The sequence below is a fragment of the Cognatiluteimonas sedimenti genome, assembly GCF_022808325.1.
In the GTDB taxonomy this organism is placed as follows: Bacteria; Pseudomonadota; Gammaproteobacteria; order Xanthomonadales; family Xanthomonadaceae; genus Cognatiluteimonas; species Cognatiluteimonas sedimenti.
Window position 1 is genome coordinate 1 of the sequence record NZ_JALGCL010000005.1, and the last position, 56,497, is coordinate 56,497.

51 protein-coding genes and 1 riboswitch (1 of these 52 cut by a window edge) are annotated in these 56,497 nt (G+C 67.8%); of the genes, 32 read left to right on the forward strand and 19 right to left on the reverse strand.

All coding sequences use genetic code 11. From position 1 onward, the window contains the following. Positions 1–372: 372 nt before the first annotated feature. The 4 genes from MQC88_RS11920 to MQC88_RS11935 all read right to left on the reverse strand — a co-directional run bounded on the left by MQC88_RS11920 (position 373) and on the right by MQC88_RS11935 (position 6,228). Positions 373–3,525 carry a multidrug efflux RND transporter permease subunit gene (locus MQC88_RS11920; RefSeq protein ID WP_243322369.1) on the reverse strand — a complete coding sequence of 1,051 codons (3,153 nt, stop codon included), beginning with the start codon at positions 3,523–3,525 and terminating at the stop codon, positions 373–375. A gap of 6 nt (positions 3,526–3,531) precedes the next feature. Continuing rightward, complete coding sequence (locus tag MQC88_RS11925; protein WP_243322371.1) at positions 3,532–4,704, reverse strand: efflux RND transporter periplasmic adaptor subunit; 1,173 nt, start codon at positions 4,702–4,704, stop codon at positions 3,532–3,534. A gap of 106 nt (positions 4,705–4,810) precedes the next feature. Then, on the reverse strand, positions 4,811–5,509 hold the full coding sequence (gene bioD / locus MQC88_RS11930) for a dethiobiotin synthase (RefSeq protein ID WP_243322374.1): 699 nt from the start codon (positions 5,507–5,509) through the stop codon (positions 4,811–4,813). After that, on the reverse strand, positions 5,506–6,228 hold the full coding sequence (locus tag MQC88_RS11935; RefSeq protein WP_243322377.1) for a TMEM175 family protein: 723 nt from the start codon (positions 6,226–6,228) through the stop codon (positions 5,506–5,508). The genes bioD and MQC88_RS11935 overlap by 4 nt, the downstream gene beginning before the upstream one ends. 64 nt (positions 6,229–6,292) lie before the next feature. On the opposite strand from MQC88_RS11935, the gene MQC88_RS11940 reads away from it, so the two are divergent. From MQC88_RS11940 to btuB, 3 genes are all read left to right on the forward strand, one after another. After that, entirely contained in the window at positions 6,293–6,781 is a 489-nt protein-coding gene (locus MQC88_RS11940) for a GAF domain-containing protein (protein WP_243322378.1), read from the forward strand. After that, positions 6,778–7,149 carry a TfoX/Sxy family protein gene (locus tag MQC88_RS11945; protein WP_315857104.1) on the forward strand — a complete coding sequence of 124 codons (372 nt, stop codon included), beginning with the start codon at positions 6,778–6,780 and terminating at the stop codon, positions 7,147–7,149. Before MQC88_RS11940 ends, MQC88_RS11945 begins: the two co-directional genes overlap by 4 nt. Before the next feature lie 30 nt (positions 7,150–7,179). Then, a riboswitch (cobalamin riboswitch) is annotated at positions 7,180–7,487 on the forward strand. A 136-nt stretch (positions 7,488–7,623) separates the two neighbouring features. Beyond that, the gene (gene btuB / locus MQC88_RS11950; RefSeq protein ID WP_243322380.1) at positions 7,624–9,501 is read left to right on the forward strand and encodes a TonB-dependent vitamin B12 receptor; all 1,878 of its coding nucleotides are present in this window, start codon (positions 7,624–7,626) and stop codon (positions 9,499–9,501) included. A gap of 697 nt (positions 9,502–10,198) precedes the next feature. Here btuB and lptG read toward each other — a convergent pair. Further along, a complete protein-coding gene (gene lptG, locus MQC88_RS11955) occupies positions 10,199–11,302 on the reverse strand; it encodes an LPS export ABC transporter permease LptG (RefSeq protein WP_243322382.1) in 1,104 nt (367 codons plus the stop codon). Next, positions 11,299–12,381: an LPS export ABC transporter permease LptF gene (lptF, locus tag MQC88_RS11960; RefSeq protein ID WP_243322383.1), complete on the reverse strand. Its 1,083-nt coding sequence runs from the start codon at positions 12,379–12,381 to the stop codon at positions 11,299–11,301. The genes lptG and lptF overlap by 4 nt, the downstream gene beginning before the upstream one ends. Before the next feature lie 181 nt (positions 12,382–12,562). On the opposite strand from lptF, the gene MQC88_RS11965 reads away from it, so the two are divergent. Genes MQC88_RS11965 through MQC88_RS11980 form a run of 4 tightly spaced genes read left to right on the forward strand, consistent with a single transcriptional unit; the run spans position 12,563 to position 18,952 of the window. Continuing rightward, a complete protein-coding gene (locus MQC88_RS11965) occupies positions 12,563–14,062 on the forward strand; it encodes a leucyl aminopeptidase (RefSeq protein WP_243322386.1) in 1,500 nt (499 codons plus the stop codon). Then, on the forward strand, positions 14,052–14,471 hold the full coding sequence (locus MQC88_RS11970) for a DNA polymerase III subunit chi (RefSeq protein WP_243322388.1): 420 nt from the start codon (positions 14,052–14,054) through the stop codon (positions 14,469–14,471). The genes MQC88_RS11965 and MQC88_RS11970 overlap by 11 nt, the downstream gene beginning before the upstream one ends. 28 nt (positions 14,472–14,499) lie before the next feature. Next, the gene (locus MQC88_RS11975) at positions 14,500–17,268 is read left to right on the forward strand and encodes a valine--tRNA ligase (protein ID WP_243322389.1); all 2,769 of its coding nucleotides are present in this window, start codon (positions 14,500–14,502) and stop codon (positions 17,266–17,268) included. A 55-nt stretch (positions 17,269–17,323) separates the two neighbouring features. After that, a complete protein-coding gene (locus MQC88_RS11980) occupies positions 17,324–18,952 on the forward strand; it encodes an amidohydrolase (protein ID WP_243322391.1) in 1,629 nt (542 codons plus the stop codon). Positions 18,953–18,962: 10 nt separating this feature from the next. On the opposite strand, the gene rimI is transcribed toward MQC88_RS11980, so the two are convergent. The 3 genes from rimI to pssA form a co-directional block, all read right to left on the reverse strand. After that, a complete protein-coding gene (gene rimI, locus MQC88_RS11985) occupies positions 18,963–19,403 on the reverse strand; it encodes a ribosomal protein S18-alanine N-acetyltransferase (protein ID WP_243322734.1) in 441 nt (146 codons plus the stop codon). 75 nt (positions 19,404–19,478) lie between these two features. After that, positions 19,479–19,727 (reverse strand): hypothetical protein, encoded by a 249-nt coding sequence (locus MQC88_RS11990; protein WP_243322394.1) that lies wholly within the window; start codon positions 19,725–19,727, stop codon positions 19,479–19,481. 5 nt (positions 19,728–19,732) lie between these two features. Further along, on the reverse strand, positions 19,733–20,506 hold the full coding sequence (gene pssA, locus MQC88_RS11995; protein ID WP_243322395.1) for a CDP-diacylglycerol--serine O-phosphatidyltransferase: 774 nt from the start codon (positions 20,504–20,506) through the stop codon (positions 19,733–19,735). 76 nt (positions 20,507–20,582) lie between these two features. Between pssA and MQC88_RS12000 the strand changes: the two genes are divergently transcribed. The 4 genes from MQC88_RS12000 to MQC88_RS12015 all read left to right on the forward strand — a co-directional run bounded on the left by MQC88_RS12000 (position 20,583) and on the right by MQC88_RS12015 (position 24,145). Continuing rightward, entirely contained in the window at positions 20,583–21,002 is a 420-nt protein-coding gene (locus tag MQC88_RS12000; protein WP_243322397.1) for a DUF4124 domain-containing protein, read from the forward strand. A gap of 6 nt (positions 21,003–21,008) precedes the next feature. Next, positions 21,009–21,296, forward strand: coding sequence for a DUF4124 domain-containing protein (locus tag MQC88_RS13000; protein ID WP_243322399.1), 288 nt, complete (start codon positions 21,009–21,011; stop codon positions 21,294–21,296). A gap of 204 nt (positions 21,297–21,500) precedes the next feature. Next, entirely contained in the window at positions 21,501–23,204 is a 1,704-nt protein-coding gene (locus MQC88_RS12010; protein ID WP_243322401.1) for a proline--tRNA ligase, read from the forward strand. A 521-nt stretch (positions 23,205–23,725) separates the two neighbouring features. Then, positions 23,726–24,145, forward strand: a complete 420-nt coding sequence (locus MQC88_RS12015) for an H-NS histone family protein (RefSeq protein WP_243322403.1) — start codon at positions 23,726–23,728, stop codon at positions 24,143–24,145. Between the two features lie 45 nt (positions 24,146–24,190). Here the strand turns inward: MQC88_RS12015 and MQC88_RS12020 are convergent, their stop codons facing one another. Continuing rightward, the gene (locus MQC88_RS12020) at positions 24,191–25,450 is read right to left on the reverse strand and encodes a threonine/serine exporter family protein (protein ID WP_243322405.1); all 1,260 of its coding nucleotides are present in this window, start codon (positions 25,448–25,450) and stop codon (positions 24,191–24,193) included. Between the two features lie 120 nt (positions 25,451–25,570). On the opposite strand from MQC88_RS12020, the gene MQC88_RS12025 reads away from it, so the two are divergent. The 4 genes from MQC88_RS12025 to MQC88_RS12040 are packed head-to-tail and all read left to right on the forward strand — an operon-like array spanning position 25,571 to position 29,161. Next, positions 25,571–26,698 (forward strand): ABC transporter permease, encoded by a 1,128-nt coding sequence (locus MQC88_RS12025; RefSeq protein WP_243322406.1) that lies wholly within the window; start codon positions 25,571–25,573, stop codon positions 26,696–26,698. A gap of 32 nt (positions 26,699–26,730) precedes the next feature. Further along, complete coding sequence (locus tag MQC88_RS12030; protein WP_243322736.1) at positions 26,731–27,555, forward strand: ABC transporter ATP-binding protein; 825 nt, start codon at positions 26,731–26,733, stop codon at positions 27,553–27,555. 2 nt (positions 27,556–27,557) lie between these two features. After that, on the forward strand, positions 27,558–28,484 hold the full coding sequence (locus MQC88_RS12035) for an MlaD family protein (protein WP_243322409.1): 927 nt from the start codon (positions 27,558–27,560) through the stop codon (positions 28,482–28,484). A gap of 2 nt (positions 28,485–28,486) precedes the next feature. Beyond that, positions 28,487–29,161 carry an ABC-type transport auxiliary lipoprotein family protein gene (locus MQC88_RS12040; protein ID WP_425491634.1) on the forward strand — a complete coding sequence of 225 codons (675 nt, stop codon included), beginning with the start codon at positions 28,487–28,489 and terminating at the stop codon, positions 29,159–29,161. 60 nt (positions 29,162–29,221) lie between these two features. Here the strand turns inward: MQC88_RS12040 and MQC88_RS12045 are convergent, their stop codons facing one another. Next, a complete protein-coding gene (locus tag MQC88_RS12045; protein ID WP_425491630.1) occupies positions 29,222–29,878 on the reverse strand; it encodes an alpha-ketoglutarate-dependent dioxygenase AlkB family protein in 657 nt (218 codons plus the stop codon). A 226-nt stretch (positions 29,879–30,104) separates the two neighbouring features. Here MQC88_RS12045 and MQC88_RS12050 point away from each other — a divergent pair, with 226 nt between their 5' ends. The 6 genes from MQC88_RS12050 (at position 30,105) to MQC88_RS12075 (ending at position 37,144) form a co-directional block, all read left to right on the forward strand. Further along, positions 30,105–31,781: an electron transfer flavoprotein-ubiquinone oxidoreductase gene (locus MQC88_RS12050; RefSeq protein WP_243322742.1), complete on the forward strand. Its 1,677-nt coding sequence runs from the start codon at positions 30,105–30,107 to the stop codon at positions 31,779–31,781. 12 nt (positions 31,782–31,793) lie between these two features. Continuing rightward, a complete protein-coding gene (locus MQC88_RS12055; protein WP_243322411.1) occupies positions 31,794–32,687 on the forward strand; it encodes a WcbI family polysaccharide biosynthesis putative acetyltransferase in 894 nt (297 codons plus the stop codon). Beyond that, on the forward strand, positions 32,684–33,736 hold the full coding sequence (locus MQC88_RS12060) for a GSCFA domain-containing protein (RefSeq protein WP_243322412.1): 1,053 nt from the start codon (positions 32,684–32,686) through the stop codon (positions 33,734–33,736). Before MQC88_RS12055 ends, MQC88_RS12060 begins: the two co-directional genes overlap by 4 nt. A 211-nt stretch (positions 33,737–33,947) precedes the next feature. Beyond that, on the forward strand, positions 33,948–35,615 hold the full coding sequence (locus MQC88_RS12065) for a glycosyltransferase family protein (protein ID WP_243322415.1): 1,668 nt from the start codon (positions 33,948–33,950) through the stop codon (positions 35,613–35,615). A 226-nt stretch (positions 35,616–35,841) separates the two neighbouring features. Further along, the gene (locus MQC88_RS12070) at positions 35,842–36,429 is read left to right on the forward strand and encodes a hypothetical protein (RefSeq protein ID WP_243322418.1); all 588 of its coding nucleotides are present in this window, start codon (positions 35,842–35,844) and stop codon (positions 36,427–36,429) included. Positions 36,430–36,490: 61 nt separating this feature from the next. Then, positions 36,491–37,144 (forward strand): hypothetical protein, encoded by a 654-nt coding sequence (locus MQC88_RS12075; protein WP_243322420.1) that lies wholly within the window; start codon positions 36,491–36,493, stop codon positions 37,142–37,144. A 33-nt stretch (positions 37,145–37,177) separates the two neighbouring features. On the opposite strand, the gene MQC88_RS13085 is transcribed toward MQC88_RS12075, so the two are convergent. The 4 genes from MQC88_RS13085 to MQC88_RS12095 all read right to left on the reverse strand — a co-directional run bounded on the left by MQC88_RS13085 (position 37,178) and on the right by MQC88_RS12095 (position 42,981). Next, positions 37,178–38,203, reverse strand: a complete 1,026-nt coding sequence (locus MQC88_RS13085; protein WP_243322422.1) for a class I SAM-dependent methyltransferase — start codon at positions 38,201–38,203, stop codon at positions 37,178–37,180. Between the two features lie 2 nt (positions 38,204–38,205). Continuing rightward, positions 38,206–40,098 (reverse strand): sulfate adenylyltransferase subunit CysN, encoded by a 1,893-nt coding sequence (gene cysN, locus MQC88_RS12085; protein WP_243322425.1) that lies wholly within the window; start codon positions 40,096–40,098, stop codon positions 38,206–38,208. 115 nt (positions 40,099–40,213) lie between these two features. Next, positions 40,214–41,155, reverse strand: a complete 942-nt coding sequence (gene cysD / locus MQC88_RS12090) for a sulfate adenylyltransferase subunit CysD (protein ID WP_243322428.1) — start codon at positions 41,153–41,155, stop codon at positions 40,214–40,216. A gap of 47 nt (positions 41,156–41,202) precedes the next feature. Continuing rightward, the gene (locus tag MQC88_RS12095) at positions 41,203–42,981 is read right to left on the reverse strand and encodes an SLC13 family permease (RefSeq protein WP_243322430.1); all 1,779 of its coding nucleotides are present in this window, start codon (positions 42,979–42,981) and stop codon (positions 41,203–41,205) included. Positions 42,982–43,127: 146 nt separating this feature from the next. Between MQC88_RS12095 and MQC88_RS12100 the strand changes: the two genes are divergently transcribed. Beyond that, positions 43,128–43,874 (forward strand): electron transfer flavoprotein subunit beta/FixA family protein, encoded by a 747-nt coding sequence (locus MQC88_RS12100; protein ID WP_243322433.1) that lies wholly within the window; start codon positions 43,128–43,130, stop codon positions 43,872–43,874. Positions 43,875–43,977: 103 nt separating this feature from the next. After that, entirely contained in the window at positions 43,978–44,922 is a 945-nt protein-coding gene (locus tag MQC88_RS12105) for an electron transfer flavoprotein subunit alpha/FixB family protein (RefSeq protein WP_243322436.1), read from the forward strand. 104 nt (positions 44,923–45,026) lie between these two features. Here the strand turns inward: MQC88_RS12105 and MQC88_RS12110 are convergent, their stop codons facing one another. From MQC88_RS12110 to MQC88_RS12120, 3 genes are all read right to left on the reverse strand, one after another. Further along, positions 45,027–47,486 carry a reprolysin-like metallopeptidase gene (locus tag MQC88_RS12110; protein ID WP_243322438.1) on the reverse strand — a complete coding sequence of 820 codons (2,460 nt, stop codon included), beginning with the start codon at positions 47,484–47,486 and terminating at the stop codon, positions 45,027–45,029. A gap of 61 nt (positions 47,487–47,547) precedes the next feature. After that, entirely contained in the window at positions 47,548–48,180 is a 633-nt protein-coding gene (locus MQC88_RS12115) for a CoA transferase subunit B (RefSeq protein WP_243322440.1), read from the reverse strand. After that, positions 48,180–48,923: a CoA transferase subunit A gene (locus tag MQC88_RS12120; RefSeq protein WP_243322442.1), complete on the reverse strand. Its 744-nt coding sequence runs from the start codon at positions 48,921–48,923 to the stop codon at positions 48,180–48,182. Before MQC88_RS12120 ends, MQC88_RS12115 begins: the two co-directional genes overlap by 1 nt. A gap of 165 nt (positions 48,924–49,088) precedes the next feature. On the opposite strand from MQC88_RS12120, the gene MQC88_RS12125 reads away from it, so the two are divergent. Genes MQC88_RS12125 through rffA form a run of 6 tightly spaced genes read left to right on the forward strand, consistent with a single transcriptional unit; the run spans position 49,089 to position 53,131 of the window. Then, positions 49,089–50,030, forward strand: a complete 942-nt coding sequence (locus MQC88_RS12125; RefSeq protein ID WP_243322444.1) for a glycosyltransferase family 2 protein — start codon at positions 49,089–49,091, stop codon at positions 50,028–50,030. After that, entirely contained in the window at positions 50,020–50,760 is a 741-nt protein-coding gene (locus MQC88_RS12130) for a sulfotransferase family protein (protein ID WP_243322446.1), read from the forward strand. Before MQC88_RS12125 ends, MQC88_RS12130 begins: the two co-directional genes overlap by 11 nt. Next, the gene (locus MQC88_RS12135) at positions 50,757–51,131 is read left to right on the forward strand and encodes a DMT family transporter (RefSeq protein WP_243322448.1); all 375 of its coding nucleotides are present in this window, start codon (positions 50,757–50,759) and stop codon (positions 51,129–51,131) included. Before MQC88_RS12130 ends, MQC88_RS12135 begins: the two co-directional genes overlap by 4 nt. Next, positions 51,124–51,687 carry an acyltransferase gene (locus tag MQC88_RS13005; RefSeq protein WP_256451778.1) on the forward strand — a complete coding sequence of 188 codons (564 nt, stop codon included), beginning with the start codon at positions 51,124–51,126 and terminating at the stop codon, positions 51,685–51,687. The genes MQC88_RS12135 and MQC88_RS13005 overlap by 8 nt, the downstream gene beginning before the upstream one ends. Further along, positions 51,674–51,982 carry an EamA family transporter gene (locus MQC88_RS12145; protein ID WP_243322450.1) on the forward strand — a complete coding sequence of 103 codons (309 nt, stop codon included), beginning with the start codon at positions 51,674–51,676 and terminating at the stop codon, positions 51,980–51,982. The genes MQC88_RS13005 and MQC88_RS12145 overlap by 14 nt, the downstream gene beginning before the upstream one ends. Positions 51,983–51,994: 12 nt before the next feature. Beyond that, a complete protein-coding gene (rffA, locus tag MQC88_RS12150; RefSeq protein WP_243322452.1) occupies positions 51,995–53,131 on the forward strand; it encodes a dTDP-4-amino-4,6-dideoxygalactose transaminase in 1,137 nt (378 codons plus the stop codon). Here rffA and MQC88_RS12155 read toward each other — a convergent pair. Next, entirely contained in the window at positions 53,028–54,635 is a 1,608-nt protein-coding gene (locus MQC88_RS12155; protein ID WP_243322454.1) for a hypothetical protein, read from the reverse strand. The genes rffA and MQC88_RS12155 overlap by 104 nt on opposite strands. Positions 54,636–54,766: 131 nt before the next feature. On the opposite strand from MQC88_RS12155, the gene MQC88_RS12160 reads away from it, so the two are divergent. The 3 genes from MQC88_RS12160 to MQC88_RS12170 all read left to right on the forward strand — a co-directional run. Further along, positions 54,767–55,240: a hypothetical protein gene (locus MQC88_RS12160; protein WP_243322456.1), complete on the forward strand. Its 474-nt coding sequence runs from the start codon at positions 54,767–54,769 to the stop codon at positions 55,238–55,240. 73 nt (positions 55,241–55,313) lie between these two features. Further along, on the forward strand, positions 55,314–56,102 hold the full coding sequence (locus MQC88_RS12165; protein WP_243322459.1) for an ABC transporter permease: 789 nt from the start codon (positions 55,314–55,316) through the stop codon (positions 56,100–56,102). A 2-nt stretch (positions 56,103–56,104) separates the two neighbouring features. Next, positions 56,105–56,497, forward strand: partial view of an ABC transporter ATP-binding protein gene (locus MQC88_RS12170; RefSeq protein ID WP_243322461.1) — the beginning only. 633 nt of this gene lie beyond the right edge of the window; only the first 393 of its 1,026 coding nucleotides appear in the window; the start codon lies at positions 56,105–56,107; its stop codon lies off the right edge, out of view.

Sequence of the window (56,497 nt, forward strand, 5' to 3'; positions counted from 1 at the left end):
GCGCCGGATGCGGATATCCGTCGGGCGCCGGATGCGGACGCCTTTGGGTGCGAATGTCCCCCGGCCTGCGGCCTCCTCCTTGATTTCGCACCCAAAGGCGTCCGCATCCCGCGCTGCGAGTTGCGGAGTGACTCACAAGACAAAGCAGAGCTACGCTCTTCTGCAAGCCTGCGATCCGACGTGCCGGCGTGGCCCATCAGGTCGCGGCGAAGGGCCGGCGGTTGCACCGGGGCCCGTCAAATCGCAGCGATCGCATGGACAACCCGGTACGAGTCGTCCCCGGCAATCGTTCCCTCGCGCAATCGAGCGGCTCGCGCCTGCGGCCTTCCCCGGCGCGCCTTCGAGCGCCGGGGAATTCAACGGCCGCGATGCCTAGCCCGCCGGTTGCCCAGGCTCTTCAACGGCCGGCGCGACGTCGAGCTTGTCGCCGAGCATGCGCCGCACCACCACGTAGAACACCGGGATCAGCAGCAGCCCCAGGAAGGTCGCGAACAGCATGCCGCCGATCACGCCGGTGCCGATCGCGTGGCGCGCATTGGCGCCGGCGCCCGAGGAAATCGCCAGCGGGGTGACGCCGAGGATGAAGGCCAGCGAGGTCATCAGGATCGGCCGGAAGCGCAGCTTGGCCGCCTCGATCACGCCCTCGCGCAGCGTCCTGCCGTGCGCGCGCTCGGCCAGCGCGAACTCGATGATCAGGATCGCGTTCTTCGCCGCCAGGCCGATCACCGTGATCAGGCCGATCTTGAAGAAGATGTCGTTGGGCAGGCCGCGCAGCATGGTGAACACCACCGCGCCGAGCACGCCCAGCGGCACCACCAGCAGCACCGAGACCGGCACCGACCAGCTTTCGTACAACGCGGCCAGGCACAGGAACACCACCAGGATCGACAGCGCCATCAGCGCCGGCGCCTGGTTGCCGGAGAGGATTTCCTGGAACGACTGCCCGGTCCAGTCGTAGCCGAAGCCTTCCGGCAGGTCGTCCTCGACGATCTGCTGCATCGCGTCCATCGCCTCGCCCGAGCTGTGCCCCGGCGCCTGCGAACCGACCACTTCCACCGCCGCGTAACCGTTGTAGCGGGTCAGCGACGGCGGCGCGACCATCCAGCGCGCGTCCACCAGATTCGACAACGGCACCATCTGCGACGTACCGGTGCGCGCATCGACCGCTGTCGGGCTGGGCGTGTAGAAATGCGCCAGCGATTCCGGGCCGTTGCGGAAGCCGGTGTCGGCCTGCATGGTCACGCGCTTGACGCGGCCGGCATCGACGAAGTCGTTGACGTACACCGGCGCCAGCATCAACTGGATCGCGCGGTAGATGTCGCCCACCGACAAGCCCATCGCCTGCGCCTGGGTGCGGTCGACCTCGAGCTTGAGCTGCGGCGCGTCGGCCAGCGTGTTCGGGCGCACCGCGGTCAGCGCCGGGTTCTGCGACGCCTTGCCGAGCAGCTGCCCGAGCGCCTGGTCCAACGCCTCGCGGCCCTTGCCGCCGCGATCCTGCAGGTACATGTCGAAGCCGCCGAACGCGCCCAGGCCGTTCACCGTGGGCAGGTTGATCACGAAGATCTGCGCGTCGCGGATCCCGTACAGCGCCATGTTCGCGTTCTGGATGAACTCGGTGGCCGTGACCTTGCGCTCCTCCCAGGGCTTGAGCTTGACGAAGGCCATGCCCACGTTCTCGCCCTGGCCGACGAAGCTGAAGCCGGCGACCTGCATCATGCCTTCGTAACCGTCCTGCTTCTCCAGCGTGCCGCGCACCTGTTCGAACACCGTCTTGGTGCGCTCCAGCGTGGCGCCGGGCGGCAGCTGCACGATCGCCAGCGCGTAGCCCTGGTCTTCCTCGGGCAGGAAGCTGCCGGGCAGGCGCGTGAACAGGAATCCGCCCAGCACCGCCAGCAGCGCGAACGCGATCATCCAACGCGGCGCGTGCGTGACCGCGTGCGCGATGTGGCGCCCGTAATTGCCGCTGACCTTGCCGTAGATGCGGTTGAAGCCGCGGAAGATGGCGTTCTCGCGGTGGTGGTCTTCGGTCGGCCTGAGCAGCGTCGCGCACAGCGCCGGGGTGAAGCCGAGCGCGAGGAACGCCGAGAACGCCATCGCCAGCGCGATCGTGATCGCGAACTGCTTGTAGATCTCGCCGGCGCTGCCGCCCTGGAACGCGCTGGGCACGAACACCGCCGCCAGCACCACCGTGATCGCGACCACCGCGCCGCTGATCTGCTTCATCGCCTTGATCGTCGCGTCCTTCGGCGACAGCTTCTCCTCGGTCATGATCCGTTCGACGTTCTCGATCACCACGATCGCGTCGTCGACCACGATACCGATCGCCAGCACCACGCCGAACAGCGTCAGCTGGTTGATGGTGAAATCGAACAGCCACAGGCCCAGGAACGTGCCCAGCAGCGCGATCGGGATCACCAGCGTCGGGATCAGCGTCGCGCGGAAGTTCTGCAGGAACAGCAGGATCACCAGGAACACCAGCACGAAGGCCTCGGCCAGCGTCTTCAGCACCTCGACGATCGAGACCTGCACGAAAGTGGAGCTGTCGTAGGGCGCGAACCAGGTCACGCCCTGCGGGAAGGTCGACTGCAGTTCCTGCATGCGCCCGCGCACCGCTTCGGCCACGCCGAGTGCGTTGGCGCCTGGCGCCAGCTGCACCGCGAAGCCGGCCGCGGGGGCGCCGCTCCAGCGCAGGTCGAAACCGTACGCCGACGCGCCCTTCTCCACCCGCGCCACGTCCTTCAGGCGCACCGCGCTGCCGTCCGGATTGGCGCGCAGGATGATGTTGCCGAATTGTTCGGCCGTGTTGAAGCGGCCTTCCGCGGTCACCGTCGCGGTGAACGCGGTGCCCGCCGGCGACGGTTCGGATCCGACCTTGCCGGCCGCGAACTGCACGTTCTGCCCGCGCACGGCATTGAGCGCGTCGCTGGCCGACAGCCCGAATGCGCGCAGCTTGTCGGGATTGAGCCAGATGTTCATGGCGTACTCGCCGCCGAACAGCTGGGTGTTGCCGACGCCGGGCAGGCGCGCGACCTGGTCGAGCACGCGCGCGGCGATCAGGTCCGACAGCGCGTTCTTGTCGTAGGCCGGGTTGTCCGAGCGCAGCGCCACCACCATCAGGAAGCCGGAGTTGGCCTTGGCCACCACCACGCCCTGCTGGGTGACTTCGCTGGGCAGGCGCGGGGTCGCCAGCGCGACCTTGTTCTGCACCTGCACCTGGGCAATGTCCGGATCGGTGCCGGGACGGAAGGTCAGGGTGATCGAGGCGCCGCCGCTGGCGCTGGACGAGGAGCTGAAGTACTCCAGGTTGTCGATGCCGGTGAGCTGCTGCTCGATCACCTGGGTAACCGCGCCTTCGGTGGTCTCGGCGCTGGCGCCCGGATAACTGGCGCTGACCGTCACCTGCGGCGGCGCGATGTTGGGATACGACTCCACGCCCAGGCTGCGGATCGCCAGCAGGCCGCTGAGCACGATCAGGATCGCGATCACCCACGCGAACACCGGGTGGTTGATGAAGAAGCGCGACATGGCCGCTCAGCCCTGGGCCGGGACGGGCGCGGCGGCGGCCTGCGGCGGTGCCTGCCCGGGCGCCGGCATCGGCGCGGCCTTGGCCGGCTGCCCCGGGATCGCGCGCTGCAAGCCGGAAACGATGACCTGGTCGCCCTCTGCAACCCCTTCGTGCAGCACCCAGTCGGCACCCTGTGCGCGCTCCGTGGCGATGTCCTTGCGCGCGACCTTGCCGTCCTTGCCGACCACCAGCACGTAGGCGCTCTTGGCGTCGCGCTGGACCGCGGCCTGCGGCACCAGGAACGCATCGCGCTCCTCGCCCAGCACCGCCTTCAGGGTCACGAAGGTGCCGGGCAGCAGCACGCCGTCGGGGTTGTCGACGCGCGCGCGCAGCGACACCGCGCCGGTGGCCGGATCGACCACGTCGCCGGAGAAATCCAGCGTGCCGGGATGCGGGTAAGGCGTGCCGTCGGGCAGCAGCACCTGCACGTTCGCGTCCGCGCGCGCCGCGCCCAGCGCGCGCACCTGCGCCAGTTCGCCCACGCTCATGGAGAAATCGATGTACATCGGATCGAGCTGGTCGACCGTGGTCAGCAGGGTCGGCTCGCCCTGCCCGACCAGCGCGCCCTCGGTCACCTGCTGCTTGCCGGCGCGGCCGCTGATCGGCGCGCGCACGGTGGCGTAGCCGAGGTTGATGTCGGCCGCCTGCACCGCGGCGCGCGCGGCCTGCACCGCGGCGAGGCTGCTGCGCTCGGCGGCGATGGCGTTGTCGTAGTCGGAGCGGGAAATGAATTTGCCGTCGATCAGCCCGCGCGCGCGTTCGGCGAAGGCGCGCGCATTGGCGGCGCTGGCCTGGGCCTGCGCCAGCGCGCCGCGGGCCTGCGCCGCGGCGGCCTGCAAGGGCGCCGGGTCGATCCGGAACAGCACCTGGCCCTTGCGTACGTCGCTGCCTTCCTCGTACAGGCGGCGCTGCAGCACGCCCGGCACGCGGGCGCGGACGTCGGCGCTGCGGAACGCCGACAGGCGCCCGACCAGGTCCTTGCCGATCGGCACCGTGGCCGGGTGCATCACCACCACGCCGACTTCCGGCGGCGGCATCGCCCCGCCCGGGGGGCCACCCGCGGCGGCCTGATCCTTGGAACAGCCGGCGGCCGCGAACAGCGTGGCCGACAGGGCGAGCACTACCAGGGGACGACGCATGCGCATACCTCGAGCGAGGGATTCCTGAACTCCGCAGTCTAGCATTGGCCGATTCCGGCAAACGTGCCGGAAGTCGTGTTGCGCCGGCGCGCGCGCCGTGCACCGCTCACGCAAGCAGACGCAATCCCGGCGCCAGTGCGGGCACCAGCGCGGCCGGGTCGGGGGCCGCCTGCCACGGCAGCCAGCCCAGGCAGGGCGCCGCCAGCCGCGCCGACAGCAGTGCGCGGTTTTCGTCGATCCGGTCCATCGCCGGGTCGATGCCGGTGCCGATCCAGCCGGCCAGCCGGCAGCCGTCGGCCTGGATCGCGCGCGCGCTCAGGTAGGCGTGGTTGAGGCAGCCCAGGCGCAGGCCGACCACCAGCACCACCGGCAGGTCCAACGCCCGCGCCAGGTCGGCCTGCATCAGGTCGGTGGCCAGCGGCGCCATCCAGCCGCCCACTCCTTCGACGACGACCACGTCGGCCTGCGCCGCCAATCGCGCATGCGCGGCCAGCAACGGCGCCAGCGCGACCGTGACCCCGGCACCGCGCGCCGCCAGTTCCGGCGCCAGCGGCAACGGCAACGCGTAGGGATTGACGTCGTCGTAGGCTGGTCGCGGCGCGCTGGCCGCCTGCAAGGCCAGCGCATCCTCGTTGCGCAGGCCCTCGGGCGTGGCGTCGCTGCCGCTGGCCAGGGGTTTCATGCCCACTGCGCGCAAACCGCGCGCGCGCAGCGCATGCAACAGCGTGCAACTGGCCAGGGTCTTGCCGACACCGGTGTCGGTGCCGGTGACGAACACGCCGCGCGGGAACGGATGGGCACTCATGCCTCCGCTTCGGCTTCCGCACGGCGCCGCGCGCGGGTCACGGCCAGGCCGGTCAACGCCATCAGGCCGTAGGCAAAGCCGGACATCCCCGCCAGGAACGGCTTGTCGAGCAACTCGGTGACCGCAATCACCAGCATCGACAGCGCGCCGGTGGCCGGGATCATCCATTGCCCGGCGATCGCGCCACGCAGGTGCAGCCGCTCCTCGCGACTGAGGCCGAGCGCGTCGCGTTGCCGCCAGGCGTGCCGGTACAGCGCCACCATGACGAAACCCAGCGTGGTCCAGGCGATGGCGTAGGCCAGGAACAGCAACTGCAGGTCGCGGCCGCCGTGGATGGCAATGCCGGCAGGCAGCCAGCCGCCGCTGATCGCGCCGAAAAAGGAAGTGAAGATGATCCGCAACGGGTACACGTACACCAGTACCAGGAACACCAACAGCAGGCTCAGCAACACGCTGCGGCCATCGTCCAGGCCATAGCGCCGGCTCCAGTCCGCATGCGACCACCACAGCATCGCCAGCAGCGCGAAGCTGGCGGCGAACGCCGGTACGCCCTTGAGCGCTTCGACCAGCGCCTGGGCACTGTCGGGCACGGTATTGAACGAGATCACCAGCAGGGTAACGGCGAACGCGAAGGCGGCATCGACGAATGCCTCGATGCGCGTGACTTCGCGACCGCGTTCCTTGCCGGTGCCCGACTGCGGGACGGGGGCAGTGGCCATGGGGGAATGGTAATCCCGCCGCGGCGTCGCCGCTGCGCCGCAGTGGCGGGGCTACAATCGGCCGATGACCTTCCATGCCATCGCCCTGTCCGGCAGCAAGCCGGAGCAATACGCGCAACTGCTGGCCCAGGCGCGCGCGCTGATGCACGGCGAACGCGACCGGATCGCAAATGCCGCCAACCTGTCGGCGCTGCTGTGGCACGCGCTGCCCGGCCTCAACTGGTGCGGCTTCTACCTGTTCGACGGCACCGAGCTGGTGGTCGGCCCGTTCCAGGGCCTGCCGGCCTGCATCCGCATCCCGCTGGACAAGGGCGTGTGCGGGGCCGCGGCGAGCACGCGCCAGACGCAGCGGGTCGACGATGTGTCCGCTTTCCCGGGCCATATCGCCTGCGATTCGGCGTCGCGCTCGGAACTGGTGGTGCCGCTGCATACCGATGACGGCGCCCTGGTCGGGGTGCTCGACCTGGATAGTCCGGAACCGGGGCGTTTCGACGTTGAAGACCAGCGAGGCCTCGAGGCGATTGCCCGGGCGTTCCTGGATACCCTGGCATGACCGAACCCAAATTGCGCAACATCGGCCCGAAATCCGCGGCATGGCTGCGCCAGGTGGGACTGCGTTCGCGCGAGGAGCTGGCCGCGGCCGGCACCGTCGACGCCTTCATGCGGGTAAAGCGCGCCGGCTTCAAACCCAGCCTCAACCTGCTGTACGCGCTGGAAGGCGCGCTGCTCGACTGCCACTGGCAGGACGTGCCGGATGCGCGACGCAGCGAACTGGTCGCCGCCGCCGAAGCCGCGATCGCGCTGCTGCCACCGCCGCGCGGGCGCCCGGCCGCCGGCCCGGTGACGTTGACGATGATGGCGCACGAGGATCCGGTCCCGGCACACGCGGACAACGACGAGCCGGATCACGCGCAGAACTGAAACGTTTTGCGCGTGCCTGCGTGCTGGCATAGACTGCACGCGCTTCGAGGTGACCCGGCGGCGTCCTGCCCACGGGTTGAAACGGGAAGCCGGTGACGACGCAGCGGAAGTTCCGCCCGCGCATCCAGTCCGGCACTGCCCCCGCAACGGTAAGCGAGACAAGGCCACGGCATCCGCCACTGTGCGACGCGCACGGGAAGGCGCCGCGGCCGGTGGTAAAGGGGTCAGAGTCATTTACGCCCGGTTTGCGCCATTAGCGGAAATTCCGCTGCGTAAATGACTCTGACCCCTTTACCCCACTCGCCAGTCCGGAGACCGGCCCCGGAGCAGACTGGTTGCGACGCGGAGGGCGTTGCGGCGGCGATGCCGGCGCGCGCGTCCGTTGCCTGCCCGGCCCTCGCTTCCGCCTCTCCCCTGCGCACGCAACTCCCGCCAACTCAGCGCGCGCGGGTGTGCGCGATGGAGACTTCCTGCATGCAACTGCAATTGCGACAGCTTTCGCTGGCCGTGGCATTGGCCCTCGGCGTTTCAGCCGAGGCATCGGCACAGGCCGATCACGACCCGACCACCGACCTCGACCAGGTCGTGGTCACCGCCACCCGAACCGCAACCACCGTCGACCAGTCGCTTGCGGCGGTCGAGGTGATCGACCGCGAACAGATCCAGCGCAGCCAGGCGCGCTCGCTGCAGGAACTGCTGCGCGGCCGCGCCGGCATCAACCTCGGCAACCAGGGCGGGATCGGCAAGGTGTCCACGCTGTTCCTGCGCGGCACCGAATCCGACCACACGCTGTTCCTGGTCGACGGCGTGCGCATCGGCTCGGCGACCTCGGGGCTGGCGTCGCTGCAGGACCTGCCGCTGGAACTCATCGAACGCGTCGAGATCGTGCGCGGGCCGCGTTCGAGCCTGTACGGCAGCGAGGCGATCGGCGGCGTGGTCCAGGTGTTCACCCGCGGCGGGCGCGACGGCGTGCATCCGCGCCTGCGCCTGGGCGCCGGCAGCCACGGCCTGCGCGAAGCCGGGGCCGGCGTCGACATCGGCGGCGCGCGCGGCTGGTTCGGCATCGACTACACGCACCAGTCCAGCGACGGCATCAATGCCTGCCGCGGCATCGGCGCACCGCTCTACGCCGGCTGCGGCATGGACCATCCCGACCCGGACCGCGACGGTTACGAGAACAACGCGCTCTCGCTGCGCGGCGGCATCCGCTTCAGCAATGCGCTGAGCGCCGACGTGCATGCCTTGCGCGGCGAAGGCCACAACGCCTACGACGCGGACCCGGCCTGGGGCCTGCCCGACAATTCCGACACCACGCAACAGGTCGTCGGCGGCAAGCTGCGCTACGCGCCCGGCCAACGCTTCGCACTGCAACTGGTGGCCGGGCGCAACCTCGATGCGTCCGACAACTACTTCGGCCACGCCTTCAGCGACCGCTTCCAGAGCACCCGCGACAGCGCCACGCTGCAGGGCGACCTCACCCTGGCCGCCGGCCAGCAGCTGACCCTGGGCGCCGACTGGGCGCGCGACCGCGCCGACGTCGCCGGGCCGTTCGCGACCTTCGATGCCGCGCGCGGCAACCGCGCCGGTTTCGCGCAATACCAGGGCCGCTTCGGCCGCCACGACCTGCAGCTGGCGCTGCGCCACGACGACAACGAACAGTTCGGCGGACACGGCACCGGCAGCCTCGCTTGGGGGATGGACGCCGGCCACGGCCTGCGTGTCACCGCCAGCGTCGGCAGCGCGTTCAAGGCGCCGACCTTCAACGAGCTGTACTACCCGTTCTTCGGCAATCCCAACCTGCGCCCTGAAACCTCGCGCAGCGCCGAACTGGGCGTCGCCCGACGACGCGATGCCTGGCACTGGCAGTTCAACGCATTCCAGACCGCGATCGACGACCTGATCGTGTACGACCCCAAGCGGTTCCAGGCCAACAACATCGACCGTGCCCGCATCCGCGGCGCCGAACTCAGCGCGGGCACCACGCTCGCGGGCTGGGAGTTGTCGGCGCAGGCCAGCCTGCTGGATCCGCGCAACCACAGCAACGCCAATGACGGCAAGCTGCTGCCGCGACGCGCGCGCCAGGCCGCGCGCCTGGATGCGGACCGGCGCTTCGGCGACTGGCGCGTCGGCGCCAGCTGGATGGCCGAAGGCGCGCGTTACGACGACGTCGGCAACGCGCTGCGCGTGGGCGGCTACGCCACCATGGACCTGCGCGCGGAACTCGCCTTCGCCCGCGACTGGACGCTGCAGGCCAGCGTGCACAACGCCTTCGACCGCAACTACGAAACCGCCGCCTACTACAACCAGCCCGGCCGCGAGTTCGGCCTGACCCTGCGCTGGGCGCCGCAATAAGGTTCCGAAGCAGCAGCGCATGGATGCCAAAGGCCCGGCATTGCCGGGCCTTTTTTATGGTTCTGCGCCTGATCGAGGGGAAAGCGCTGCGTCCGCGGGATCGCCGGGCATCGGGTACGGACAATCGCCGGGGCCTGGGGAATGCGAGCATTTGTCGGGACCTGGGGACTGTGAGCATTCGTCGGGACCTGGGGACTGTGAGCATTCGTCGGGACTTGGGACTGTGAGCATTCGTCGTGCGCCGGATGCGGACGCCTTTGGGTGCGAATGTCCCCGGCCTGCGGCCTCCTCCTTTATTTCGCACCCAAAGGCGACCGCATCCCGCGTTGCGAGTTGCGGAGTGACTCACAAGAGACAGCAGAGCAACGCTCTTCTTAAGGCCCGCGATCCGACGTCCCGGCGTGGCCGCCAGCCCTTCGGGGCGAAATCAAGGAGGAGGCCGCAGGCCGGAGGACATTCGCCCCGAAGGGCCGGCGGCCACGCCGGGGCCCCTCAGATCGCGCCGAAGGACTGGCGATCACGCCGGGGCCCGTCAGGTCGCGACGGCGCGATCAGAAGAACAAGAAAGTAACCCTGCGCCGAATCGGGCGAACAACTCGGTTGCGTTCTGCAGACACCGGCTTGACCGGCGCTGTCGCGCCCGGACCAAAAACCCAGGGTGGCTCGCCGACAAACGCGCCCGCAAACGCGCGCCGCCTCACCCGCTGCGCCGACGGAACAGCACCGCCGAGATTCCCAGCATCAGCACCGGCGGCACCAGGTAGGCGACGCGGAAATCGAACTTGAAGACGCCGGCCATGCGTACGAACTGCGTCTGCAGGATCCAGAACCCGAGCGCGAACACGATGCCGATGAACAGGCGCTTGCCGAGGCCGCCGCTGCGCAGGGTGCCGAACGCGAACGGGATCGCGGCCAGGCACAGCGCCAGCACGTTGAACGGGTAGAACCAGCGGCCCCAGTACGGTTCTTCGTATTCGCTGGCATCCAGGCCGTTGCGCTGGCGGTACTGGATGCTGCTGCGCAGCGCCGCCGACGTCAGCCCCGACGGCCGCGCCACGCTCGCCGCGAGCGCCGTGTCGTCGAGCCTGGACTCCCAGCGCTCCTCCATCGCCTCGGTCTGCGTCACCGACTTGGCTTCGAACCAAGTGCGCTTGACGTTGTGCATCAGCCAGCCGCCGGGACGGTGTTCGGCGGTGGCGGCGCGCGCGATCGATTCCAGCCGTCCGTCGTCGTCGAACTCGTACAGGTGCACGTCCTGCAGCTCAAGCCAGCGCTCGCCGTCCTTGCTGCGCTCCTGTCCGCCACCGGCGTTGAGGAAGGTATTGCCTTCGCGCGCCCACAACCCGGAATACTTGGCCACGATCATGTCCGGCGACTTGGCCGAGGCCTTGAGCGCGTCGGCGCGGCGCTGGCCCCAGGGCGCGAGGGTTTCGCCGTTGACCACCATCAGCGCGGTCAGCACCGCCAGGCTCATCGCCACTGCCAGGCCCAGGCGCCGCCGCGAGAGGCCGAGCGCACGCAGCGCGGTCAGTTCCGATGTTGCCGCCAGCTGCCCCAGCCCCATCAACGAACCGATCACCGCCGCGGTCGGGAACAGGAAGTAGGCGCGCTTGGGCACCGTGTAGGCGACATAGGCCAGGGCCGTGGAAAAACGGTAGCCGCCCGTGCCGATGTCGTCGATCTCCGACATCAGCCCGCCGACCAGGCAGTCCAGGCCCACCAGCACCGCCCAGGTCAGCAGCACCGTGCCGAACAGCACGCGGCCGACGTACAGGTCGTGGATCTTGGGGAACGGCTTCATCGCCACGGCCCGGCGCGGCGCACGCGGCCGTCGTCGAAGTACATCCACGCGGCCAGTGCCAGCAGCGGCAGCACCAGCCACCACAGCCCCGCCGCCAGCGGCAGCTTGCCGCTGCCCAGCCAGTCGGTGCCGAGCATGGTCAGGTTCATGCCGATGAGGTAGGCGAGGAAGCCGATCAGGATGCGCCCGTAGCGCGCCTGCCTCGGCGAACTGCGCGCCAGCGGCACCGCAAGCAGCGCGAACGCCAGCGCCAGCAACGGCGGCGCGATCCGGTAATGCAGCTGCGCGGTGGCTTCGCGCCGCGGATCGCGCAGCAGCGCCGGCGTGGACATCGCCTGCGGATCCTTGCCGTCGGCTTGGCTGCGGCCATTGTCCGGCAGCAGCAGGTCGTTGCTGCCGTAGCGCATCAGGCGGAAGTCGCGCCCGGTCTCGCGCGGCCCTTCGACCCTGAAACCGTCCTCCAGCCGCAGGTAGCGCTGGCTGCCATCGATGCTCATCGCGCCGCTGCGGGCGGTGGTCACGTCGAGCCGGTCGCCTGCCTGCTTGTAGACGAAGATCCGGCTCATGTGGGTGCCATCGTTGGACATCGAGCCGACGTAGACCACGCCGCCGCCGCCCGGCAGTTCGGTGAAGCGCCCCGGTTCCAGCCCGGCGATCAGCAGGCTGCGGTTGCCTTCGGCGATCAGCGCCGCCGAGGTCGCCTTGGCCCAAGGCCCCAGCCACAGCGAGACCAGCGCGATCACCGCCACCATCGGCAGCACCAGCAGCAGCAGCGGCTTGAGCAGCCGCCGCGGGCCGACCCCGATCGAGGCCAGGATCGGCATCTCGGCGTCACGGTACATCCGCCCGACCGCGAGCAGCAGGCCCAGCATCAGCCCCAGCGGCAGGATCAGCGGCAGGTAGCGGATCGTCTGCAGCCCCAGGTGCGACAGCATCATCCCCGCCGGTACCCGGCCACTGGCGATCTGCCCCAGCACGCTGGCGAACAGGCCGCCGAGGCTGACCATCATCAGCACCACCAGCGCGGCGAAGGTGGCCTGGGCGAATTCGCGCAGCAGGTAGCGGTCAAGCTGTTGCATCGGGCTCCGGCTTCGGCATCGGCGGGGGTTGCTTTAGACTTCCGGGTTCGTTCCGCGGCCATGACTGCACCACGATGGCCCGGTCGCGCGCCCTGCCTGGCGCTTGCCGCCATGCCCATGCGGGCGCGACCGGCGGACGATTGTACGGAAAACCATTCGCCTCACTGCCGGAATCTGTTGCATGACCCTCGAATTCAGCCTGAACCACGACGCCCCCGCCACCGTTGCCAGCGACTGCGTCGTGGTAGGCGCCTATGCCGACGCCACCCTCACGCCGGCTGGGCAGGCGCTCGACGCCGCCAGCGGCGGCCGCCTCAAGGCCTTGCTGGCGCGCGGCGACCTCAGCGGCAAGACCGGCAAGACCGCGCTGTTGCATGACCTGCCAGGCGTCACCGCGCCGCGGGTGCTGGTGGTCGGGCTCGGCGAGCCGGGCAAGTACGGCGTGCCGCAATACCTCAAGGCGGTGGGCGACGCCGCGCGCGCGCTCAAGACCGGGCCGGTGGCCTCGGCCCTGTTCACGCTGTCGGAAACCACGGTCGCCGGCCGCGACGCCGCCTGGAACATCCGCCAGGCCGCGATCGCCGCCGACCACGCCTGCTACCGCTACACCGCTACCCTCGGCGCCAAGAACAAGAAGCGCGACGAGACCGGGCTGAAGGCGCTCGCGATCCACTCGACCGGCACCGGCGGCAGCAACGCGAACGCGCTGGCGCAGGGCCAGGCGATCGCCGCCGGCGTCGCCTTCGCGCGCGAACTCGGCAACCTGCCGCCGAACGTCTGCAATCCCGCGTACGTCGCGCAGCAGGGCCGCGAGTTCGCCTCGCGCGTCGGCGGCAAGGTCTCGTGCGAGGTGCTCGACCGGGCGCAGATGCAGGCGCTGGGGATGGGCTCGCTGCTCGCCGTCGCCCAGGGCTCGGCCAACGAGCCGCAGCTGGTGGTGATGAAGTACGACGGCGCCGGCAACGACGCCAAGCCCTACGTGCTGGTCGGCAAGGGCATCACCTTCGACACCGGCGGCATCAACCTCAAGACCCAGGGCGGGATCGAGGAGATGAAGTACGACATGTGCGGCGCGGCCACGGTGCTGGGCACCTTCGTCGCCGCGGTCGGCATGCAGCTGCCGGTCAACCTGGTGTGCATCGCGGCGGCAGTGGAGAACATGCCCGACGGCAACAGTTACCGCCCCTCCGACGTGCTGACCAGCATGTCCGGCAAGACCATCGAGGTCGGCAACACCGACGCCGAGGGCCGCCTGATCCTGTGCGACGCGCTGACCTACGCGCAGCGCTTCGAACCGGTCGCGCTGCTCGACGTGGCCACGCTCACCGGCGCCTGCGTGGTGGCGCTGGGCAAGTACGCCACCGGCCTGATGGGCAAGCACGACGACCTGGCGGCGGAACTGCTTGCCGCCGGCGAGGCCACCTTCGACCGCGCCTGGCGCCTGCCGCTGTGGGACGAATACCAGGGCATGCTCGATTCGCAGTTCGCCGACGTCTACAACATCGGCGGTCGCTGGGCCGGCGCGATCACCGCCGGCTGCTTCCTGGCGCGCTTCACCGAGGGCCAGCGCTGGGCGCACCTGGACATCGCCGGGGTGGCCAATGGCGACGGCAAGATGGGCATGGCCACCGGGCGGCCGGTCGGGATGCTGTCGCAGTGGCTGCTGGACCGTGCGGGCTGACTTCTACCTGATCGCCAAGCCGCGCTTCCGCGAGGAACCGCTGCGCCTGGTGTGCGAACTGGCGCGCAAGGCGCACGACAGCGGCCAGCCCACCCTGGTGCTGGCGCGCGACCGCGCGCAGGCCGAGGCGCTGGACGACCTGCTGTGGGCCTTCGACGACGATGCCTACGTGCCGCACCAGATCGCCGGCGACGAGGAGGACGAGCTCGCCCCGGTGCTGATCGTGCCGCCGGAGATGGACGTGCCGCTGCGGCCGCTGCTGATCAACCTGCGCGACGCCGCGGTCGAAGGCGATTTCGAGCGCGTGCTGGAAGTGGTGCCCGCCGACGATGCCGCGCGCGGCCCGCTGCGCGCGCGCTGGACGCAATACAAGGCGCGCGGCCTCCAGGTCAGCAAGCACGACATGTAATGCCCTCGACCGAGCCCAGAACAACGCAATGACCAGCACCCTCGCCACCGGCTACGACCCGACCAGCTTCGAATCGCGCCTCTACGCGCAGTGGGAGGCCAGCGGCGTGTTCGCGCCCAGCGGCAAGGGCGAACCCTATTCGATCCTGCTGCCGCCGCCCAACGTCACCGGCACCCTGCACATGGGCCACGCCTTCCAGCACACGCTGATGGACGCGCTGGTGCGCTACCACCGCATGCGCGGCTACGACACGCTGTGGCAGCTGGGCACCGACCATGCCGGCATCGCCACCGAGATGGTGGTCGCGCGCAACCTGGCGCTGGAAGGCAAGGGCGAAACCCGCGATTCGCTCGGGCGCGACGGCTTCATCGCGCGGGTCTGGGACTGGAAGCAGCATTCGGGCGACACCATCGAACGGCAGATGCGCCGGCTGGGCACCTCGGGTGACTGGTCGCGCAGCGTGTTCACCATGGATCCGATGGCGGCCAACGCCGTGATCGAGGCCTTCGTGCGCCTGCACGAGGAAGGCCTCATCTATCGGGGCCAGCGCCTGGTCAACTGGGATCCGGTGCTGAAGACCGCGATCTCCGACCTGGAAGTGCTCAACCAGGAGGAAGACGGCTTCCTGTGGTCGATCTCGTATCCGCTCAGCGACGGCAGCGGCTCGCTGGTGGTCGCGACCACGCGCCCGGAAACCATGCTTGGCGACAGCGCGGTCATGGTGCATCCCGACGACGGGCGTTACGCGGCGCTGGTCGGCAAGACCGTGACCCTGCCGTTGACCGGTCGCGAGATCCCGGTGATCGCCGACGCCTATGTCGACCGCGAATTCGGCACCGGCGTGGTCAAGGTGACCCCGGCGCATGACTTCAACGACTACGCCGTGGGCCAGCGCCACGGCCTGCCGCTGATCAACATCTTCACCCCCGAAGCGGCGATCAACGACACCGCGCCCGCGAAGTACCGCGGGCTGGAACGCTACGCCGCGCGCAAGGCGGTGCTCGCCGACCTCGAAGCCGCCGGGCTGCTGGTGGAAACCAGGCCGCACAAGCTGCAGGTGCCGCGCGGCGACCGCACCGGCCAGGCGATCGAGCCCTACCTGACCGACCAGTGGTTCGTGAAGATGGACGGGCTGGCGCAGCGCGGCATGGAACTGGTGGAGCGCGGCGACGTGAAGTTCGTCCCCGCCAACTGGATCAACACCTACCGCCACTGGATGGAGAACATCCAGGACTGGTGCATCAGCCGCCAGCTGTGGTGGGGCCACCGGATCCCGGCGTGGTACGACGCAGCGGGCAACATCTACGTCGGCCGCGACGAGGCCGAAGTGCGCGTGAAGCATGCACTCGGCGCCGACGTCGCGCTGTCGCAGGACGCCGACGTGCTCGAGACCTGGTTCAGCGCACAACTCTTTCCCTTCAGCACCATGGGCTGGCCGGACAAGGCGTTGATGGCCGAACGCGGCTTCGACCGCTTCGTGCCGTCATCGGTCCTGGTGACGGGCTTCGACATCATCTTCTTCTGGGTCGCGCGCATGATCATGGCGACCGACCACTTCACCGGGCAGGTGCCGTTCAAGGACGTGTACATCACCGGGCTGGTGCGCGACTCGCACGGGCAGAAGATGTCCAAGTCCAAGGGCAACGTGCTCGATCCGCTGGACCTGATCGACGGCATCAGCGCCGACGCGCTGGTCGCCAAGCGCACCACCGGGCTGATGAAGCCGACCGATGCGCCCCGGATCGAGAAGGCCACGCGCAAGGAATTCCCGAACGGCATCCCCGCGTTCGGCGCCGACGCGCTGCGCTTCACCATGGCCGCGCTGGCCGGCCCCGGGCGCGACATCAAGTTCGACCTCGCCCGCGCCGAGGGCTACAAGAACTTCTGCAACAAGCTGTGGAACGCCACCCGTTTCGCGCTGATGAACGTCGGCGACGCCTCCTTCGAGGGCGTGCCCGCGCCCGTCACCGATGCCGAGAAGTGGATCCTCGCGCAGCTGGACCGCGCCAGCGCCGAGGCCGCCGCGCACTTCGCCAGCTATCGCTTCGACCTGCTGGCGCAGGTGCTGTACGAATTCACCTGGAACCAGGTCTGCGACTGGTTCCTGGAGCTGGCCAAGCCCGCGCTCAACGGCGACGACCCGGCCGCGGCCGAGTCGACCCGCCATACCCTGCTGCACGTGCTGGAATCGCTGCTGCGGCTGCTGCATCCGCTGATCCCGTTCGTCACCGAGGAACTGTGGCAGGCGGTCGCGCCGAAGCTCGGCAAGTCCGGCAGCATCATGCTGCAGCCCTATCCGCAGCCCGGCCAATCGGCTGCCGCCGGCTACGCGCGGGCTGATGCCGACATCGAATGGCTGAAGGCGCTGGTCTCGGCCGTGCGCCGGATCCGCAGCGAGCTCGGCGTGTCCCCGGCGAAACAGGTGACGCTGCTGCTGCGCGGCGGCAGCGCCGACGATGCCGCGCGGGCGGCGCGCTTCGATGCGCAGTTGCGCTTCCTGTGCCGGCTCGAGCGAATCGAGGCGCTTGCCGGAGAACCGCCGGCGGCCGCGCCGGCGGTGGTCGGTGAGCTGCAGTTGTTCGTGCCGCTGGAGGGCCTGGTGGACCTCGACGCCGAGCGCGTGCGCCTGGACCGGGAAATCGCGCGGGTCGCGGCCGAGCAGGACAAGAGCGCGGCCAAGCTGGCGAAGTTCGGCGCCAACGTGCCGGCCGCGGTGGTCGAGCAGGAGCACGCCCGCCTGGCCGACTGGAGCGGCAAGCTGGATGCGCTGCGGGCGCAGCGCGCGCGCCTGGGCTGACCGTTCCCGGGGCGCGAGTGCGTAAGCCTCCCGTGATGCCCACGGGAGTCGCGCCATGCGCCGGTTGTTCGCTTCGATCCTGCTGTTCGCCTCCGCGCAGGCGGCAGCCGCCGACCTGGTCCTGCACAACGGCAAGGTCTGGACCGGTGATCCCGCGCAGCCGGCGGCCAGCGCCATCGCGATCGCGGACGGCCGCATCGTCGCGGTCGGCAGCGACGCGCAGGTCCTCGCGCTGGCGTCGGCCGACAGCCAGCGCATCGACCTCCAAGGCCGGCGCGTGGTCCCCGGCATCAACGACGCGCATACCCACGTCACCCTGGGCCTGCCGTCGATCGACCTGAAGGTGGACCGCGCCGGCGGCAGCGCGGCGGTCCGGGCGGCGCTGGCCGCGCAGCCGCAGGATGGCGAACGCTGGATCACCGCCGACATCGGCATGGACGTGCTCGCGGACCCGGCGATGCGCCGGCGCCAGCTCGACGCGTTGCAGCCGAATCGCCCGGTGCTGCTGACCGGCTGGACCGGCCACGGCATGCTGGTCAACAGCGCCGCGCTGCAGGCCCTCGGCCTCTCGCTGCAGCGGGTGCCGGCGGGCGGCTGGCTGGGCCGCGATGCCAGCGGCGATGCCGACGGCCGCGTTTACGAATACGCGCAGTGGTCGCCGCGCACGCAACTGCCGCCGCGCCCGCGACGCCTGCGCCAGGTGATCGCCGAGGACACGGCCACGTTGCTCAAGCTCGGCGTCACTAGCATCCAGAACATGGCGATCGGCACCCCGGTGCCGGACTTCATCGCCGCTTGGCGCGACAGTGGCACGCCATTGCGGGTACGCGTGATCCACACGCCGCTGGCGACTGCGCCCGGGCAACCACTCGCGGCCGCCGATGTCCCGCGCGCCGACGCCGCGCGCGCCGACGCCGCGCGCGCCGACGCCGCATACCCGGCAATCACCGTTTCGGGCACCAAGTGGATCCTCGACGGCACCCCGATGGAACAGGGCGCGGCGATGCGCCACGCGTATGCGGACGGCGGCCACGGCCGGCTGAACTTCAGCCAGGCGGAAATCGCGGCGTTGCTCGGCGAGGCGTTCGCCCGCCGCGACCAGCCGTTGTTGCATGTCTCCGGCGACGCCACGCTCGTCGCCGTGCTGGAGGCCATGCAGGCGGTGGCCGCGCCCGCGGCGTGGCAGGCGCTGCGCCCGCGGATCGAGCATGGCGAAGGCCTGGCTCCCGACCTGCTGCAGCGCGCGCGCGAATTCGGCATCGTGCTGGTGCAGAACCCTTCGCATTTCATGCTGCCGGCGGCCGAAAGCGCGTACATGCAGGCGCACGGGCTGCAACCGTTGTCCGCGGTCGCGGCCGCCGGCATCCCGCTGGCGCTGGGCAGCGATGGCCCGCCCAGCCCGTGGCTGAACATGCTGTTCGCGATCAGGCCGGCCTCGCGGCCCGACCAGGCGCTGGACCGCGAACAGGTACTGCGCGCCTATACCGCGGGCAGTGCGTTCGCCGAATTCGAGGAACACCGCAAGGGCAGGCTCGCGACCGGTTACGCCGCCGACCTGGCGGTGCTGTCGCAGGACGTGCTCGACCCGTCGCTGCCGGCCGAGGCGCTGCCCGCCACGACCAGCCTGTTGACCGTGGTTGCAGGCGCCGTGGCCTGGCGCGATCCGGACTGGCAGGCGCACTAGCGCCAGCGCGTCAGGGCGCGTCCTCGTCGAGAAGTTCCATCGCCATCACGATCGCGTCCTCGCGACCGCCGATCGCCGGGTAATAGCGCGGGCGGCGACCGATCTCGTTGAAGCCTTCGGCGTGATACAGCGCGATCGCGGCCGCGTTCGACGGCCGCACTTCCAGGAACAGGCGTTGCGCGCCGCGCCCGCGCGCGACCTGCAACAGCGCGCGCAGCAGCCGCCGCCCGTGGCCCTCGCCCTGCACTTCCGGGGCGGCGCAGACGTTGAGCACGTGCGCTTCGTCGGCGGCGATGCTGAGCACGGCGTAGCCGATCAGTTCGCCGTCGCGCTGCAGCACCCAGGCCGGGTAATCGGCGCGCAGGCAGTCGCGGAAGATGCCGCGGGTCCACGGGAACGGATAGGCGCGCTGCTCGATCGCCAGCACCGCGTCGAGGTCGTCCTCGCGCATCGGTCGCAGCGTCGCCAGCGCGGGGATCGTGCCGGCCGCGAGCGCGCTCACGGTGCCGCGCTCATGGCAGCGGGCTCATGGCGCCGCGCGGCGCAGGCGCCGCAACCGTGGCCACAGTGCGCGCTTGGCGCCGGCATCGCCGCGCAGCGCAGCAGGCTTGGGCCATGCGCGCGCCAGCTGCACGGCATCGGCGGCGGCGCGATCGCGGCCCGCGGCGCGCAACAACGCGTCCAGCAACGGATCGTCGGGCAGCGCCGGATCCTGGGCGACGAACGGCGTGTGGCCCATGGCCTCGAGCATCTCGCGCTGGAATGCATCCCACATCGCCGTCACCCCGCCTTGGAGGTCCGCCGCCGCAGCCACAGCACCGGCCCGGACAACGCGTACAGCACGCCGGCGGCCAGCAGCACCCGCGGCGGGTCGAGCACCAGCGCGATCAGCACCACTAGCGCGATCACGATCGCGAAGAACGGCACCCGCTCGGCCTTCGGCCCGCTGCCGCTGCCCTTGAAGCTGGTATAGCGGATGCGGCTGACCATCAGCAGCGCCGCGACCACGGTGACGGCGAGCGCGACGTAGCGCAGGTCGCTGCCACTGAGCCGCAGGTCGTGGCAGGTCCAGACGAAGCTCGCCATCAGTCCCGCCGCCGCCGGGCTGGCCAGGCCGATGAACCAGCGTTTGTCGACCTGCGCCACCTGGGCGTTGAAGCGCGCCAGCCGCAGCGCCGCGCAGGCGGCATACAGAAACGCCGCCAGCCAGCCGATCTTGCCTGCGGTGAGGCCGTCGAGCTTGAACGAGGACAAGGCCCAGTAGTACATCACCAGCGCCGGCGCCATGCCGAAGCTGATCAGGTCGGCGAGCGAGTCGTACTGCACCCCGAATTCGCTCTGGGTGTTGGTCAGGCGCGCGACACGGCCGTCGACGCCGTCGAGGATCGCGGCGATGAAGATCGCCACGCACGCGGCCTCGAACCGCCCCTGCGAGGCGGCGATGATGGCGAAGAAGCCGCCGAACAGGCCGCCGGTGGTGAACAGGTTGGGCAGCAGGTAGATGCCGCGGCCGCGGGGGCGCGGCGGGCTGCCACTGGCGATGGGATCTTCCATGGGCGCCAGTTTAGCGGCTTGCGGTGCCCGCCCGGGGGTGCTGGAATCGCACCACCCGCTTCCCCCGGAGTCTGCCATGTCCCCTTCCCGCCTGCTGCTGGCCGCAGCCATGCTGGCGAGCGCCGCGATGCCGCTTTCCGCCCAGTCCGTGTACCAATGGAAGGACGCCAACGGCGTGACCCAGTACAGCAGCACGCCGCCTGCCAGCGGGACTTTCAAGCAACGCAGCATCAATACCCATGGCGCGCCGGAAACCGCCACTGCCGCGGCCAAGCCGGCCGAGGACAAGGCCTGCGAAACCGCACGCAAGAACATCAACCTGCTCAAGGGCGACGCGGCCTTGCAGGTCGACAGCGATGGCGATGGCAAGCCGGACAAGACCCTGTCGGACGACGATCGCACCAACCAGTTGCAACTGGCCCAGGCAACGCTCAACGTGAAATGCCCGGGCACGCATGCATCGGCGAACGCCGAAGCCGCAGCGGACGGGAGATAGCGGGCGGTGCGGTGGCGCTGGGCCATCTTCGCGGGGCTCGTGCTCGGCATCGGGCTGTCCTGGTGGGTATCGCGCGACAGCCCGGAGCAGGCGCAGGCCAGGCGCCAGCGCGCAGAACAGGCTGCCGCCGCCAATGCCGAGGATGCGCGCCCGGTGCTCTATCGCTGGCGCGACGCCGACGGCATGCTGCAGGTCACCGCGCAGCCGCCGAGCGGCAAGGATGCGGGCCGCAAGTACGAGCGCATCGACCAGCAACCCCGTGCGGGCATCGAGGTCCACGGCAACCCCGACTGAAGCGGGGCCGAGCGCGCGGGCCAGCCTCGAAGCGACGGCGTCGTCCCGTTGCGGCATGGAATCCGCTTCGGTCCCATGGACGCGGCTCCCGCGCATTGCACGGCACCGCGGCATTTGGGTTTTGGTGCCTGCCGCCCGGCCAGCCGCCGTGCACGCGCATGGCAGAATGGCGATCTTCCCGCCGCCTCCCCCGAGCCCTCCCCGATGCGCCTGTCGCAGTTCCACCTTCGAACCGTCAAGGAAACCCCCGCCGACGCCGAGATCGCCAGCCACCAGCTGATGCTCAAGGCCGGCATGCTGCGCAAGCTCGCCGCCGGGCTCTACACCTGGTCGCCGCTGGGCTTGCGGGTGCTGCGCAAGGTCGAGGCGGTGGTGCGCGAGGAGATGGACCGCAGCGGCGCGATCGAACTGCTGATGCCCACCATCCAGCCGCAGGAGCTGTGGGAGGAAACCGGGCGCTGGGAGAAGTTCGGCGGCCAGCTGCTGAAGATCCGGGACCGCAAGGAAGCCGGCTACTGCTACGGCCCCACCGCCGAGGAAGTGATCACCGACTTCGCGCGCAACGAACTGGCCAGCTACAAGCAGCTGCCGGTCAACTTCTACAACATCCAGACCAAGTTCCGCGACGAGATCCGGCCGCGCTTCGGGGTGATGCGCGCGCGCGAGTTCCTGATGAAGGACGCGTACTCCTTCCACCTCGACGACGATTCGCTCGCCGCCGAATACCGCAACATGTACGACGCCTACGGCCGCATCTTCACCCGCCTCGGATTGAAGTTCCGCGCGGTGTTCGCCGATACCGGCGCGATCGGCGGCAGCGCCTCGCACGAGTTTCACGTGCTGGCCGACTCGGGCGAGGACTCCATCGCCTGGTCCGACGGTTCCGACTACGCCGCCAACGTCGAACTGGCCGAAGCGCTGGCACCGGGCCAGCGCCCCGCCGCTGCCGAAGCGATGCGCAAGGTCGAGACGCCGGTGCAGAAGACCTGCGAGGACGTGGCCGCCCTGCTCGGGATCCCGCTTGCGCGCACGGTGAAGTCGGTGGCGCTGATGGGCGACGAGGGCACCGGCTTCGTGCTGGCGCTGGTGCGCGGCGACCACGTGGTCAACGAGATCAAGCTGGCGAAGCTGCAGGGGCTGGCCGGATACCGGCTCGCCACCGAGGACGAAATCCGCGCGCACCTGGGCAGCGAGCCGGGCTTCCTCGGCCCGGTCGCCCCGAAGCAGGCGATCACCGTCATCGCCGATCGCAGCGTCGCGGCGATGGCCGATTTCGTGGTCGGCGCCAACGCACCGGGCTTCCACCTGGCCGGCGTCAACTGGGGGCGCGACCTGCCGGAGCCGGCGCTCGTCGCCGACATCCGCAACGTCGTCGCCGGCGATCCGTCGCCCGACGGCAAGGGCACGCTGGCCCTGGCGCGCGGCATCGAAGTCGGCCACGTGTTCGCGCTCGGCGACCGCTATTCCAGGGCGATGGGCTGCACCGTGCTCGACGCCGGCGGCAAGGCCACGCATCCGCTGATGGGCTGCTACGGCATCGGCGTGTCACGGATCGTCGCCGCCGCGATCGAGCAGAACCATGACGCCAACGGCATCGTCTGGCCGCAGGCAATGGCGCCGTGGCAGGTCGCGGTGTGCGTGATCAACCCGAAGGGCGACGCGGCGGTCGAAGAGGCGGCCGACACGCTGTACCGCGAACTCGGCGCGGCCGGCATCGAGGCCGTGCTCGACGACCGCGGCCTGCGCCCCGGCGCCATGTTCGCCGACATCGAGCTGATCGGCATTCCGCACCGGGTGGTGGTCTCCGGCCGCGGGCTGGAAGCCGGCACCTTCGAATACCGCGCGCGCAGCGCCACCGAGTCCGAGAATCTGGACCGCGCCACGCTGCTGGCGCGGCTGACGCAGTAAACCGGATCGCTGCCGGCTGCAGTGTCTCGCAGCCTTGGGCGACGCTTTCCGGGGTACCGACAATCATCAGCGCCGGATGCGGATATCCGTCGGGCGCCGGATGCGGACGCCTTTGGGTGCGAATGTCCCCCGGCCTGCGGCCTCCTCCTTTATTTCGCACCCAAAGGCGACCGCATCCCGCGTTGCGAGTTGCGGAGTGACTCACAAGAGACAGCAGAGCAACGCTCTTCTTAAGACCCGCAATCCGACGTCCCGGCGTGGCTGCCGGCCCTTCGGGGCGAAATCAAGGAGGAGGCCGCAGGCCGGGGGCGTCGCCCCGAAGGGCTGGCGGCCACGCCGGGGCCCTTCAGCTCGCGACGAAGGCATGTAATCGGACAACCTCCAACGCAAGCCTCCGCGATTTGGCGAAAAACCGAACATGTTCGGAGATTCGACCCTTTCGCTGGCGGAAACCCCGTTCTCGCGGGAAATACAGCGCAGTGCCATTAGAATCGACGCCAACGAAAGCAACCGGAGTCCCCATGTCCATCGACCTGAGCAAGCTGTCCACCCGCGAACTCGATGCGCTGATCGCCAAGGCGAAGAAGCGCAAGGCAACGCTCGGCAAGCGCAAGCCGATCGCGACCGTGCGCGGCAAGCTCACGCAACTGGCCAAGGCCGAGGGCTACACCATTGCCGAACTGTTCGGCACCAGGGATGTGGCGGCGACGCCACGCGCGAAGCCCGCCAAGGCCGGCCGCAAGCTCGGCAAGGTCGCGCCCAAGTACCGCAATCCCGACAACGCGGCGCAGACCTGGTCCGGCCGCGGCATGCAGCCCAAGTGGCTCGCCGAACAGGTGCGACGCGGCAGGTCGCCCGCCGATTTCCTGATCAGCGCAACGCTCACGGCCAAGCCGATCAAGCAGGGCAAGCAGGTGGTCAAGGCCGCGCAGGACGCCTGAGCTTCGCGCGACGGGCGAACCAACGCACCCGTCCAGCCACCGGTGCTACAGGTTCCGGCGGGTCGGCAGCAGCAGGTTGCCGAACAGCAGGCCGGCGATCAGCGCCAGCAGGATGTTGAGCACGCCCAAGGCGGCGCTCTGCCCGACTGCGGCATCCTGCTGCTGCACCAGGGTCATCACCCCGCGCAGGCTGGCGCTGCCGGGTACCAGCATCAGGATCCCCGGCACCCGCACCAGCGCGCCCGGGCGCCGCACCCAGCGCGCATAGCCGTTGCCGGCCGCGGTCGACGCCAGCGCCGACAGGAAGATCCCCACCGGGCTGCCCCAGGCCTGGCCGCCCAGGCGCGAGATCAGGTAGCCGCCGATGGCCGCCAGCATCACCAGCGGATAATCCCGGCGCGCGGTGCGGAACAGCAGGGCGAACGAGAACGCCGCCACCACCAGCGCGCCCCACTCCACCGCATCGGGTTGCGGTCGCCATGCGCGCACCTGCGGCTCCAGCCCCGCCAGGTGGGCAATGGCCAGGGCGATGGCGGTGCCGACGGTGAGCTTCATCACCGTTGCCAGCGCACCGGCGAATCGGGCCACGCCCGAGACCAGGTGCTGGCTGGTGAGCTCGTTGACGGCATTGGTCAGGCTCATGCCGGGCACCAGCACGATCAGCGCGGCGATGATCACGGTGTTGAGGTTGAGCGGCGCGATGAAGGTCGCCACCGCGATCGCGACGAAGCCGGCCGCCAGCGCCGACAGCGCTTCCCCGGCCTCGCGCAGCTGCGGGCGTCCGCGCGTGGCCAGTTCCAGCAGTCCGATCAGCACCCCGGTGGCACCGGCGGTGGCGATGTCCAGCCACGGCAGCCGCAGCAGCCCCGCGATCGCGGCGGCGGCCAGGCCGAAGCCGAAGACCATCGCCAGGTTGCCGCGCCGGGTCGGTGGCCGTTCCAGCGCGCGCAGCGCGGCGTGGCCGGCGGCGATGTCCAGGCGCCCGGCCATCACCTCCTCGGCGATGCGATCGGCTTCGCACAGCTTGGCCAGGTCGGTGTCGCCCGGCGGCAGGCGGATGACGCGGGTGATGTCGCTCAGGCCCAGCGGCCGCAACGGATCGCTGAAGGTGAGGATCAGGCCGGTGGGATTGGACATCGGCTCGCAATCCAGGCGCAGGGCGGAGGCCACCGCGTTGATCGCGCCTTCCAGCCGTTGCGCGGTGGTGCCGTAGGCGTGCAGGTGTTCGGCCAGCTCGACCACGAAGCCGATCCGCGCGGCGTAGTCGCCGCTGGCTGCGGGCGAAGGCTCGGTGGTCGTGGGCATCGGCGCTGGCGGCATCGCCGAAGCATCGCACGCGGTGCCATCGCCATGCAGCCCTCGCGACGGCGCCGGCCGGCACGAATCTGTATCCTCGCCCGCAGCACGGACCGGAATGCCATCCGCATGAGCGCCGCCACCCGCACCACGCCGGACATCGCCGTCGAAGACGCCTCCGGCGCCGGCACCGGCGCGCGCCTGCGGCTGCGCGGCAACTGGACGCTGGAGCACGCGACCGCGATCACCGACGCGCTGCGCGGCGCGCCGGCCGCCGACGGCGTCGACGCCAGCGGGGTCGGGCGCCTGGATTCGGTCGGCGTGCTGCAACTGCTGCGCTTCGCCCGCCGCAAGGGGCTGGATTTCGGCAGTTTCAAGTTCCGCGGCGACCACCACGCGCTGGTCGCCGCGATCGAGGATGTCGCCGACGAGCGCCCGAAGAGGAAGCGCGAATACGGCTTCGCCGCGGCGCTCGGCCGCCTGGGCTACGCGATGGCCGACAACGGCCGCGAGATCGTCGCGCTGGTCAGTTTCGGCGGCGAGAACCTGTCCAAGGTGCTACGCATGGCCCGGCAGCCACGCCGCTTCCGGCTGACCGCGACCGTCGCGCACATGGAGCAGGTCGGCCTGGACGCGGTGCCGCTGGTGGCGCTGCTGTCCTACCTGGTCGGCGCGGTGATCGCGTTCCTGGGCGCGAACATCCTCGCCGACTTCGGCGCCACCATTTATGTCGTCGAACTGGTCAACGTCGCCTTCCTGCGCGAGTTCGGCGTGCTGCTGACCTCGATCGTGCTCGCCGGCCGCACCGCCAGCGCGTTCACCGCGCAGATCGGCGCGATGGTCAGCCGCGAGGAAGTCGACGCGATGCGCACCCTGGGGCTCGATCCGGTCGATGTCCTGGTGATCCCGCGGCTGCTGGCGTTGGTGGTGACACTGCCGCTGCTGACGTTCATCGCCGACCTGGCCGGGCTGCTGGGCGGCATGACGGTCGGCGCGTATGGCCTGGAGATCCCGCCGCAGGCCTATTTCGCGCGGATGCAGGACACGATGCAGCTGCGGCATTTCCTGGTGGGCATGTCGAAGGCACCATTCTTCGCGGTGGTGATCGCCCTGATCGGCTGCCTGGAGGGCCTGCAGGTCCAGGGCACGGCGCAATCGGTGGGCGAGCGCACCACCTCCAGCGTCGTGCAGACGATCTCGCTGGTGATCATCCTGGACGCGATCGCCGCGATCTGGTTCATGCAGATGGACTGGTGAGCATGGCGACGCAACCGATCACGGCGGCCGCGATGCCGGACAACGACCGCGACGAGGCGACGCCGATCATCCGCGTGCGCGGCCTCGCCAACCGCTTCGGCGCGCAGGTCGTGCACGAGGGCCTCGACCTGGACGTGCGGCCCGGCGAGATCCTCGGCGTGGTCGGCGGCTCGGGCACCGGCAAGTCGGTGCTGATGCGCTCGATCATCGGCCTGCGCACGCCCGATGCCGGGCAGATCGACCTGCTCGGCGTCGACGCGCGCTCGGAGCAACGGGAAGACCGCCTGCAGATCGAGCGCAACACCGGCGTGCTGTTCCAGGACGGCGCCCTGTTCTCCTCGCTCACGGTCGGCGAGAACGTGCAGGTGCCGTTGAAGGAACACCACCCGGAACTGCCCGATTCGCTGCGCTACGAACTGGCGCTGCTCAAGGTCAAGCTTGCCGGCCTCCCCGCCGACGCACTCGACAAGCTGCCCTCGCAATTGTCCGGCGGCATGCGCAAGCGCGCCGGGCTGGCGCGGGCGTTGGCGCTGGATCCGCCGCTGCTGTTCCTGGACGAGCCGACCGCGGGCCTGGATCCGATCGGCGCGGCCGCGTTCGACCGCCTGATCCGCACGCTGCAGCAGGCGCTGGGCCTGACCGTGTTCCTCATCACCCACGATCTGGACACCCTGTACGCTATCTGCGACCGGGTGGCGGTGCTGGCCGACCGCAGGATCCTGGCGGTGGCGCCGGTGGCGGAACTGGAACGGCTGGAGCATCCCTGGGTGCAGGAATACTTCAACGGCCCGCGCGGACGCGCCGCCCGCGATGCCAAGCGCGATGGCGCGCCGCCCGACGGCCGCGAGGAAAGCTGACGATGGAAACCAAGGCCAACTACGTCCTGATCGGCGCCTTCACCCTGGCCACGGCGGCATTCCTGCTGCTGTTCGGCCTGTGGGCGGCGAAATACTCCTCCGACCGCGACTGGCAGGAATACCGGGTGGTGTTCACCGAGCCGGTCACCGGCCTCACCGAGGGCAGCTCGGTGCAGTACAACGGCATCGCCATCGGCACGGTCGAAACGCTGGACCTGGACCCGAAGGATCCGCGGCGCGTGATCGCCCTGCTCAAGCTCAAGGCCGACACCCCGGTCAAGGTCGACACCCGCGCCAAGCTCTCGATCACCGGCCTCACCGGCGTGCCCTTCATCCAGCTCACCGGCGGCAGCCCGGGCGCGCAGATGCTGGCCCGCGGCGACCGCGACCGGATCCCGGTGATCCAGACCGAGGCCTCCGCGCTGCAGAACATCGCCGACACGGCAAACCGCCTGGTTTCGCGCATGGACGAGGTGTTGAGCGAGGAAAACGTCAAGCGCATCAACGACACGCTGGCGCACATCGAAACCCTGACCGGCGCGGTGGCCGGCCAGCGCGAGGACCTGCGCGCGCTGATCGTCAACGCGCGGCAATCCAGCGAACAGTTGTCCAGGACACTGGCGACCACCAACAAGGCGGTCGAGGACATCGATCGCGAACTGGTCGACAAGTTGCCGGGGCTGATCGCGAGGCTCGACAGCACCCTGGGCAAGCTGGACTCGGCCGCCGGCGGCGCCGATGCGATCCTCAACGAGAACCGCGCCGCGATCCACAGCTTCGCGACCGACGGCCTGTCGCAGCTCGGGCCGACCCTGGGCGAACTGCGCGCGCTGGTCCGCGACCTGCGCCGGATCAGCGACCGCCTCCAGGGCAGCCCGGCGCGTTACATCCTCGGCCGCGATGCACCCAAGGAGTTCGAACCCGAATGAACATGCCGCGCATCCCGAATCGCACATCGGCAACCGGCCCGCTGCGCATGGCCGCGGCATTGCTGGTCGCCGGCACCCTGCTGGGCGGATGCTCGCTGCTGGGCGGCAGCCGCGAGCCGGTGACGATCTACGCGCCGGATCCGCGGATACCGGCCGATCCGGCGTGGCCGCAGGCGACCTGGCAGCTGTCGATCAGCCGCCCGGACGCCGCGCGCATGATCGACAGCGCGCGCATCGTGGTGCGCCCCACGCCGGGCGAGTTGCAGGTCTACAAGGGCGCGGCCTGGGCCAGGACCCCGGGCGAGCAGTTGCAGGACATCGTGCTGCGCACCCTCGAGGACTCGCGCCGGATCGGCGCCGTGGCGCGCCAGGGCAGCGGCATCGCCGCCGACTACAAGCTGGAGATGGACCTGCGCCGCTACGAAGCCGACTACGCCGGCAACGCGGTTCCCGCCGCGACCATCGAGGTCAACGCCAAGCTGCTGCACAACATCGACCAGGACGTGGTCGCCAGCCGCACCTTCCTGCAGGCGGTGCCGGCCGCCGGCACCGATACCGCGCTGGTGGCGCAGGCCTTCGGCCAGGCGCTGGCGGCGATCGGCCACGACATCGCCGGCTGGACCCTGGACAGCGGCAATGCGCATGAAGGCAGCGGCGCGCACGCCGGCCGCCACTGAAGGCCTGGACGTGTCCGGACGATCGTCCCGGGCGCAGCGATGGATCCACGGCGCGGGTCGTCAACCAGCAGGTCCCTCGCTGCGCCCCGGATGGGGCGCCCGCGCCCCGCGGGAGCGGTCTGGCTTTGCCTGGGGCTGGATGCTGCGGAACGTCAGATTGATGCGCGGCCCGACCGGCTTCGCCGTCCGCGGCAACGCATGCCGATAGCGCTGCTGGGTATCACCGCGCATCAACAGCAGGCTGCCGGCCGCCAACTCCAGCGCAAGCCTGCCGCCTGCTCCGCGGCGCGGCTTGAGCAGGAAGCGGCGCGTCGCCCCCAGGCTCAACGACGCGATCACCGGGCGCGCGCCCAGTTCCGGTTCGTCGTCGCTGTGCCAACCCATGCTGTCGCGGCCATCGCGGTACAGATTCGCCAGCACGCTGTTGAAGTCGATGCCCAGTTCCTCCCGCAGGCGCGCGCGTAGCGGCAGCAGCGCCGCGGGCCACGGCCGCGGCTGGAAGACGGCGCCCGAATAGGCATAGGCCGCGCCCGGATCGCCGATCCAGCAGCTCAGCCGCGGCGAAGCCAGTTCCCGCCCGAACAGGCGGATGCGATGCACTTCCCAGGGAATGGCGGTCTGCAGGGTCGCGAACAGCGCAGCGGCGTCGGCCGGCGGTAGCCAATCCGCTTCCAGCGCAAGCTCCGCCCCCGGCAATGCCAGCGGCAACAGGTTCATCCATGCAAGCTATCGCATTGCGGCGCGCACCGGCGACCACGCTGGAGTTGCCCGAGCCTGGGCCCCGGATCGTCGTCCCCGGCAAGGCGGAGATCCATAGCAGACACGGAAATCCAGCGCCCCCGATCGCGCGGGGCGACGGCGTCGATGGGTTCGGAGCTTCCGCCGCGGATTTGCCGTCCCCGGCATAAACCCCGAAAATCCCTGCATGTCCGAGGAGACCGCAATGCAGCAGCCCGACGAGGGCCTCCCAGGGGGCGACGCCGCGGTCGAGATCGAACGCGACGTGATGGAGTACGACGTCGTCACCGTCGGCGCCGGCCCGGCCGGCCTGGCGTTCGCGATCCGCCTCAAGCAGCTCGCACCGGCGCTCTCGGTCTGCGTGATCGAGAAGGGCGCCACCGTCGGCGCCCACATCCTGTCCGGCGCGGTGATCGAGCCTGGCCCGCTGGACGCGTTGCTGCCGGGCTGGCGCGACAACCCGCCGCCGGTCTGCGTGCCGGCGACCGAGGACGAATTCTGGATCCTGGGCAGGACCAGCGGCCGCAAGCTGCCGTTCGTCCCGCCGCAGATGAACAACCACGGCAACTTCATCGTCAGCCTCGGTGCGCTGTGCGCGTGGCTGGCGCCGCAGGCCGAAGCCCTCGGCGTGGAGATCTATCCCGGCTTCGCCGCTGCTTCCGTGCTGCACGACGCCGACGGTCGCGTCGCCGGCGTGCGCATCGGCGACATGGGCGTGGCCAGGGACGGCAGCCACAAGCCCGGGTTCACCGCCGGCATCGACATCCGCGCCAAGGTCACCGTGCTGGCCGAAGGCGCGCGCGGCAGCCTGACCAAGCAGCTGGTCAAGCGCTTCGGCCTCGATGCCGGTTGCGACCCGCAGGCGTACTCGATCGGCATCAAGGAACTCTGGCAATTGCCCGCCGGTCGCGGCACGCCCGGCAAGATCGTGCACACGGTCGGCTGGCCTGCCGACAACCACACCTACGGCGGCAGCTTCCTGTACCACCTGGACGGCGATCGGGTGGCGCTTGGCTACGTGTCGGGCCTGGATTACGCCGATCCCGACTACAAGCCCTGGGAAGCGTTCCAGCAATGGAAGCACCACCCGACCGTGGCGCCGTTGCTGGAAGGCGGCAGCATCGTCTCCGCCGGCGCCCGCGCGATCGTCACCGGCGGCTGGCAATCGCTGCCCAGGGTCGAGATGCCCGGCGCACTTCTGGTCGGCGACGGCGCCGGACTGCTCAACGTGCCCAAGATCAAGGGCACCCACCAGGCGATCCGCAGCGCGATGCTCGCGGCCGAGCACCTGGCCGCGCAGGCCGGCTCGGGCGCGCTCGACAGCGCCGGCTTCGACGCGCGACTGCGCGCCTCCGAGGCCATCAAGGAACTGCGCCAGGTGCGCAACATCAAGCCGGGCTTCAAGCGCGGATTCTGGTTCGGCATGTTCAATGCCGCCTGGGAGACGGTGACCCGCGGCTTGTCGCCTTGGACGCTGAAGGTGAAGCCCGACTGGTCCGCGCTCGACACGCTCGGCGATCGCGCGCACCCCGAACGCGACTACGTGAAGCGGACACTCGCCCCGCGCGACCGCCTGCAGGGCGTCTATTTCGCCGCCACTTCGCACGACGAGGACCAGCCCGTGCACCTGGTGGTACACGACACCAGCATCTGCATCGGCCGCTGCGTGGAGGAGTACGGCAATCCCTGCACGCGCTTCTGCCCTGCGGGCGTCTACGAAATGGTCGACGAGGTCGCCGATGACGGCAGCGCCGGCCTGCGCCTGCAGGTCAACGCGGCCAACTGCGTGCACTGCAAGACCTGCGACATCAAGGACCCGTACGAGATCATCACCTGGGTGACCCCCGAGGGTGGCTCGGGGCCGAATTACCAGAACCTCTGACGCAGGACGAAGATGTCCCTTCGCAGCACCGGAAAGTCCGGTCGTTACGGCATGCGGCAGCCATGGCTGCTGTTGTACAACTGCCAGGTCATGGGGCTCGCCAATAGCCTGAACCTGTTGTGCGACGACATCCAAGTCGAGTATTACGATCCCCCAAACTTCCGCAAGCAGGCAAAGTTCATCCTCGGCAGGATGAGGGACTTCGAGCGGGTACTGGTTGCCCCGCAACTGGAATCCGAACTCGGTGAACAGTGGTCGGGCAACGAGAAGGTCTGGCGCATTCCCACCATCTCGTTCAATGCCTACCATCCGGACATCTGCTATCTCCTCCACTCCGGGAGTCCTTTGAAGGGGCCCCTCGGGGACTACCACTCCCTGATTGCCTACGCTGCATACACTTGCGGCATGTCCGAGACGCGCGCCCTTGCCCTGTACTGCGAATCCGTCTACGACAGCCTTGGCTATTTCAACCGCTGGGACCATTCCCGCAAGGCGCTGCTCGACTCCTTCTCCAGCCACGGCTTCGACATCGGGGCGAAATTCGTCGAGTGGAGCCGGAACGGCCCCTTCATGTACTCCTTGAACCATCCACGCGTCCATTGCGTGCGGGACGTGGCCAGCGCAATCCTGGGGCGCGCGGGTTTGGATGCCAGGTATCTCGATGCACTGCCACACGACAACCTCGCCAACGGGCCCATCTTCCCCGTGTACACGGAAATCGCCTCGCACCTTGGCGTCGACGGAAGTTATCTGTTCAAACTTGGCGGAAGGTATCAGTTCATCCAACTCGAAGAATTCGTCTCCGAATGCTTCCGTCTCTACCGCGATACCCCCCGGGTTGGCATCCGCCCCGAGTTCGAGCGCATGCTGGGCAACGCGATGGCCGTCATCAAGGCCCTGCAATGACTGACAATCCCTACCGCGGCCTCGGCGACCACCAGTTCTGGCGACGCGCCGTCGCCGGGGTCGAGCGCTTCCGTTTCGATCCTGTCCGCGCCACCCGCTTCACCATCCAGCCGTCGGAACGCGTCGCCACCGCAGGAAGTTGCTTCGCCCAGCACATTTCCAATCGCCTGGCGAGCATCGGCTTCAACTACTTCGTTACCGAAGCGGGCGAGCATCTTCCGGACGCACAGCGCAGAGCATTGAACCATGGCGTCTTTTCCGCCCGCTTCGGCAACATCTACACCTCGCGCCAGTTGCTGCAACTGTTCCAGGAAAGCTTCCAGGGCCGCCCGGTGGCCGATGACGTCTGGCAGCGCGAGGATGGCCGCTACGTCGATGCATTGCGGCCCCAAGTCACCCCAGGAGGCTACGAATCCCCCGGCGAAGTGAAGCGCGAGCGCGAACTGCACCTGGCCGCAGTCAGGCGGATGTTCGAGCAATGCGACGTTTTCGTCTTCACCCTGGGCCTGACAGAGACCTGGCGCTCGAAAGTCGACGACACGGTCTATCCCTTGGCGCCTGGCGTGTCCGGCGGCAGCTTCGATCCGGAGCGGCATGAATTCGTCAACCTGGACGTACACGACGTAACGGGCGACATGGAATCCTTCCTCGCGGGCCTTAAATCAGTCAATCCGGGCGTGAAGGTGATCCTGACCGTTTCGCCTGTACCGCTGATCGCCACGTACGAAGACCGCAACGTGCTGGTGTCCACCACTTACAGCAAGTCGGTCCTGCGGGTCGTGGCGGACATGCTGTGGCGCAGGTACGAGTGGATCGAATACTTCCCGTCCTACGAAATCATCGTCGGCAACTACAACGATTCGCGCTACTTCGAGCGGGACTATCGTGGAATCAACCGCCTCGGCGTCGATCACGCCATGCGGTGTTTCCTCGACCATTACACGTCACGCGGCAAGCGCCGAAGCCCGGTTCCGGGAATTGCCACGCCCCCATTGCTGACGAGCGATATCATGTGCGACGAAGAAGCAATCGACCAGTTGCGGCCTTGATCCGTGCAATGCTTCACCCGATGGCCGATGCTCGCGCCTACCCGTCGAAGCCGGCCGCCATGGCTGCGTCCGGAACGTCGCCGCAGTCACGAGTATCAGGCCGCCCGTCGTTGACTCGCCGCGGGCCGCCGTCCGGTGATCCGTGCCGGATCCATTTTTTGCGGCCTGGCTGCCATATCCTCCCGCGTCGCTCCTGCATGAAGGGCCTGCCGTGATCGCATACTCCCCGCTTCAGAGGCGGAACAGCCCCTCCCTTGTGGTTGCGGTCATCGCACTCGTCGCGATCGCCAGCTTCTGGCTTCGCACGGGCCTGGACATGTATCCCCTGGACGACGGCTGGGTGAGCCTGTCGGTTACCGATATGAAGTTCGACTTCCTGGATTTCTTCTTCACCAACAGCCGGGAGCTGCGCAACCTTCCCTACATCATTGCCAAGTCGATCGAAGACGATGGTTTCCGCGCAATCAACCTGATTCTCATCGGAATCGATGCGCTCACCTTTCTGGGGCTGTTCCGCATCAGCCTCTTCCTGCTACCAGGGCGGACGGTTGCATCCTTCATGGTGGCCGGCCTGTCGATGTTGTTCCCGAACGACCACACGATGTTCTGGCTCGGCGCGTTCGGCGTCAACCTGTCCTACCTGTTGCTGGTCTGGGGAACAGTCGTTGCGCTGGCCGCAATCGACCGGCAACGGCCATGGCTGCATGCGCTTGGTCTTGTCCTTTTGTTCTGCGGCATCAGGACCTACCCGGGCTACATCTTCATGCCACTGATCGTGGTGAGCGGCTTCCTCTACAAGCGACACGGCGGAGCCGGCTACCTGCGTGGCTTCGCAAGGCACATCCTGCCGCAGTGGCTGACATTCGCCGTCGCACTCGCCCCTACCGTGCAAGGCATGGTCCAGGGCCGTGGCCGGGAAGGCCGGGTCGCGCACTTCGATGTCCAGGATGTAGTCGCCGGCTACCGGGAGATGTTCGCGAACCTGCTTTGGCGCTGGATGGACGACCTTTGGCCGCAGGCATCCTGGCTTATGGCCTACGCGTTTCTCTTCGCATTGCTGTTCATCGTGGCCGTCGTTCTGCTGCGACGAGCCCAGCGACGGGGCGATCAGCCTCCCCTGCATGCCTTCCGTCCTTTCGTCCTGGCTGCGATCTGCCTCTCGATCGTGCTGCTGTGCTACCTGCCGTACGCGGTCAGTGATATCCGTTTCGACCACGGCCGCGCACTGATTGCCTGCCGCTTCGGATGGGTGCTGCTGGTGGTGGCGCTGGTGGACCGATGGCAAATGCAATTCGGACGGCCCACCACGGCCCGGGCCCTGTGCGCAGTCGGGGTGGCATTGCTGACGTTGTTCGGCTTGAACAGGCTGTCCAACTTCGACGCCCGCCATGAGCGCTCGATCTACCAGCGGGTCATGCTGGCCGACCTTGCCGCCGCCCTCCCTTGCCCGCCAGCCGAAACACCGATCGTGCTCATCGTCCGCCAAGACGAATTCAGCAAGGAAAAGGGCGGCAAGATGCTGGTCAACCGCCCGCAATTCCTGTTGCGGGCGCTGTACGCCAATGACAAGGTCAAGGGCTACACGGTAAGCAACTGGATGCTCGGCCGGCACGGACGCATCGATCCGTCAGACGGCACGATCATCTACCGGCGACGCGACCTCGGGCCCGCGCCCCTGTTGTTGCATTACAGCTTCGACTCAGGAATCAGGCACGCTGCGCAAGCGCGCTTCAGGGTGGGTCGCCCTTACCAATGGACCACGGTACACGGCTCACCCCTCCCCGCTTCGCAGTGCCATCCGGCGCCCTTGGTCCGTGAGCTCTCGCGTGAGCGCGACGGGTACCTGGACCATCTCGGCCTGCCGACCAGGATGCCTTGACCCGGGGCGCCGGGAGCGCGGCTTGCCTGTGCCGGTGCCTCTCCGCAACAAGGCCTCGCAGACCGCGGAGAGCACCAGCTGGAACCCGTCAGGATTCGCCTACGGAGTCGAGGTGGGCCGGGCGCCCCTCGGGGCGCCAGCTGGCCTACCGGCGCAGCTTCCGGCGTTGGATCCCTCGTGGCCGCCAGGAGCGGCCCGCCCGAGAACCCATCGACGAGGAATCACCATGTTTCTGACCCACAAAGCGGTGCCCGCCACCGCGCTTGTCCTGCTGCTTGGCGCCGCGACGGCCGTGCAGGCCGGCAACAACTACGGCACCAACCGCAAGGTCATGAGCGGGGCCCAGTGCCAGCCCAGCGACGGCGCGCAATGGCCGGATATCGACATCAACCCCGACGGCATCCGCAACATGAGCGACACCTATGCCCGCTACATCTCCTGCACCATCCCGATGGACAGCGACACCACGATCGACCAGTCGGATTTCGACTCGACGACGACCCAAGGGGCTTTCACGTTCGAAGTCGGGATGGATTACTCCGCCACCCCTTCGGCCGGCCTTGTCAACACGACTTGCACCATGTATCGGCGCAGTGGGTCTACCGGAGTGAAGACCAGCGAGGCGTTCACGATTACTTCGGCAAAGACCACGGATCCCGTGACTTACTCGGTGACTCCAGACTTGATGGATGGCGCCAGCGCGCTCGTCCCTGATGTCTTCTCCTTCAACTGCAAGCTCAATCCCAAGATCAAGCTGGCCTACATCAAGTGGTATGAGGCCGAGAACACCGGCGGTTATTACTACACGCCGTGACCGCGAGCGCGCCGGCAGCCACGCTGCCGGCGCTTGCACCAAAGTACAAGAGGATTGATGCATGACCAAAGGTTCGATCGCAATGGCCGTCGCGGTCGCCATCGTGCTGGGCACGCTCGGCTACCGGCTGGGCGTGGGGCGCGCGCAAGGCGACGAGTTGAAGGCCATCGAGCAGCGCCTGGCTGCCATGGAAGCGCGGCAGCACAAGCTGGAGGGGGGCTACCTCAACCGGACGTCCAGGGAGGAACTGGCCACGCAACTGGGCTACCACGCCTCGCGCGGCACCGGCCCCGCGAACCGGGCACGCGACCTCGAGCCGCGGCCACCGTCACGCACTCCGCAGGCGGCGGCCGCCGACGCCAGGCAACGGCTCCAGGCTCTCAGGCAGACCTTTGACAAGGACCCGGTGAACGCACGCTGGGCAAGCAACACGCGCATGCAGGTCGAAGACACCATTGCGTCGATCGTCGAACAAGGCACCGTGGTTCCACGCGCGGTCCAGACCGACTGCCGCAGCCACAGCTGCATGATCAGCCTGGATCTCCTGGATTCGACGGAATCCGACAGGTTGAGCGAATCGCTGCTCAGCGACCTAGCCGGGATCCTGCCGACGGCCACGCTGATCGAAGTCCCCAGCGCGGATGGAAAGCGCACCGAACTGCATATCCTGGCGACTACCCGCAAGAGCCAGTCGCGGCGCACGCCCCGGGGCTGACCCGGCGCCGTGCATCACGCATCCCCAACGGGCTCAGGCGTGGGCTTGCGCGCCTGAGCCGTTCAACAGGTACCACAGCGATCCGCCGCCCTGCGGATAGCGGCCACGCATCAGCCGCTCCCCTTGCGCCCGCATCTGCGCATTCGTGTACGCGCTTCCGAACATCACCTGCGCATCCGGGTTGCGCAACAGATAGGCCTGCAGCAGGTACTGCTCGGTCCAGAAGATGTTCCGCTCCAGTGCGAGCTTTGGCGGCAGCGCATAGGGCAGGTAGATGTCGTGGCTATGGCACATCACCTGCGAGGTAACCTGCGGCATCACCTTCAGGTAGATGTACAGGCAATCGCTGCCGCTCTTGACCGTGTGCGTCGAATCGATGAACCAGACCTGGCAGGAATTGACCAGCCTTACCAGTTCCGCTTCCGCGATCTCCTGCACCGGCGTCTCGATCAACTTCGTGACGGTCGGCAGCCTGCGCAGGAACCCCTTCGGGTAGGGCTCGACGATGATCAATTCGCCCTTGCCGTTGCGGCGCAGCGCCTGGTCGGCCACCAGCGTGGAAAACCCGGAGCCGATCTCGAGCACGCGCTCGGGCTGGATCGTGCGCAACACGCAGTAGTACGCCATCGCGTCCGCATACGAGAACGCCGGGTTCTTCCAGAAATAGCCTGCGGGATTTTCCGGATCGCCCCCAAGCGGCGGATCGAACTCCTCCGCATGCACCTGGATCCGCTCAAGGAACCCAGCCATTCGGTCATGGTCGAAGAGGCCGCCGGCGGCATACGGACCGCCGGCCTCGAGTTGTTCCCGACGGTACTCGAAGGAATGCTCGACATCCCTGATCGACGGGATGCTGGCGTAGAAATTTGCCGGGCTGACATAGATGCCCGCGGCCTGCAGCTGCTGGTGGACCAACTTGCCGCCCCAAAGCGCCCGCTTCGCGAGCATGACCAGCTGCCGCAACTCTCGAGTCGTCAATGGCTTCCCCAGCGCCGGAACGGGTGCAGGCGCAACGGAGCTTTCTGTTGCGTTGTTGCCGGGCCTTGGTGCATCGGACACGATCAAACTCCGGAATTCAGATGCCGGACCAGAGTACTGGCCAGTTCGTCGGGGCGCGATGCAGTGGTATCCAGCACGACCTCGGCGTGTTCCGGTCGCTCGTATGGCGAATCGATACCGGTGAAATTGCTGATCTCCCCCGCGCGCGCCTTGGCATACAGGCCTTTCACGTCGCGCTCCTCAGCGACTGCGAGCGGCGTGTCGACGAACACCTCCAGGAACTCTCCGTCGGCGAACATCTCGCGCGCCATCCGCCGCTCGGCGCGGAACGGGGAAATGAAGCTGACCAGCACGATCAGGCCCGCATCCACCATCAGCTTGGCGACCTCTGCGACGCGGCGAATGTTCTCGACCCGGTCCTCGTCGGTGAAGCCCAGGTCGCGGTTGAGGCCGTGGCGGACGTTGTCGCCGTCGAGCAGGTAGGTGTGCTGGCCCATCGCCAGCAGCTTCTTCTCGACCAGGTTGGCGATGGTGGACTTGCCTGAGCCCGACAGGCCGGTGAACCACAGGCAGCGCGGCTGCTGGTGCTTGATGCGCGCGCGCGCAGCCTTGTCGACGTCGACGTGTTGCCAGTGGATGTTGCCGGCGCGACGCAGCGCGAAGTCCAGCGTGCCGGCGGCGACGGTGGCGTTGCTCTGGCGGTCGATCAGGATGAAGGCACCCAGCGCGCGATTTTCGGCGTAGGCCTCGAACGGCACCGGCTGGTCGAGGTAGAGGTTGACCTGGGCGACCTCGTTCAGTTCAAGCGACTTGGCGGCCAGTTCTTCCTGGGTGTTGACATCGACCTTGTGCTTGATTTCGGTGATCGTCGCGCCAACGGTACGCGCGCCGATCTTCAGCCAGTACGGGCGCCCCGGCAACAGTTGCTGCTCGCCCAGCCACAGCAGGTGCGCGGCGAACTGGTCGGCGACCTCGGGCGGGCTGGAAGCGGCGGCGATGACGTCGCCGCGGCTGGCGTCGATCTCGTCGGCCAGCGTCAGCGTGATCGCCTGGCCGACGCCTGCGTGCGCCAGGTCGCCGTCGGCAGTGACGATGCGCGCAACCCTGGAGCGCTGCCCCGAGGGCAGCACGGCGATTTCGGCGCCGGGCGCGATGGCGCCGGCGACGACGGTACCGGAGAAGCCGCGGAAGTCGAGGTCGGGCCGGCAGACCCATTGCACCGGCATGCGGAAGCCCGGGTCGCGGGTATCGCGGTCGACCTGCACGTTCTCGAGGTGTTCGAGCAGCGTTTCGCCGCCATACCACGGCGTCGCCGGCGAACGTTCCAGCATGTTGTCGCCCTTGAGCGCCGACAGCGGGATGCAGGTGACGTGGGGAATGCCCAGCGTCGCCGCAAGTTCGCGATAGCCGGCCACGATGTCGTCGAAAACCGCCCGGTCGTAGCCCACGAGGTCCATCTTGTTGACCGCCACCAGCACGTGCCGGATGCCGAGCAGCGAGACGATGTAGCTGTGGCGGCGGGTCTGCGTCAGCAGGCCCTTGCGCGCGTCGACCAGCACCACGGCGAGATCGGCGGTGGACGCGCCGGTGGCCATGTTGCGGGTGTACTGCTCGTGCCCCGGGCAGTCGGCGACGATGAACTTGCGCTTGTCGGTGCCGAAGAAGCGGTAGGCCACGTCGATGGTGATGCCCTGCTCGCGCTCGGCGGCGAGGCCGTCGACCAGCAGCGCGAAGTCGATGTCGCCGCCCTGGGTGCCATGGCGACGGCTGTCGGCCTCCAGCGCCGCGACCTGGTCGTCGAGCAGCAGCCGGGTGTCGTGCAGCAGGCGGCCGATCAGCGTGCTCTTGCCGTCGTCCACGCTGCCGCAGGTGATGAAGCGCAGCAGGCTCTTGGTCTCGTGCTGCTGCAGGTAGGCCGCGACCTGGGCCTGGGCGTCGCTGTTCATGTCGTTCATCGGCGCATTCCGGCAGTGCCATCGGGTACGCAGTGGGAGCACGCCCGGCTGCAGGAGGCGGCCGGCGCGGGAAGCAGACCCGCGGCGCCCGGTACAGGAAGGTTGCGAGCGGTCATCAGAAGTAGCCTTCCTGCTTTTTCTTTTCCATCGAGGCGGAGGGATCGTGGTCGATCACCCGTCCCTGGCGCTCGGAGGTGGTCGCCACCAGCATCTCGGCGATGATCTTCTCCAGGCTGTCGGCCTGCGATTCGATCGCGCCGGTGAGCGGATAGCACCCCAGGGTGCGGAAGCGGACCGTCTTCATCATCGGTGTCTCGCCGTCATGCAGCGGCAGGCGCTCGTCGTCGACCATGATCAAGGCGCCGTCGCGCTCCACCACCGGCCGCTCGCTGGCCAGGTAGAGCGACGGCACCGGGATGTTTTCGCGATAGATGTACAACCAGACATCGAGCTCGGTCCAGTTGGAAATCGGGAACACGCGCACCGACTCGCCCTTGTGGATGCGGGTGTTGTACAGGTCCCACAGTTCCGGGCGCTGGTTCTTGGGATCCCAGCGGTGCGCGGCGCTGCGGAAGGAGAAGATCCGTTCCTTGGCGCGCGATTTCTCCTCGTCGCGGCGGGCGCCGCCGATGGCGGCGTCGAAGCCCCATTTGTCCAGCGCCTGCTTCAGCGCCTGGGTCTTCATCACGTCGGTATGGACGGTGGCGCCATGGGTGATCGGGCCGATGCCCTGGGCGATGCCGTCGGGATTGCTGTAGGTACGCAGCTCCACGCCGGTCTCGCGAGCGCGCTGGTCGCGGAAGGCGATCATCTCGCGGAACTTCCAGGTGGTGTCGACGTGCAGCAGCGGGATCGGCGGCCTCGCCGGATAGAATGCCTTGACCAGCAGGTGCAGCAGCACCGAACTGTCCTTGCCCACCGAGTACAGCATCACCGGGTTGCGGAACTCGGACGCGACCTCGCGCAGGATGTGGATGCTTTCGGCTTCGAGGCGATCGAGGTGGGAAAGCGTCTTGGAGTCTGTCACTGCGGGGAGTTCCTGTTGCGGAGATCGCATTGGCGCGCGTTCAAGGGATAACGTCATTCTACCGGTGGACCGGCCGTTCAGAACGGCCACAGCCGCGGAATCGCCAACAATACCGAGACGCCCACCACCAGCGACAACGGCAGGCCCACGCGGACATAGTCGCTGAATCGATAGCCGCCCGGGCCATAGACCATGAGGTTGGTCTGGTAGCCGATCGGGGTAATGAATCCGGCCGAGGCGCCCATCATGATCGCGATCACGAACGGCATCGGCTGGACCCCGAGCTGGGTCGCCGCCGAGACGGCGATCGGGAACATCAGCACGGCCGCGGCATTGTTGGTGACCAGCTCGGTGAACGCGACCGCGGCCACGTACACCAGCACCAGGGTCCAGAACGGGTCCGACCCGGCCCAGCCCATGAGATGGGCGGCAACGAGCGCAGCCACGCCGCTGCGGTCCAGCGCCGCGCCGAGCGCGAAGGAGCAGGCGATCACCACGATCAGGCGGAGGTCCAGGCTGCGGCGCAGTTCGGCGACATGGACGCAGCCGGCGAGCAGCACCAGCGCGGCCGCGGCCACGGCCGACAGCAGGATGTCGACCCCCAGCACGGTATTGGCGACGATCATCGCCGCAACCACCCCCAGCGCGACCAGGGCGCGCGGGCGGTCGACCCGCGCGGCGCCGTCGATCTCGTTGCTCACCAGGAACTCGGCACGGTTGCCGTAGCGGCGCAGGAACTTCGCATCGGTTTCCATGAGCAGCGTGTCGCCCACCTGCAGCACGACGTCGCCGAGCTTGCCGTGCAGGCGCGTGCCATGCCGAGCGACCGCGATGACCGCCGCGTTGTAGCGGCTGCGGAAGGTGGCCTCGACCAGGGTCTTGCCGATCGCCGGCGAATACGCCGACAGCACCACCTCGACCAGCGTGCGACGGCCACCGGCGTCGTCGATCTTGAACAGCTGCTCCGTGGCCGGGCGCAGGCCCGACAGGCGCCGCAACTCGCGTACCGCATCGGTGGCGCCGACGAACACCAGCCGGTCCCCGCCGCGCAGCGCTTCCTCCGGCGACACCGCCGCATGCAGTTCGCCATTGCGCACCAGTTCGACCAGATAGGAGCCGGCCAGGCCGCGCAGGCCGGCCTGGCCGATGGTCATGCCGGCCATCGCCCCGGCGTCCTCGACCAGCATCTCGACGACGTATTCGCGGGTCTCGGTCGCCTGCTGCAGCGCCGAGCGCCGCAACGGCAGCAACCAACGGCCGACGGTGAGCAGGTAGATGCCGCCCGCCACCGCCGCGACCGCGCCCACGCCCAGCGGATCGAACATCCGCAGCGCCGGCATCCCGGGCTGCTGGTGCACCAGCCCGGCCACGATCAGGTTGGTGCTGGTGCCCACCAGGGTGCACATGCCGCCGAGGATGGTGGCGTAGTTCATCGGCAGCAGCAGCTTGGATGGCGCCACGCCGCTGCGCCGGCTCCAGTGCTCGATCGCCGACGTCAGCATCGCCACGATCGGGGTGTTGTTGACGAAGGCGGACAGCGGCGAGGTGATGGCGACGAGCCGCGCCTGGGCGGCGAATTCGCCGCGTGGCCGCCCCAGCACCCAGTCGCCGATCCAGCGGATGGCGCCGGTGGACTTGAGCGCGGCAACCAGCACGAACAGGACCGCGACCGTGAGTACGCCCGGATTCCAGAACCCCGCCAGGGCCTGGCGCACGCCCAGGATGCCGCTGCCGGCCAGCACCACGGTGGCGCCGATCAGCACCTTGTCCGGGCTGAAGCGCTCCCACAGCAGCAGTGCCAGCGTTGCCAGCACAACGCCGATCGTCAGCCATCCCTGCCAGTCCAATCCTGCCACGCCCCCTGAAGACCCCTGCTCATAAACGCATACGCGTCCGCATACCGGCCGCCGGCAACGCGGCGCAGGGTCGAAACGGTAGAATGCGCAGTCTAGCGGATCGGGTCGTGGGCCCGCCCTGCGGCTTTCAGAGGAACCCCAGCACGATGAAGATCCTGGTCGGCTACAAGCGCGTGGTGGACTACAACGTCCGTATCCAGGTCAAGCCGGACGGCTCCGGCGTGGTCACTGACGGCGTCAAGCTTTCCGCCAACCCCTTCGACGAGATCGCCCTGGAAGAAGCCCTGCGGTTGCGCGACCAGGGCATCGCCACCGAGGTCGTGGTCGCCTCCATCGCCCCCGCCGACGCCCAGGCCCACCTGCGCAACGGCCTGGCGATGGGCGCCAACCGCGCCATCCACGTGGTGGCCGACCAGCCGCTGCAGCCGCTGACCGCCGCCCGCACCCTGCTCAAGCTGGTGGAACGCGAGCAGCCGGACCTGGTCATCCTGGGCAAGCAGGCGATCGACGACGACGCCAGCCAGACCGGGCAGATGCTGGCCACGCTCTGGGGCCGGCCGCAGGCGACGTTCGCCAGCAAGCTGGAGGTCGCGGCCGGCAAGGCGACCGTGACGCGGGAGGTCGATGCCGGCCTGGAGACGCTCGAGGTCGAACTGCCAGCCGTCGTGACCACCGACCTGCGCCTCAACGAGCCCCGCTTCATCAAGCTGCCGGACATCATGAAGGCCAAGAGCAAGCCGCTGGAGACGATCGCCTTCGCCGACCTCGGCGTCGACGCCGGCGACACCCTCAAGGCCATCCACTACGCCGCGCCGGGCAAGCGCAGCCGGGGCGTGATGGTCAAGGACGCGGCCGAACTCGTCGCCGCGCTGAAGGCCAAGGGGCTGCTGTAGGCGCTCGGCCCACGCTTCGCGGGCCTCCGGCCGCCTGCATCCGTTCCCGGCCGGAGACACCGGGCTCCCGCTTCCGCGGGAATGACGCAACAAGGAATCCAACATGTCCAAGGTCCTCATCGTCGCCGAACACCTCGACGGCAAGCTCAATGCCTCGACCGCAAAGTGCGTGTCGGCGGCGCAGGCGCTGAACCCGGAAGCGATCGACGTGGTCGTGCTGGCAGCCGAGCCCGCTGCCGTCGCCGCCGAAGCCGCGCAGATCGCCGGCGTGGCCAAGGTGCTGGCGGTCGCCAACGCCGCCAACGCCAACGCCGTCGCCCAGGTGCTGGCGCCGCAGGTGGCGAAGCTCGCGACGGAATACACCCACGTCTTCGGCCCGAGCACGACCTTCGGCAAGGACCTGATGCCCTGCGTGGCGGCGCTGCTCGGCGTGGCCCAGGTCTCGGACGTGATGGCGGTGGAGGGCAGCCACGTGTTCAAGCGCCCGATCTATGCCGGCAACGCCATCGTGACCGTCGAGGCGCCCGCCGGGCATGCGGTCGTCGCCACGGTGCGCGCCGCATCCTGGCCGGAAGCGGCGCGCGGCGGCAATGCGGGCATCGAGCCGATCACCGTCGATGCCGCACTGCCGGCGCACACCCGATTCGTGGGCCTGGCCGCCGGCAAGTCCGATCGCCCCGACCTGCAGAGCGCGCGCCGCGTGGTCTCCGGCGGCCGCGGTGTCGGCTCGAAGGAGAACTTCAGGATCATCTACGACCTCGCCGACAAGCTCGGCGCCGCGGTCGGTGCCTCGCGTGCGGCGGTGGACGCCGGTTACGTGCCCAACGAACTGCAGGTCGGCCAGACCGGCAAGATCATCGCCCCGGAGCTGTACGTGGCCGTGGGCATCAGCGGCGCGATCCAGCACCTCACCGGGATCAAGGACGCCGGCACCATCGTTGCGATCAACAAGGACGGCGAGGCGCCGATTTTCGAGGTCGCCGACATCGGGCTGGTCGGCGACCTGTTCAAGTTGCTGCCGGAGCTGGAAGCGGCGCTGGCCGGCTAGGGGCTTGATCCGGATGGTGGCGGAGAGCACCAAGCCGCCACGACGGGCAGGCACCAATAGCGCGCCTTCCTCGCAAGGCCGGCGCCTTCCGAACCCCGCCCGGCTTATTGAAGCTGGACGTCCATGAGGTCCATGCCCGCCTGCGGCACGTTGCTGACATAACCGGCGGCGAATGTCGTCCCCCAACTCAGCAACATCTTGATCCGCCTGGTCGCCGGATCCGAAAAGACCAGGTCGCCGCGGCCGTTCCCGTCGAAATCGCCCTTGCCCACGAGCCGGTAGCTCGGATCGAGCACTTTGCTGACATAAGTGAATCGGGTGGAGCCGTGCATGTACCAGACCACCATCTTGTTCGCGTCGTTGCGCACCAGCACGATATCGGCATCGCCGTCGCCGTTGATGTCCTGTAGGCCGGCCGGCAGGTAACTTGACTGGTAGGTCAACCCCACGAACTCGTCGTCGAATGCAACCCCGGTGCTGAGACTGGCCAGCACCTGGCGCGACGCATCGATCCACAGCAGATCCTCCTTGCCATCGCCATTCATGTCGCCCGCACCGACGAACGCGTAATTCGTGGCCCGGGCGTGGCTGTTGTAACTTTTCCGCGTCGCCCCGGACATGTACCAGATGGTTACCTTGCCGGAAGCCTTGTCGCGCAAAACGATATCGGCGCTGCCGTCACCATTGATGTCCGCCACGGCGAGCGGCGCGAGGCTGGACCCGTAGGCGTTCGCAAGTACCTGGACGGTGTAGTTGGCTCCGGTACTGAGGGCCAGCACCAGCTGTCGCGTCGCAGCGTTGTCGAACAGCAGGTCCGACTTGCCGTTGCCATCAAAATCCCCGGCGTCGACCAGGCGCAGGTTGCCATCCATCGTCGTCGATGAGTAGCTGCGGCGAGCGGCTCCATTCATGAACCATGTGGTGGCCTTGTCGCCTGGATGGTTGAAGAACACCAGGTCCGACGCACCGTCGCCATTGGCATCGAGCTGTCTGAGCAGCCCTCCGGCCTGGGGGTCCGGCAAGCCGACGACTGTTGCACGGAAACCGGCCACCGTCGGCATCGTCGCGGTGAGCGTGCGCGCGTTGTCCGCCCCGCTGTTGCCGCAGGCACGACTGCCGCAGAACGTGATCTTGGGATTCGAGAAGACCCGGTAACCCAGTTGTCCGCTGTCGCCATACGCCATGACCGTGTAGAAATTGCCGGCCGAGGTGCCGGTCTTGTAGCCGAACGAGTAGGTATAGGCGCCGTAATCCTCCGGGTTGTCGAGCACCCCGTCGCCACCCTTGGCGGTTTCCTTGTCGTGCGCCGCGCCCATGTTGTGGCCGAGCTCGTGCGCCAAGGTCTCGTCCTGGCAGTAATAAGTGTTGCCGTCGGAGCCTGCATCCGTGCCATCTCCGACTACCGAGTAGGCAAGATCGTCCCAGCCTTCGCCGGGTTCGATCTTCTGCAAGCCACCGCCCAGCAGCCAGGCAAGTCCGCAACCGTCCTGCTCGGGATCCCGGAAATCGCGTACCAACGAAACCAGGTCCGCGCCGAACTGCTCGCGCGCCGCGCGCAAGGCGTTGAACGCGGAATTAGGCGTTACCGGACCCGTTCCGGCCTTGTAACCGCTGAGTTGTTCGAGCGCGGTATCGTTGCTGTTGGTGTCCGTGTAGGTGACTTTCATCGCCTTGACGAGCCGGACCTGGGCGCTGACCTTGCTGTTGCCATAGGCGGCATTGGCGACATCTACCAGATAGTTGAGCCTGGTCGTGGCGCCGGAGGTGCCGCCATTGGCATTGGCGAACCCGCCGGTGTAGCCAATGACCAGGTCAACGGTGGTCGCCGCAGCCGGGGCGGCCGCGGAGGTCGTCGCACGAATGCCGGGCGACGCCGCTGCGGCGTCGGCGGCCGCGACGATGCCGGCGCCACGGGCTCGGGGGAGTTCGGATTCCGGAACGATGTGGTAATCCGGTCGCCGCGGTCGCGTCGCGGCATTGACGATCGCAGCCACCTTTTCAGGATCGGTGTCGACCAGCCAGCTGCCGCCATCGCGCACTGCCAGTCGCAGCGGCGGCTTGCCGGGCTGGGCGATGGAGCCGAACGCAGCCTGCGCGCCGAACGTCAGGATCGCCTGCTCGTCCTCATGCCCCGGCCGATGGCCGATCCAGGTCCAGTCACCCGAGGCATGTTCGACATGGCGGTCGTAGGCGAAGTCCAGGATCTCGCCTTCCGGCGTGGTCACGTGCAGGCGGCCGCCCGCAATGGCGCGCAGCGCATGTTCTTCGCTCAGTTCGGCGCGGTACCAGGTGTAGGCACCATCCCGGCGCACGATGCGGCCAGGGTAAGCCAACAGTTCGCCGTGGTCGGGGAGCCTGCCGAATCCCCTGGCGGTGCCGCGCTGCGCCGCAAGACCCATGGTTGCGATTGGCGACGCATCAAGCGCTGTCGCGGCCTTGGCCACCGGGGTGGCCACACGACCGACATCCTGGGTGCAACCGCCGGCCAGCAGCAGCGTGGCGAGTAGAACAACACGTTTAAACATCTGACTTGAACCCGTCTCTGCGACCCGGACCCGGATCATCGCCGAAATCCGGGTGCCGATGCATCCTGCCCATGGGGAATGCGGTTGCGGCCGCGCCTGTTCAGGCTGGACGGAAGCCGCAACCGGTCTTGGCCCGCAGCTCGTCCTCGCCCACGCCCGGCGCCAGTTCGACCAGCACCAGGCCATCGGCCTCCACGTCGAACACCGCCAGGTCGGTGATGATCCGGTTGACCACGCCGACTCCGGTCAGCGGCAGGGTGCACTCCGGCAGGATCTTGTGGCTGCCGTCCTTCGCCACGTGCTCCATCAGCACCACCACGCGCCGGACCCCGGCCACCAGGTCCATCGCGCCGCCCATGCCCTTGACCATCTTGCCCGGCACCATCCAGTTGGCCAGGTCGCCGCGGTCGGTGACCTGCATCGCGCCAAGGATGGCCAGGTCGATATGCCCGCCGCGGATCATGGCAAAGGAATCGTGGCTGCCGAAATAACTGGCGCCCGGGCGCGCGGTCACGGTCTGCTTGCCGGCGTTGATCAGGTCGGCATCGAGCTCGGCCTCGGTCGGGAAAGGGCCGATGCCGAGCAGGCCGTTCTCGGACTGCAACCACACGTCGACGCCTTCGGGAATGAAGTTGGCCACCAGCGTCGGCAGGCCGATGCCAAGGTTGACGTAGGCGCCGTCCGTGAGTTCGCGCGCGGCGCGTTGCGCCATCTGGTCGCGGGTCCAGGCCATCACTTCGCCTCCTGGCGGATCGTGCGCTGCTCGATGCGCTTCTCGGGGGTGGCGTTGAGCACGATGCGATCGACGTAGATGCCGGGCAGGTGCACCTGGTCAGGATCGATGGCGCCGATCTCGACGATCTCCTCGACTTCTGCCACGCAGGCCTTGCCGGCCATCGCGCAGGCCGGGTTGAAGTTGCGCGCGGTCTTGCGGAACACCAGGTTGCCGGCCACGTCCGCCTTCCACGCCTTGACCAGCGACACGTCGGCGACCAGCGCGGTCTCCATCACGTAGTGGCGGCCGTTGAACTCGCGCGTTTCCTTGCCCTCGGCGACCACGGTGCCGTAGCCGGTGGCGGTGAAGAACGCCGGGATCCCGGCGCCGCCGGCGCGCAGGCGTTCGGCCAGGGTGCCCTGCGGGTTGAACTCCAGCTCCAGTTCGCCCGCCAGGAACTGGCGTTCGAACTCCTTGTTCTCGCCGACGTAGGACGAAATCATCTTGCGGATCTGGCGCGTACCCAGCAACTGGCCGAGGCCGAAACCGTCGACCCCGGCGTTGTTGGAGATCACCGTCAGGTCCTTGGCCCCGGAATCGCGCAACGCGGCGATCAGCGCCTCCGGAATGCCGCACAACCCGAATCCGCCGACGGCGAGGGTCTGGCCATCGGCGACCAAGCCCTCCAGCGCCTTTGCAGCATCAGGATAGAGCTTCCGGCCGCCCACCCGGCCCCGTGACATCGGTGTACTTGCCGCCATTTCCTGCTCCTCGCGCCAGTATTCCTAGTCTACAACGCACCTGCGCGCGCCCGCAGGGACGGTCCGGCGGACCGGGCCATGCTGATAAACTTGCTGCTTGCCATCCCCGGGCTCCGCTTGGGAAATAGCGCTTGGCCGGGGCCTGGCCGACGATCCGGACGACCCATGACATCCGCCAATCCTGAATATTCCGTCGTGATCCCGGTCTTCAACAGCCAGGATATCGTGCTGGACACGCTGCGCCGTACGGCGGCCTTTTTCGAATCCCGTCAGTTGTCGTACGAGATCATCGCCGTCAACGATGGCAGCAGCGATTGCAGCTGGGAGCAACTGGCGCAAGCGGCCGCCGAGAATCCCCGGATCGTGGCGATCGACCTGCTGCGCAACAGCGGGCAACACAACGCCAACCTTTGCGGGTTCCGCGCATCCCGCGGGCAATGGCTTGTCACGATGGACGACGACCTGCAAAACCCCCCCGAGGAAATCGCGCATCTCATCGAGAAGGCGAAGGAGGGATTCGACCTCGTCCTCGGCCGTTTCCACGAAAAACAGCACGCCGGCTACCGAAAGCTCGGATCCCGGGCAGTCCGTGCACTCAACCAGCGCATTTTCGGCCAGGAACCTGATCTCGTCCTGAGCAATTTCAGGCTGATGCACCGGGATGTCGTGGACCGGGTATGCGCGTATCGCGGCCCGTTCCCCTACATCCCGGGGTTGTGCCTGCGTTTCTCGGGGCGACGCGCGAATGCCATGGTGGAACACCACCCTCGCCGTTCCGGAAGCAGCAACTACAACTGGAGACGGATACTGACCTTGGTCTCCACGATCCTGTTCAACTATTCCTCTTTCCCCTTGCGCCTGGTTGCCGCACTGGGGATATTCACCGCAATCGTCAGCCTCCTGCTTGGCCTCTACTACCTCGCGGAAGGAATCTTCGGGGGTGCGCGGGTACCAGGGTGGACGACCCTGGTAGTGATGCTGGCGTTCTTCAACGGCATGACGATGTTGATGCTTGCGATGCTGGGCGAATACGTGGTCAGGATCATCAACCAGCTGACCATCGCGGATCCCTATTTCGTACGCCGGACCATCCGCGATGGAGCATAGGCATTTCTTCATCGCCGGCGCGCAGCGCTGCGCGACAACGTATCTCTATCGCCTGTTCGACCAGCATCCGGCGATCACGATGGCCAGCCCAGTCAGGCCTGAACCGAAGTACTTCATCCGATCGGACGCGAAGGATGACGCGGACGCCTACCGCAGGCAGCTGTTCGCCAGGGCGAGCACGTCATGGCTGGGCGAGAAGAGCACTTCCTATATGGAATATTCGTCGGCCGCCGAGCGGATTGCTCGGGTGTTCCCGGACGCCGAGCTGTTCTTCGTACTGCGCGACCCAGTGGAAAGGGCCATTTCCAACTATCGTTTCAGCGTGATGAATGGCCTCGAGACCCTGTCCCTCGAAGACGCCTTGGACGCAGAAGTCGAGCGAATCGGCTGTATTCCCGAGGGACTCTCGGTCTCGCCTTTCGCATATGTGGGCCGGGGCCATTATGCCCGCCAGCTCGATGCCTGGAGCGCGCGCTTCCCCCCCGAACGCCTGCATATCCTGACCACCGAGCGACTGGTCGGCGATCCCGCAAATACATTGCGGGATGTGTTCGGGATGCTGGGAGTTGACGCGGATGTCACATTGGACAGCCTCGACGGCGCCGTTAATGCTTCGAAGCCAACGCAGGGCGTCTCCGCCACGGTGCGGCAGCGTCTGCGTTCGGCTTTCGAGGCCTCCAACCAGAGACTTTCGGAAGACTTCGGCGTTTCGGTGGAGGATTGGCAATGATTCCGCGGCGCATTCCCCATGGCCGGGGAGTGATGGTCACGCTGGTGTTGGCCACGGTGGTGATCCAGATCGTTGTGGCGGTGATGCTGAAGGAGCTGGCGGATGCCCACGGAGGCGATTCTCGCCTGTGGCTGCTTTTCGTCCTAGCCATCGCCGTGGCGCTCAATGGCCTGCGCTTCCTCGTTTGGGGCTACACGCACAAGCACTACCCCCTCAGTCATTCCTATCCTCTTACCGCGATGTTCTTTCCCTGCATCCTGCTGGTCTCGGCCTGGTACGGCGACCCGATAGGGTGGGAAAAGCTCGGCGGTGTGTGCGTCATCGTGCTAGGACTCGTATTGATGACATGGAACGGCTCGGGAAATGCCTAGCTTCGTGGAAGCCATCTGGAGACGACCGCGCGCAAAGCGTTGGCTCAACCATGCCTACGTCTATGCGATCCAGCTCCTCCACCTGATCTTGGATGCTTCGCCATGGTTCCTTCGCAGTGGCGTCTGGAGACTGCTGCTGAAGGATTGCGGAGCCGGCGTGTTCTTCGACCATCGCGTATACGTGAAATTCCCGTGGCTGGTATCGCTCGGCAGCGATATCAGCATCAATCGGGGCGTCGAGTTCTACTGCGGATTGCGTGAGCGCAGCCGCATCACGATCGGCTCCAACGTGCGGATAGCACCGAATGTTCGCTTCCATGCCGCCGGCCATGAACCGGACCTTCCGGACTTCCCCGATAACGGCGCCGACATAGTCGTGGAGGACGATTGCTGGATCGGTGCCGGCGCAGTTGTGCTGCAAGGCGTGAGAATCGGTCGTGGCGCAGTCGTCGCGGCTGGCAGCGTGGTTACAGGTGATATCCCTCCCTACTGCATTGCAGGCGGGGTACCGGCGCGCAAGTTGCGCGACAGGCGGGTCGAGCATGCATCCGGTTAGTTGGCTGGCGCTTTCGCTGGGCTGCACCGCCCTCGCCCAGATCGCCTTCAAGCTCTACTTCAAGAGCCGCAAGTGGTGGGTGCTTGCAGCAACCATCGGCGTATTCATGCTGGTGCCTTTCACTACATACAATGCACTCAAAGGCTTGCCGTTGGCGACGGTCTATGTCGCAACTGCCGCCTCCCAACTACTTGTCGTGCTTCTGTCGCTTGCCTTCATGGGCGAACGTTATTCGACAAGGCAATACTTCGGCTTCGTGCTGGTACTCGCCGGCATCGTTCTTTACAACAGCTAACGGGTACGCGCCATGATCAAGTTCAATCAACCCTACATGACCGGTCGCGAGTTGTGGCTGATCAGCCAGGCGCACGCCAATGGCCACCTCTCCGGGGACGGGTCCTTCACCAGGCTCTGCCACCAGTGGCTGGAGGCACAGACCGGGTGCCGGAAAGCCCTGTTGACGCACTCGTGCACTGCGGCACTGGAGATGTCCGCGTTGCTCCTGGACCTGAAGCCAGGCGACGAAGTGATCATGCCGTCGTTCACGTTCGTATCCACCGCGAACGCGTTCGTGTTGCGCGGCGCGGTTCCGGTATTCGTGGACATCCGCCCGGACACGCTCAACATCGACGAATCACTGATCGAGGCCGCGATCACGCCGCGCACCAAGGCGATATGCGTGGTCCATTACGCCGGCGTCGGATGCGAGATGGATTCGATCCTCGCGATTGCCGCACGGCACGGCCTCGCCGTCATCGAGGACGCAGCGCAGGGAATCTTCTCCACCTACAAGGGCCGCCCGCTGGGAAGCATCGGGGGGCTTGGCGCGCTCAGCTTCCACGAGACCAAGAACGTCATTTCCGGCGAAGGCGGTGCGCTCCTGGTCAACGATGATGCATATATCGAGCGTGCCGAGATAATCCGCGAGAAGGGCACCAACCGCAGCAAGTTCTTCCGCGGCCAGGTCGACAAGTACACATGGGTCGATGTCGGCTCTTCCTATCTTCCCGGCGAAATCATTGCGGCATTCCTGGCTGCACAATTCGAGGAAGCCGAGAAGATCACCCAGCGCCGGCTTGACCTCTGGCAGCGCTACCATGCATGGGCGGAACGCCTGGAATCCGCAGGCCTGGCGCGCCGCCCGATCATTCCTGCCGACTGCACGCACAACGCGCACATGTACTACCTGCTGCTTCCGTCTCTCGACGCACGCACCGGGTTCATCGATGGCCTCCGCCAGCGCCAGGTCGGCGCGGTCTTCCATTACATTCCATTGCACTCGTCCCCTGCGGGGCGCCGCTACGGGCGCGCCTCGGGGGACCTGCCCGTCACGGACACGGTCAGTGAACGGCTGGTACGGCTGCCTTTATGGGCTGGCCTGGAAGAGCACCTGGACGAAGTGCTGGCCGCGGCGGATGCGTCCCTGGCGGCGCCAGTCCGCTGAGGGTTCCCATATCCGGATACAGGCGGTTACGTGCCTGGAAGGATGGCGAAAACAGGTTCAGCCGGTGCACACGCATGAATTGCAGCAACCGTGCGCGACGTGCCGGTGTATAGCGGCAGATCACGATTTGGGGCATGCATTTTTCGGGGACGAGAGCGGGCTGCGCGGCCATCGCGCCGATCTGGAACGCCATTCGTTGCTGGTAAGCGCTCATGAACCTCAGGCTGCCCCAGGCGGACACGGCAAATGGAATCTGCAACACCAGCAAACCCGCTGCGGCGACGCCCAGGATGGTCGTGCCTGCTTGCACGGTCGCGTTGCGGACCGCCTGGCCCCTCGATGCCTGCACCTGGTCAATGCCCATCAGCAGCAGTGCGAGCAGGTTCCATTGGTAGATCATCACGTAGCGCGGCTGCCACAGGTAGTCGCTGCCGCCACGCGCGCCTACGCGGGTGAGGATGATTCCCGCCAGCAACCCGTAGAACACCAGCATCATCGCGACCCCGGTGAAAGACGCCAGGGAAGAACGCGGTGCCGCGAATGCCCGCCACCAGAACCAGGCATGGGCGAGCGCGACAGCGACCGCCAGCAATATCTGGACTTCATCCGCCCCGGCACCGAACCATGCTTGTGAGTGGCTGCGGTGTGCGACCGACGATGACAAGGGAATGACCGCCCATTTCCATGCCTGGGGGACTTGCGCCAGCAACAAGCCAAGCCCGCGGGCGGCCCCGCCCGTCACGACATGCTCCGGCGCCGGTATCAGCAATCGGTATCCCAAGGCGTAGACAGCGTAGGCGGCCAAGACGATCGCAACGACCTGCACCGTTCGCTGCCAAGTCCGTTGGCGCCATGCATGGACGGCAGCGGCGAGGGTCGCGGCGATGGTGGTGACCAGGCCCGTGTCGTCGGTAACCACGTCCATCGCCAGGGCCGCGGCGAATGCGATTGACAGGGGCAGGCGCCCCCCGGAACTGAGCGCGCGCCAAGCCGCCCACAGGAAAACCAGCATGAATGCATGGCTGGTGTAGTTGAGCGTCAGCAGTGGCCAGGAGAGAACCACCGTCGCGTTGGGTGACAGATATACCGCCGCGAGCGCCGCAAACCCAAGTTGTGGAACAAGCCCCGGTACGGATTCTGGAACACCTTCAAGTGGACCGAGGTTTGGAAACGCAAAATGCCAGAGCAATGCCAGGTTGAGGCACGCGAAGAGCAGCCCGATCACGCTCTCGATCGAGAAGTCCAAGTCGAAATAGCGATAGTGGAACAGCAGGACCAGCTTGCGAAGGGGTTGCGAATGGTCGTTCGCGGCACGCTTCAGGAACAGGTCGCTGGCATGGAATTCGCCGGTTGCCGCTGGCCGCACCACCGTATCCACCGCGTTCCAGCCATCGGCGACGACCAGGGGGTTGGCCGACCGGGCGGCGAACAGGAAAGCATTCAGCCCCATCAGCGCCAGCACTGCCAGAAGCAGGATCCTGCGTACCGCGAAACTGTCGCGCATCAGGGCGCTCCCGGGTGGATTGGATGGCCCCACGAGCCACGGAAAACGACGGCAGGCCGCAATGCATGGACACTAGCGGCCAATGATAATATGCCGCCCCCGTCAGAATTCTTGCACCTGGAGCGCTCCAAATGAGGAACAGCCTGTTGATCGGCGCCTGCCTGGCCGCCGCACTGTGTGCGTGCAGCAAGCAGGATCCCGCCCCCGTCACCGAGGAGGCGCGAGCACCCGTGGCCAGCACTGCATCTGCCGCGGATACCGCGCAACAAGCGCCCGCCCGGCAACAGCGCAAGCCAGTCACCGCGCAAGAAATCGACCAGATCAGGGCCAGTGGCCGGTCCGGCTTCTGGTCCGAACCTGACGCCTTTTGCACCGATGCCACCCGGCAGCAGGCGACCCTGTTCTGGAATATCGAAGGCAACGCGAAGGGCGTGACGGTCGTCCTGCTGGACAAGGCCGGGAAGGAACGCCGCATCGGCCAGGGAGGTCCGGTCGGGCGCAAGACGACGGGGCGCTGGCTGAAGGCCGGATCGACCTTCCTGCTGCGCGACAAGGACTCGAAGGCCGAGGTGGGGAAGCTCGCCATTGCCGGAAAGCAGTGCTGAAACCGCAACTCATCGCGGTTGCCACGATCGATGCCTGCGTGTCGAAGCGGGCATCGCAGCGAGTTCGCTTGAAATGGACCTGCTGAGGACCGCGTTCACGGACTGGGCCAAGTCCGTGCGCATGGCTTCGTTGTGGGCAAACCTTGCCCTGGAAGACCTGCATGACCGCTACCGGCGCACGGCGCTGGGCCTGGTCTGGATCGTGGCTTCGTTTGCGCTCTTCGTCATGGTCAAGGTGCTGATCTTCGGCCAGCTGAGCAGCGCGTCCACGGCGGAATTCGGGATCTTCGTCACCATAGGCTTCGGTTTGTGGGCCTATGTCAACTCGATGGTCGTGGACGCCTGTACCGCCTACATGCATGCACGCCCATGGATACTTGCCACGGCGATCCCGTATCCCGTCTTCCTGCTGCAGGCCGTCCTGCGGAACTGGATGGTTTTTGCGCTCACCATGCTCGTCATGGCTGTCGCCCTTTATTGGAAACCCACTGGCTGGAGCATGCGCGCATGGAGCGTGCTTCCCGCACTCCTCTGCTACGTCGTGACTTCGGTGTGGCTGGCTGCGATCCTCGCGCCAGTCTGCACGCGGTACCGTGACGTTTACCATGCAATCCAGACCGGACTGCGGCTGGTGTTCTTTGCCACGCCGATCCTGTGGATGCCGGCCGACAGCGGAAAGCTGGCCATGATTGCGCGACTGAACCCCATATCGCACTACATCGCGATCATTAGGGAGCCGCTGATCTACGATCGGATCCCGTCCGAAAGCTGGCTCGTGGTGCTCGCGATCAACGTCGTCGGGCTGGTGCTCGCGGTGTTCGTGTATGCCTCGACCCGACGGCGCGTGGCGCACTGGGTCTGAACATGTATCTTCGAGCCCGCGACATCACGATCGACTTTCCGCTGTCGTCCGGCTCGCACTCGAGCCTGGCCTCCAATTCCGACGACTCACCGCTAGGGGGCCAGATACACCAGGAACGCGGCAAGTCATTCGTCCGCGCGCTCGCCGATGTCTCACTGCACCTCGGGCACGGCGACAGACTCGCGCTCATCGGCCATAACGGGTCCGGCAAGTCCACCTTGTTGCGGGCCCTTGCCGGGATCTACCACCCGACGCATGGCAGGATCGAAAGCGACGGCAAGGTATCCGGAATATTCAACATGTCGCTTGGATTGCGCCAGGAAGCGACTGGATACCGCAACCTTGTTCTAAAGGGGCTGATTGCGGGGCGTTCACGGCGCCAGATCGAGGCGGCG

Excerpts from the sequence above, each read along its gene's own strand:
- MQC88_RS11965 (WP_243322386.1), top strand. The coding sequence starts at position 12,563 with ATGACCCTCGAATTCAGCCTGAACCACGACGCCCCCGCCACCGTTGCC.
- bioD (WP_243322374.1), bottom strand. The coding sequence starts at position 5,509 with ATGAGTGCCCATCCGTTCCCGCGCGGCGTGTTCGTCACCGGCACCGAC.
- MQC88_RS11920 (WP_243322369.1), bottom strand. The coding sequence starts at position 3,525 with ATGTCGCGCTTCTTCATCAACCACCCGGTGTTCGCGTGGGTGATCGCG.
- MQC88_RS12155 (WP_243322454.1), bottom strand. The coding sequence starts at position 54,635 with ATGCGCGACAGTTTCGCGGTACGCAGGATCCTGCTTCTGGCAGTGCTG.
- MQC88_RS11975 (WP_243322389.1), top strand. The coding sequence starts at position 14,500 with ATGACCAGCACCCTCGCCACCGGCTACGACCCGACCAGCTTCGAATCG.
- MQC88_RS12120 (WP_243322442.1), bottom strand. The coding sequence starts at position 48,923 with ATGGCGGCAAGTACACCGATGTCACGGGGCCGGGTGGGCGGCCGGAAG.
- MQC88_RS12100 (WP_243322433.1), top strand. The coding sequence starts at position 43,128 with ATGAAGATCCTGGTCGGCTACAAGCGCGTGGTGGACTACAACGTCCGT.
- MQC88_RS11945 (WP_315857104.1), top strand. The coding sequence starts at position 6,778 with ATGACCGAACCCAAATTGCGCAACATCGGCCCGAAATCCGCGGCATGG.
- MQC88_RS11990 (WP_243322394.1), bottom strand. The coding sequence starts at position 19,727 with ATGTGGGATGCATTCCAGCGCGAGATGCTCGAGGCCATGGGCCACACG.
- MQC88_RS11935 (WP_243322377.1), bottom strand. The coding sequence starts at position 6,228 with ATGGCCACTGCCCCCGTCCCGCAGTCGGGCACCGGCAAGGAACGCGGT.
- pssA (WP_243322395.1), bottom strand. The coding sequence starts at position 20,506 with ATGGAAGATCCCATCGCCAGTGGCAGCCCGCCGCGCCCCCGCGGCCGC.
- MQC88_RS12110 (WP_243322438.1), bottom strand. The coding sequence starts at position 47,486 with ATGATCCGGGTCCGGGTCGCAGAGACGGGTTCAAGTCAGATGTTTAAA.
- lptF (WP_243322383.1), bottom strand. The coding sequence starts at position 12,381 with ATGCAACAGCTTGACCGCTACCTGCTGCGCGAATTCGCCCAGGCCACC.
- MQC88_RS13005 (WP_256451778.1), top strand. The coding sequence starts at position 51,124 with ATGCCTAGCTTCGTGGAAGCCATCTGGAGACGACCGCGCGCAAAGCGT.
- MQC88_RS12030 (WP_243322736.1), top strand. The coding sequence starts at position 26,731 with ATGCCGGACAACGACCGCGACGAGGCGACGCCGATCATCCGCGTGCGC.
- MQC88_RS12130 (WP_243322446.1), top strand. The coding sequence starts at position 50,020 with ATGGAGCATAGGCATTTCTTCATCGCCGGCGCGCAGCGCTGCGCGACA.
- MQC88_RS12000 (WP_243322397.1), top strand. The coding sequence starts at position 20,583 with ATGTCCCCTTCCCGCCTGCTGCTGGCCGCAGCCATGCTGGCGAGCGCC.
- MQC88_RS11925 (WP_243322371.1), bottom strand. The coding sequence starts at position 4,704 with ATGCGTCGTCCCCTGGTAGTGCTCGCCCTGTCGGCCACGCTGTTCGCG.
- MQC88_RS12015 (WP_243322403.1), top strand. The coding sequence starts at position 23,726 with ATGTCCATCGACCTGAGCAAGCTGTCCACCCGCGAACTCGATGCGCTG.
- MQC88_RS12040 (WP_425491634.1), top strand. The coding sequence starts at position 28,487 with ATGCCGCGCATCCCGAATCGCACATCGGCAACCGGCCCGCTGCGCATG.
- MQC88_RS12160 (WP_243322456.1), top strand. The coding sequence starts at position 54,767 with ATGAGGAACAGCCTGTTGATCGGCGCCTGCCTGGCCGCCGCACTGTGT.
- MQC88_RS12105 (WP_243322436.1), top strand. The coding sequence starts at position 43,978 with ATGTCCAAGGTCCTCATCGTCGCCGAACACCTCGACGGCAAGCTCAAT.
- MQC88_RS12125 (WP_243322444.1), top strand. The coding sequence starts at position 49,089 with ATGACATCCGCCAATCCTGAATATTCCGTCGTGATCCCGGTCTTCAAC.
- btuB (WP_243322380.1), top strand. The coding sequence starts at position 7,624 with ATGCAACTGCAATTGCGACAGCTTTCGCTGGCCGTGGCATTGGCCCTC.
- MQC88_RS12050 (WP_243322742.1), top strand. The coding sequence starts at position 30,105 with ATGCAGCAGCCCGACGAGGGCCTCCCAGGGGGCGACGCCGCGGTCGAG.
- MQC88_RS12035 (WP_243322409.1), top strand. The coding sequence starts at position 27,558 with ATGGAAACCAAGGCCAACTACGTCCTGATCGGCGCCTTCACCCTGGCC.
- MQC88_RS12025 (WP_243322406.1), top strand. The coding sequence starts at position 25,571 with ATGAGCGCCGCCACCCGCACCACGCCGGACATCGCCGTCGAAGACGCC.
- MQC88_RS12075 (WP_243322420.1), top strand. The coding sequence starts at position 36,491 with ATGACCAAAGGTTCGATCGCAATGGCCGTCGCGGTCGCCATCGTGCTG.
- MQC88_RS12070 (WP_243322418.1), top strand. The coding sequence starts at position 35,842 with ATGTTTCTGACCCACAAAGCGGTGCCCGCCACCGCGCTTGTCCTGCTG.
- cysD (WP_243322428.1), bottom strand. The coding sequence starts at position 41,155 with ATGCGATCTCCGCAACAGGAACTCCCCGCAGTGACAGACTCCAAGACG.
- MQC88_RS12145 (WP_243322450.1), top strand. The coding sequence starts at position 51,674 with ATGCATCCGGTTAGTTGGCTGGCGCTTTCGCTGGGCTGCACCGCCCTC.
- MQC88_RS11940 (WP_243322378.1), top strand. The coding sequence starts at position 6,293 with ATGACCTTCCATGCCATCGCCCTGTCCGGCAGCAAGCCGGAGCAATAC.
- MQC88_RS11980 (WP_243322391.1), top strand. The coding sequence starts at position 17,324 with ATGCGCCGGTTGTTCGCTTCGATCCTGCTGTTCGCCTCCGCGCAGGCG.
- MQC88_RS12165 (WP_243322459.1), top strand. The coding sequence starts at position 55,314 with ATGGACCTGCTGAGGACCGCGTTCACGGACTGGGCCAAGTCCGTGCGC.
- rimI (WP_243322734.1), bottom strand. The coding sequence starts at position 19,403 with ATGCGCGAGGACGACCTCGACGCGGTGCTGGCGATCGAGCAGCGCGCC.
- MQC88_RS12115 (WP_243322440.1), bottom strand. The coding sequence starts at position 48,180 with ATGGCCTGGACCCGCGACCAGATGGCGCAACGCGCCGCGCGCGAACTC.
- MQC88_RS12055 (WP_243322411.1), top strand. The coding sequence starts at position 31,794 with ATGTCCCTTCGCAGCACCGGAAAGTCCGGTCGTTACGGCATGCGGCAG.
- MQC88_RS12060 (WP_243322412.1), top strand. The coding sequence starts at position 32,684 with ATGACTGACAATCCCTACCGCGGCCTCGGCGACCACCAGTTCTGGCGA.
- MQC88_RS12020 (WP_243322405.1), bottom strand. The coding sequence starts at position 25,450 with ATGCCCACGACCACCGAGCCTTCGCCCGCAGCCAGCGGCGACTACGCC.
- lptG (WP_243322382.1), bottom strand. The coding sequence starts at position 11,302 with ATGAAGCCGTTCCCCAAGATCCACGACCTGTACGTCGGCCGCGTGCTG.
- MQC88_RS12045 (WP_425491630.1), bottom strand. The coding sequence starts at position 29,878 with ATGAACCTGTTGCCGCTGGCATTGCCGGGGGCGGAGCTTGCGCTGGAA.
- MQC88_RS12135 (WP_243322448.1), top strand. The coding sequence starts at position 50,757 with ATGATTCCGCGGCGCATTCCCCATGGCCGGGGAGTGATGGTCACGCTG.
- cysN (WP_243322425.1), bottom strand. The coding sequence starts at position 40,098 with ATGAACGACATGAACAGCGACGCCCAGGCCCAGGTCGCGGCCTACCTG.
- MQC88_RS12010 (WP_243322401.1), top strand. The coding sequence starts at position 21,501 with ATGCGCCTGTCGCAGTTCCACCTTCGAACCGTCAAGGAAACCCCCGCC.
- rffA (WP_243322452.1), top strand. The coding sequence starts at position 51,995 with ATGATCAAGTTCAATCAACCCTACATGACCGGTCGCGAGTTGTGGCTG.